This is a genomic window from Aliagarivorans taiwanensis DSM 22990 (assembly GCF_000429505.1).
Lineage (GTDB): Bacteria > Pseudomonadota > Gammaproteobacteria > Enterobacterales > Celerinatantimonadaceae > Aliagarivorans > Aliagarivorans taiwanensis.
Genome location: NZ_AUBZ01000005.1, coordinates 115,343 through 163,128 on the forward strand (window position 1 = coordinate 115,343; position 47,786 = coordinate 163,128).

General features: G+C 53.7%; 43 protein-coding genes and 1 pseudogene (1 of these 44 cut by a window edge). 13 read left to right on the plus strand and 31 right to left on the minus strand.

The features are described 5' to 3' along the window. The 29 genes from G462_RS0105315 to gyrA all read right to left on the minus strand — a co-directional run. Positions 1-147: the 5' portion of a protein-glutamate methylesterase/protein-glutamine glutaminase gene (locus G462_RS0105315; RefSeq protein ID WP_026958076.1), read on the minus strand. Its footprint begins 984 nt before the window's first position; the window shows 147 of its 1,131 coding nt (coding positions 1-147); its start codon is at positions 145-147; its stop codon lies beyond the left edge, outside the window. A gap of 14 nt (positions 148-161) precedes the next feature. Then, positions 162-2,342 carry a chemotaxis protein CheA gene (locus tag G462_RS0105320; protein ID WP_026958077.1) on the minus strand — a complete coding sequence of 727 codons (2,181 nt, stop codon included), beginning with the start codon at positions 2,340-2,342 and terminating at the stop codon, positions 162-164. 11 nt (positions 2,343-2,353) lie between these two features. Beyond that, positions 2,354-3,100: a protein phosphatase CheZ gene (locus tag G462_RS0105325; protein WP_026958078.1), complete on the minus strand. Its 747-nt coding sequence runs from the start codon at positions 3,098-3,100 to the stop codon at positions 2,354-2,356. Between the two features lie 24 nt (positions 3,101-3,124). Continuing rightward, the gene (gene cheY, locus G462_RS0105330) at positions 3,125-3,508 is read right to left on the minus strand and encodes a chemotaxis response regulator CheY (RefSeq protein WP_084404942.1); all 384 of its coding nucleotides are present in this window, start codon (positions 3,506-3,508) and stop codon (positions 3,125-3,127) included. Positions 3,509-3,636: 128 nt separating this feature from the next. Further along, positions 3,637-4,356 (minus strand): RNA polymerase sigma factor FliA, encoded by a 720-nt coding sequence (locus G462_RS0105335; RefSeq protein WP_026958080.1) that lies wholly within the window; start codon positions 4,354-4,356, stop codon positions 3,637-3,639. Beyond that, on the minus strand, positions 4,349-5,242 hold the full coding sequence (locus tag G462_RS0105340; RefSeq protein WP_026958081.1) for a MinD/ParA family ATP-binding protein: 894 nt from the start codon (positions 5,240-5,242) through the stop codon (positions 4,349-4,351). The genes G462_RS0105335 and G462_RS0105340 overlap by 8 nt, the downstream gene beginning before the upstream one ends. Continuing rightward, on the minus strand, positions 5,232-6,614 hold the full coding sequence (gene flhF / locus G462_RS0105345; RefSeq protein ID WP_245579534.1) for a flagellar biosynthesis GTPase FlhF: 1,383 nt from the start codon (positions 6,612-6,614) through the stop codon (positions 5,232-5,234). Before flhF ends, G462_RS0105340 begins: the two co-directional genes overlap by 11 nt. A 35-nt stretch (positions 6,615-6,649) precedes the next feature. After that, positions 6,650-8,758, minus strand: coding sequence for a flagellar biosynthesis protein FlhA (flhA, locus tag G462_RS0105350; protein WP_051326548.1), 2,109 nt, complete (start codon positions 8,756-8,758; stop codon positions 6,650-6,652). A 106-nt stretch (positions 8,759-8,864) separates the two neighbouring features. Beyond that, the gene (gene flhB / locus G462_RS0105355) at positions 8,865-9,992 is read right to left on the minus strand and encodes a flagellar biosynthesis protein FlhB (protein WP_026958084.1); all 1,128 of its coding nucleotides are present in this window, start codon (positions 9,990-9,992) and stop codon (positions 8,865-8,867) included. 24 nt (positions 9,993-10,016) lie between these two features. Beyond that, the gene (gene fliR, locus G462_RS0105360) at positions 10,017-10,796 is read right to left on the minus strand and encodes a flagellar biosynthetic protein FliR (RefSeq protein ID WP_035476816.1); all 780 of its coding nucleotides are present in this window, start codon (positions 10,794-10,796) and stop codon (positions 10,017-10,019) included. Next, a complete protein-coding gene (gene fliQ, locus G462_RS0105365; protein ID WP_026958086.1) occupies positions 10,796-11,065 on the minus strand; it encodes a flagellar biosynthesis protein FliQ in 270 nt (89 codons plus the stop codon). Before fliQ ends, fliR begins: the two co-directional genes overlap by 1 nt. Before the next feature lie 9 nt (positions 11,066-11,074). After that, a complete protein-coding gene (gene fliP / locus G462_RS0105370; RefSeq protein WP_425393726.1) occupies positions 11,075-11,761 on the minus strand; it encodes a flagellar type III secretion system pore protein FliP in 687 nt (228 codons plus the stop codon). A 48-nt stretch (positions 11,762-11,809) separates the two neighbouring features. Beyond that, positions 11,810-12,208 (minus strand): flagellar biosynthetic protein FliO, encoded by a 399-nt coding sequence (gene fliO, locus G462_RS21800; protein ID WP_051326549.1) that lies wholly within the window; start codon positions 12,206-12,208, stop codon positions 11,810-11,812. Continuing rightward, a complete protein-coding gene (gene fliN / locus G462_RS0105380) occupies positions 12,205-12,576 on the minus strand; it encodes a flagellar motor switch protein FliN (protein ID WP_026958088.1) in 372 nt (123 codons plus the stop codon). Before fliN ends, fliO begins: the two co-directional genes overlap by 4 nt. A 15-nt stretch (positions 12,577-12,591) precedes the next feature. Next, positions 12,592-13,623, minus strand: a complete 1,032-nt coding sequence (gene fliM / locus G462_RS0105385; RefSeq protein WP_026958089.1) for a flagellar motor switch protein FliM — start codon at positions 13,621-13,623, stop codon at positions 12,592-12,594. Between the two features lie 8 nt (positions 13,624-13,631). Continuing rightward, positions 13,632-14,138: a flagellar basal body-associated protein FliL gene (gene fliL, locus G462_RS0105390; RefSeq protein ID WP_026958090.1), complete on the minus strand. Its 507-nt coding sequence runs from the start codon at positions 14,136-14,138 to the stop codon at positions 13,632-13,634. A gap of 80 nt (positions 14,139-14,218) precedes the next feature. Continuing rightward, positions 14,219-16,267, minus strand: a complete 2,049-nt coding sequence (locus tag G462_RS0105395) for a flagellar hook-length control protein FliK (RefSeq protein ID WP_084404943.1) — start codon at positions 16,265-16,267, stop codon at positions 14,219-14,221. A 150-nt stretch (positions 16,268-16,417) separates the two neighbouring features. Continuing rightward, a complete protein-coding gene (gene fliJ, locus G462_RS0105400; protein ID WP_035476819.1) occupies positions 16,418-16,867 on the minus strand; it encodes a flagellar export protein FliJ in 450 nt (149 codons plus the stop codon). 44 nt (positions 16,868-16,911) lie between these two features. Next, on the minus strand, positions 16,912-18,255 hold the full coding sequence (gene fliI, locus G462_RS0105405) for a flagellar protein export ATPase FliI (protein WP_211234189.1): 1,344 nt from the start codon (positions 18,253-18,255) through the stop codon (positions 16,912-16,914). Continuing rightward, positions 18,233-19,342, minus strand: a complete 1,110-nt coding sequence (fliH, locus tag G462_RS21805; RefSeq protein ID WP_051326550.1) for a flagellar assembly protein FliH — start codon at positions 19,340-19,342, stop codon at positions 18,233-18,235. The genes fliI and fliH overlap by 23 nt, the downstream gene beginning before the upstream one ends. Continuing rightward, on the minus strand, positions 19,343-20,374 hold the full coding sequence (fliG, locus tag G462_RS0105415) for a flagellar motor switch protein FliG (RefSeq protein ID WP_026958094.1): 1,032 nt from the start codon (positions 20,372-20,374) through the stop codon (positions 19,343-19,345). Continuing rightward, positions 20,364-22,064, minus strand: coding sequence for a flagellar basal-body MS-ring/collar protein FliF (fliF, locus tag G462_RS0105420; protein WP_026958095.1), 1,701 nt, complete (start codon positions 22,062-22,064; stop codon positions 20,364-20,366). The genes fliG and fliF overlap by 11 nt, the downstream gene beginning before the upstream one ends. A gap of 29 nt (positions 22,065-22,093) precedes the next feature. Continuing rightward, a complete protein-coding gene (gene fliE / locus G462_RS0105425; protein WP_026958096.1) occupies positions 22,094-22,444 on the minus strand; it encodes a flagellar hook-basal body complex protein FliE in 351 nt (116 codons plus the stop codon). Positions 22,445-22,542: 98 nt separating this feature from the next. After that, entirely contained in the window at positions 22,543-24,678 is a 2,136-nt protein-coding gene (locus tag G462_RS0105430; RefSeq protein WP_026958097.1) for a putative bifunctional diguanylate cyclase/phosphodiesterase, read from the minus strand. A gap of 254 nt (positions 24,679-24,932) precedes the next feature. Further along, positions 24,933-26,189: an EAL and HDOD domain-containing protein gene (locus G462_RS21810; RefSeq protein WP_051326551.1), complete on the minus strand. Its 1,257-nt coding sequence runs from the start codon at positions 26,187-26,189 to the stop codon at positions 24,933-24,935. A 112-nt stretch (positions 26,190-26,301) separates the two neighbouring features. Beyond that, positions 26,302-27,579 (minus strand): 3-phosphoshikimate 1-carboxyvinyltransferase, encoded by a 1,278-nt coding sequence (aroA, locus tag G462_RS0105440; RefSeq protein WP_026958098.1) that lies wholly within the window; start codon positions 27,577-27,579, stop codon positions 26,302-26,304. 8 nt (positions 27,580-27,587) lie between these two features. Beyond that, on the minus strand, positions 27,588-28,697 hold the full coding sequence (gene hisC / locus G462_RS0105445) for a histidinol-phosphate transaminase (protein WP_026958099.1): 1,110 nt from the start codon (positions 28,695-28,697) through the stop codon (positions 27,588-27,590). A 9-nt stretch (positions 28,698-28,706) separates the two neighbouring features. Then, positions 28,707-29,795: a 3-phosphoserine/phosphohydroxythreonine transaminase gene (gene serC / locus G462_RS0105450; RefSeq protein WP_026958100.1), complete on the minus strand. Its 1,089-nt coding sequence runs from the start codon at positions 29,793-29,795 to the stop codon at positions 28,707-28,709. Positions 29,796-29,960: 165 nt separating this feature from the next. Continuing rightward, positions 29,961-32,669: a DNA gyrase subunit A gene (gene gyrA / locus G462_RS0105455; protein WP_026958101.1), complete on the minus strand. Its 2,709-nt coding sequence runs from the start codon at positions 32,667-32,669 to the stop codon at positions 29,961-29,963. Positions 32,670-32,879: 210 nt separating this feature from the next. Here gyrA and ubiG point away from each other — a divergent pair, with 210 nt between their 5' ends. The 7 genes from ubiG (at position 32,880) to G462_RS0105490 (ending at position 39,721) form a co-directional block, all read left to right on the plus strand. Continuing rightward, entirely contained in the window at positions 32,880-33,605 is a 726-nt protein-coding gene (gene ubiG, locus G462_RS0105460) for a bifunctional 2-polyprenyl-6-hydroxyphenol methylase/3-demethylubiquinol 3-O-methyltransferase UbiG (protein WP_026958102.1), read from the plus strand. Positions 33,606-33,680: 75 nt separating this feature from the next. Next, on the plus strand, positions 33,681-34,349 hold the full coding sequence (gph, locus tag G462_RS0105465; protein WP_026958103.1) for a phosphoglycolate phosphatase: 669 nt from the start codon (positions 33,681-33,683) through the stop codon (positions 34,347-34,349). Positions 34,350-34,628: 279 nt separating this feature from the next. After that, positions 34,629-36,917: a class 1a ribonucleoside-diphosphate reductase subunit alpha gene (nrdA, locus tag G462_RS0105470; protein ID WP_026958104.1), complete on the plus strand. Its 2,289-nt coding sequence runs from the start codon at positions 34,629-34,631 to the stop codon at positions 36,915-36,917. A 34-nt stretch (positions 36,918-36,951) separates the two neighbouring features. Next, positions 36,952-38,082 carry a class Ia ribonucleoside-diphosphate reductase subunit beta gene (gene nrdB / locus G462_RS0105475; RefSeq protein WP_026958105.1) on the plus strand — a complete coding sequence of 377 codons (1,131 nt, stop codon included), beginning with the start codon at positions 36,952-36,954 and terminating at the stop codon, positions 38,080-38,082. Further along, positions 38,082-38,375: a class I ribonucleotide reductase maintenance protein YfaE gene (yfaE, locus tag G462_RS0105480; protein ID WP_051326552.1), complete on the plus strand. Its 294-nt coding sequence runs from the start codon at positions 38,082-38,084 to the stop codon at positions 38,373-38,375. The genes nrdB and yfaE overlap by 1 nt, the downstream gene beginning before the upstream one ends. An 83-nt stretch (positions 38,376-38,458) precedes the next feature. Further along, the gene (locus G462_RS0105485) at positions 38,459-39,304 is read left to right on the plus strand and encodes a hypothetical protein (RefSeq protein WP_026958107.1); all 846 of its coding nucleotides are present in this window, start codon (positions 38,459-38,461) and stop codon (positions 39,302-39,304) included. Positions 39,305-39,370: 66 nt separating this feature from the next. Next, positions 39,371-39,721 (plus strand): DUF3802 family protein, encoded by a 351-nt coding sequence (locus tag G462_RS0105490; RefSeq protein WP_026958108.1) that lies wholly within the window; start codon positions 39,371-39,373, stop codon positions 39,719-39,721. 33 nt (positions 39,722-39,754) lie between these two features. On the opposite strand, the gene G462_RS0105495 is transcribed toward G462_RS0105490, so the two are convergent. Continuing rightward, positions 39,755-40,675: a LysR family transcriptional regulator gene (locus G462_RS0105495; protein ID WP_026958109.1), complete on the minus strand. Its 921-nt coding sequence runs from the start codon at positions 40,673-40,675 to the stop codon at positions 39,755-39,757. A gap of 140 nt (positions 40,676-40,815) precedes the next feature. On the opposite strand from G462_RS0105495, the gene G462_RS0105500 reads away from it, so the two are divergent. The 5 genes and pseudogenes from G462_RS0105500 (at position 40,816) to G462_RS25105 (ending at position 46,017) form a co-directional block, all read left to right on the plus strand. Continuing rightward, positions 40,816-42,039: a pyridoxal phosphate-dependent aminotransferase gene (locus G462_RS0105500; RefSeq protein WP_026958110.1), complete on the plus strand. Its 1,224-nt coding sequence runs from the start codon at positions 40,816-40,818 to the stop codon at positions 42,037-42,039. A gap of 11 nt (positions 42,040-42,050) precedes the next feature. Further along, positions 42,051-43,349, plus strand: coding sequence for an anti-phage deoxyguanosine triphosphatase (locus tag G462_RS0105505; protein ID WP_026958111.1), 1,299 nt, complete (start codon positions 42,051-42,053; stop codon positions 43,347-43,349). Positions 43,350-43,499: 150 nt separating this feature from the next. Beyond that, positions 43,500-43,937 (plus strand): CBS domain-containing protein, encoded by a 438-nt coding sequence (locus tag G462_RS0105510; RefSeq protein ID WP_026958112.1) that lies wholly within the window; start codon positions 43,500-43,502, stop codon positions 43,935-43,937. A gap of 556 nt (positions 43,938-44,493) precedes the next feature. Then, positions 44,494-45,399, plus strand: a complete 906-nt coding sequence (locus G462_RS0105515) for a DMT family transporter (RefSeq protein ID WP_026958113.1) — start codon at positions 44,494-44,496, stop codon at positions 45,397-45,399. 39 nt (positions 45,400-45,438) lie between these two features. Continuing rightward, a pseudogene (locus tag G462_RS25105) lies at positions 45,439-46,017 on the plus strand (acyl carrier protein phosphodiesterase). 62 nt (positions 46,018-46,079) lie between these two features. On the opposite strand, the gene aceA reads toward G462_RS25105, so the two are convergent. Then, positions 46,080-47,387, minus strand: a complete 1,308-nt coding sequence (aceA, locus tag G462_RS0105530; RefSeq protein WP_026958115.1) for an isocitrate lyase — start codon at positions 47,385-47,387, stop codon at positions 46,080-46,082. Between the two features lie 142 nt (positions 47,388-47,529). On the opposite strand from aceA, the gene G462_RS0105535 reads away from it, so the two are divergent. Further along, the coding region (locus tag G462_RS0105535) for an IS3 family transposase (protein ID WP_026958116.1) at positions 47,530-47,786 on the plus strand (257 nt) is incomplete at its 3' end.

Genomic DNA, 47,786 nt, shown 5'->3' on the forward strand with positions numbered 1-47,786 from the left:
AGGCTTAAGACGCGCCACCATTTCGACGGCTTCTTTACCATTTTTTGCCGCGTCGATCACTTCCAGCGATGGCTCGGCATTGAGGATCTCGGTCACCCGGCGACGAAAAAAACTCGAGTCGTCAACGACGAGTACTTTTATCGACATAGTGTTCGCTCCGCTTAAAGACGCTTAGCGTAACGCTTGAGCAAACTAGGAATATCCAGAATTAGCGCAATACGTCCATCGCTGGTAATGGTTGCCCCCGCCATCCCTGGGGTACCGTGTAATAACTGATCGAGCGCTTTAATCACTACTTCTTCCTGGCCAATCAGGTTGTCCACCACGAAGCCGACTTGCTGAGGGCCAATTTGCACAATTACCACGTGGCCAAGCTGTCCGCGCTCAGCACGATTGCCACCACGGATTAACCAGTCTTGCAGGTAGAACAGCGGAATAGCGCGCTCACGTACGATGATGGTTTCCTGACCATCTACCACGTTGATCTTGGCAAGGTCGAGGTGGAAGATTTCATTAACGCTGGTCAGTGGCAGGGCAAAGGTTTGCTTGCCTACATCAACCATAAGGGTTGGCAGAATTGCCAGGGTCAATGGCACTTTAATCTGAAGGGTTGTGCCCTCGCCCATTGCCGAGTCGATATCGATGGAGCCGTTGAGCTGGGTAATGCTGGTTTTCACCACATCCATACCCACGCCGCGCCCTGAGATATCCGAGATTTCGGTCTTGGTTGAGAAGCCAGGCGCAAAAATCAGGTTGTAGGCATCTTTGTCTGACATGCGATTGGCTGCATCGGCATCGAGTACGCCGCGATCAATCGCGATGTTCTTCAGTTTCTCTGCATCCATCCCCGCACCATCATCTTCGATAGTGAGTAGAATGTGGTCGCCCTCTTGGGAAGCCGACAAACGGATGGTTCCGGTGCGCTGTTTGCCAGCAGCAATCCGCACGTCGGGCATCTCGATACCATGATCAACACTGTTGCGGACCAAGTGGACCAGCGGATCAGCCAGCGCTTCAACCAAGTTTTTGTCAAGATCGGTCTCTTCACCCACCAGCTCCAGACTGATGTCCTTTTTCAAGCTACGCGCCAAATCACGAACCACGCGAGGGAAGCGGCCAAACACCTTCTTGATTGGCTGCATGCGGGTTTTCATCACCGCACCTTGTAGATCGGCGGTGACCACGTCCAGGTTTGCGGTCGCTTTGGACATCTCTTCGTCGTTGCTGTTAATGCCCAGACTCACCAAGCGGTTACGCACCAATACCAACTCACCCACCATGTTCATGATGTCATCGAGGGTCTTAGTATCAACGCGGATATTGGTCTCGCCTTGGGGCGCTTTAGCCGGCGCGGCTTTCTCCTGCTTGGCTGCCGGCTTTTGCGCAGCTGGGGCTGGCTTGGCTGGTGCCGCAGGCTTAGCGGCGGCTGGTTTTGCCTCAGCGGGCTTGGCAGGTGCAGCTGGTTTGGCTGGCTTAGCGGCCGCTTCAGCGACCTTGGGCGCTTTACCTACGCCGTGTAACTGGTCGAGTAGCTGCTCGAACTCATCATCATTGATGAGGTCGCCATCGGCGGAGGCGGGAGCTGCAGGCTCAGGCGCTTTAGGCGCCGCTGGAGCACTCGCCTCGGTAGGAGCACCGCCATGCTGGCCTTTACCATGAAGCTCATCGAGTAACTTCTCGAACTCATCATCGGTGATATCACCATCAGCAGCAGGAGCACTCGCTGGTGCAGGCGCTGCGGGCGCGGCCGCAGGGGCTGCAGTAGTGGGCGCTTGCCCACTGCCGTGCAACTCATCAAGAAGTTTTTCAAACTCGTCGTCGGTGATCTCATCGATTGAGCCACCTTCTGCAGCGACTTGTGGAGCCGCTTCGGGCTCAGACTCTGGGGCCACTTCAACCACTGGCTCGGGTTCTGGTTCAGGCTCCGGCTCGCTGGCGACCTCACCGGCACTGTTGGGATCGCTTAAGTGATGGAGTTGGTCGAGCAAGGCTTGAGGCGCTGCGGTAAGTTCTTCTCGCGCCTGCACGCAAGCGAACATCTCGTTGACGGTATCGAGCGCTTCTAGGATCACATCCATCAGCTCGGGGGTAACCGGCCGGCCACCGTTGCGCAATACGTCAAACACGTTTTCGGCGCCGTGACAAACATCGACCAACTCATTGAGAGAAAGGAAGCCCGCGCCACCTTTTACGGTATGGAACCCACGGAAGATCGCGTTCAGCAAATCGGAATCTTCGGGGCGTTTCTCAAGCTCGACCAGTTGCTCTGAGAGCTCTTCGAGAATTTCTGCGGCTTCAATTAAGAAGTCCTGAAGGATATCTTCATCTACGTCAAACGACATTTGCTGTTCCCCTAGAATCCTAAGCTGGACAACAGATCGTCAACGTCGTCCTGCGATTGAACAACGTCTTCACGCTGTTCCTTGTTCATGATTGGTCCTTCCGCTTCGATTCCTTTGTCCGCTTTGCTTTGGGTAGTTGGCTGTTCGTTCAATTGCTCGTTGCCGAACAGGGTAAGCATTTCGACGAGGCGATCTTCCACCTCTTGAACCAAGGTGATGACCTTGCGAATCATTTGGCCGGTGAGGTCTTGGAAGTCCTGGGCCATCAAAATTTCGGTCAGCATATTACGCAGTTTGTCTGCGCTGAGGTTAGAAGAAGCTAGAAAAGCGTCGATTTGGTGGCATAGGGTTTTAAACTGCCCCACTTCGATACGGCGTTCCATCAAACCACGCCACACCGGCATGATCTCATCAATATCGCTGGTCATCTGATCTGCAATGGGCAGGCCGGATTCAACGACATCCATGGTTTTATTGGCCGCCTGATCGGTCATCTCGATAACGTAGTTCAGGCGGTCTTTAGCATCGGGAATATCTTGGCTGGCAAGCTCGCCTATCCGAACATCTAGCTTGAAATCATTGAGGGAGTCGTGCAGTTCACGGGTCAACTGACCCACTTTATCGAACAACTGACTGGCATTGGGAGCACACAGTTCACTGACCAGAGAATTTGCATCCTCAACATTTCCCTGTTGCAAAAGGCTGACCAGTCGTTGGGCATCTTCAAGATTGATGATGGGGCTTATTTCCTTGCTCACACAAGTTCCTTTATAGTTTTTAGTTTACTGAATGCGCTCGAAAATCTTGTCCAGCTTTTCCTTAAGGGTAGCAGCGGTAAAGGGCTTAACAATGTATCCGTTCACACCAGCCTGAGCCGCTTCAATAATCTGTTCACGTTTGGCTTCTGCAGTCACCATAAGTACAGGCAAGTGAGCCAAGCTCTCATCGGCGCGAATATGCTTGAGCAAATCGATGCCTTCCATGCCGGGCATGTTCCAGTCAGTAACAACAAACTCGAAATCACCATTTTTCAGCATCGGCAAGGCGGTGTTGCCATCGTCTGCTTCATGGGTGTTGTTAAAGCCAAGATCGCGCAAAAGGTTCTTGATAATTCGTCGCATTGTTGAAAAGTCATCAACAACCAGAATTTTCATATTTTTATCCAAGGTACATCCCCCGATTGGATTGCTAAAGTTGCAAGAGTAAAGCAACTATTTATTGCAGATATGTGATTAATCAAAGTAACCACAATTTTAGTCTAAAAATGGTAGTAGTTGTAAAGCCTTAGCGCAGCCTACTGTGTCCAATCTCGCATTCGTGTGCGAACCCTTGCCAAAGCTTGGCTATGGATCTGACTTACCCGAGATTCACTAACGCTCAATACTTCACCAATTTCCTTTAGATTCAACTCTTCATCGTAGTATAGAGAAAGTACCAATGCTTCTCGCTCAGGTAAACCTCGAATGCAATCGGCCAACGCGCCTTGGAAGCGTTGCTCGGCGAAGCCTTCGAAGGGACGGTTCTGAGCACGGCTTCCTTCACTTGATAGCACGTCCTCACTCACCCCAAGATCTTCAATACCAAGAATTTTTCCGCAGTTAACATCGGCAAGCATGGAATGATAGTCATCCAGGCTCACGCCGAGCTGCGCGGCGACATCTTTATCCTTGGCGTCGCGACCGGTGGCTTTCTCTACGGCTGCAATGGCTTCACTGATGGCACGGCTGTTTTTATGAACTGAACGGGGAACCCAGTCACCACGGCGGATCTCATCGAGCATGGAGCCTCTAATCCGAATACCCGCATAGGTTTCAAAACTTGCCCCTTTGCTTCCATCAAAGTTGCGTGCAGCTTCAATCAGGCCGATCATCCCAGCCTGAATCAGATCGTCTACGATAACGCTGGCGGGGAGCCGCGCCATCAAATGGTGGGCAATGCGCTTGACCAGGTCAGCGTGTTGCACCACTAAATCGTTAGTACTTACCGTTTGGGAATAGGCGGCCACTTTATTCACTCAGCTCTTCTCTTTTTTTTCTTTGCCCATATTCAAGCAGGTTCTCAATAAAGAACTCGAGATGACCTCCAGCTTGCTCAGGGATCGGCCAGGTGGCAGCTTTTGCGGCTAGCGAACGAAACGCAAGTGCCGCAGGAGATTTAGGATAGGCATCTACAACAACTTTTTGCTTACGCACTGCCAACTTCACGTTGTTGTCGTAGGGGATGCAAGACACCAGCTCCAGGGTTGCATCCAAGAAGCGGTCGGTCACTCGGGTCAACTTAGCAAACAGCTCTTGCCCTTCACGCAGGCTGCGGACCATGTTAGCCACAACTTTGAACTTATAGACGCCATGCTCGTTTGAAAGGAGCTTGATCAACGCATAAGCATCGGTGATAGAAGTGGGCTCGTCACAAACCACTACCATGATATCTTGAGCGGCGCGCGCAAAGCTCAGCACCATGTCAGAGATACCAGCGGCGGTGTCTACCAACAACACATCAATTGGGGTTTTAAGTGAGCTGAACGCTCGGATTAGCCCGGCATGCTCAGTGGGGCTAAGCTCCACCATGCTTTTAGTACCAGAGGTGGCAGGCGCGATCAGCACGCCATGCGGCCCTTCGACCAAAATGTCGTCCAGCGTGCATTCACCCGACAGTACGTGAGACAGGTTCTTGGTGACGCGCAATCCGAGCATCACGTCGACATTGGCAAGCCCTAAGTCGGCATCGAGCACCATCACTCGCTTACCTTGCGCTGCCATTGCGATACCCATGTTCAAGGTGATGTTGGATTTACCCACACCGCCCTTCCCGCCGGTAACTGCAATTACTTTCACATTATTTCTGTTTTGCATCATTCTCAAACCGCTAGCTTGGTCAAACGCCGTTTCACTAATAAACATCCGTAACCTTATCTTGTTGCTGAGCCTCTTGCTGCATCATCTCTTGGCTGGCTTCTTGCTCGGCCGCAAGGGCCTGCTCCACCAAGTATGATGCATCAGCAACGGCAATATCTTCTGGTACGCGCTGGCCATTAGTCACATAACTGATGGGCAATGCATGTCGCAAGCTCACATCTAAGGCCTCACCCAGTGCAATACACTCATCCAACTTAGTCAAGATAGTTCCAGAAAGAGGAATTTTCTGGAATTGGGCGACGGTTTCTTCAATTACCCGACGCTGTGCGTTAGCAGAAAGCACCAAGTAGTTGCGAATATTCACCCGAGAATTTTTCACCAAGCGGTCCAGCTGCTCATGCAAGCGCAGGTCGCGCTGACTCATACCTGCAGTATCGATCAACACTAACCGCTTGTCTTTGAATTGGTAGAGTAATTGTGACAACTCTTCCTCATCGTTCGCTACGCGTACAGCGCAGCCCATAATTTTTCCGTAGGTAGCCAACTGCTCGTGGGCACCGATACGGTAGGTATCGCTGGTAATCATGGCCACGCTATCAGCGCCATAGCGCATGGCAAACTGGGCAGCCAACTTTGCGATAGTGGTGGTTTTACCCACACCGGTTGGGCCGAGCAGCGCAACCGCCCCGCCCTGACTTAAGATGTCGTCATGCCCCAGCGACAACTGGTTAGACAGCAAAGATTTAAGATGTTCCCAACCTTCCGCTAGACTGCAGTCTTCTGGAATGTAACCGGCGACTTGATCGGCCATCTCATCGGAGAAACCCACGCGCTGAAGACGTTTCATCAGCATGGCGCGGATCGGCTCTTGACGCTCCATTTCCTGCGCCATCAGACCTGACACCTGATGCTCAAGCAGCTTGCGCATCTCAGCCAACTCACCCTTCATCGCCTGAAACTCTTCACGTTTAACATCGCTGGCAGCGCCACGATTAATGGGCGCTTGCGATGCAGCGGCCTTGCCCCAGCTTGCTTGCTGAGACAGCGGCTGAGGTGCCGTCATCGGACGCGCTGCAGGGCTTTTCTTTGGCTCTTCAAAGCGTTGCTGCTGGCGCTGTTGGTGACGTTGCATAAAGTCAGCCAGGTTATCGCGCAGGTTGTTCATCTCGTCAGCTTTCTGACTCGGTGCGGCACTGGCTGCGCCACTTGCTTGACGAGCGGACGAAATATTGACGTTGTCATCGGCTACTTCGCGCTCACTGGCAACGCTTGGCTTGGCTGCGCCCGCTTCCACTGCAGCGACAATCTCGATGCCACCAGTCACCTTCTTGTTAGACATAATTACCGCATCACTGCCTAATGTCTCTTTTACCTCAGCGAGAGCAGTTCTCATATCTTTGGCGAAAAAGCGTTTCATTTTCACAGCTTAAATCCTCTTTATTCTTTTTGTCGCTACTGGCCTACCGAGCTAACTATGCGTATCTGCTTGTCTTCAGGGACTTCTTGATAAGAGAGTACCCGCAATGCCGGGATGGCATTCTTAACATAGCGAGACAAGCTCGAACGCAGAATTCCGGAGGTTAGCAAGATGGCTGGCTGACCAACCATTTCTTGGTTGTGCGCCGCTTCTTGCAATGAACCTTGCAGTTTCTCTGCAAGCCCCGGCTCCATGCCCGCACCTTCGTTGCCAGCAGCCTGCATAGACTGATGCAATATTTGCTCCAACTCTGGAGATAAAGTGATTACTGGTAGCTCTGCTTCGCTTCCGACTAATTCTTGAACAATCAAGCGCTTGAGTGAGATACGACAGGCAGCTGTCAGCACATCGGTATCCTGGCTCTTTGGCGCGTACTCCACCAAAGTCTGAACGATGCTGCGAATATCGCGCACCGGCACCCCTTCGTGTAGTAGGTTCTGCAGCACCTTAACCACTGACGAGAGCGACAAGGCATCCGGTACCAACCCTTCCACCAGTTTTGGATGGCTGTTGCCCAGCATATCGAGAAGGTTTTGAACTTCTTCGTGGCCAAGCAAGGTCGAGGCGTTGTTAGTAAGCAACTGACTGAGATGGGTGGCAATCACGGTGGCAGAGTCCACCACGGTGTAACCGAGGGTTTGTGCTTGCTCACGCTGGGCTTTGCCGATCCACGCCGCCTCTAAGCCAAAGGCCGGATCGGTAGTGGCTTGGCCCTCGATGGCGCCAAATACTTGACCGGGGTTAATCGCCATCTCGCGATCGTGGAATACTTCTGACTCGCCCACGGTCACGCCCATCATGGTGATGCGGTATTGGTTTGGCCCGAGGTCGAGGTTGTCGCGGATATGCACCGCCGGAACCAAAAAGCCAAAGTCTTGGCTGAGCTTCTTACGCACGCCTTTAATTCGTGCCAGCAGTTCGCCGCCTTGGGATTTGTCAACCAAGGGGATCAAACGGTAACCCACTTCCAAGCCAATCACGTCGACCGGTTGCACATCGTCCCAACCCAGCTCTTTCGGCTCGGCTGACTCGCTTGGCTTGCTCACAGCCGGTGCTGCTGCTTGCACCTGTTTCGCTTTCTCGACTTGGCGATGACGCCAGTACGCGCCGCCAAAACACACCAGCGCAAAGCTTAGAAAAGCGAAATGCGGCATGCCGGGTACGATGCCCATCACGAACAAGATAGCGCCACAGATGATCAACACCTTCGGGTGCTCGAACATCTGCAGGAATACCTGCTCGCCCATATCTTCGTCAGCATTTTGGCGAGTCACAATCAGCGCTGCTGCAATCGATAGCAACAGCGCCGGGATTTGCGCAACCAGACCATCACCGATGGTCAGTAGGGTATACACCTCAACCGCTTCGCCAAAGCTCAAGCCATGTTGGGCCACACCGATAACAAAGCCGCCGATGATGTTGATAAACAGAATCAGGATACCGGCGATGGCATCGCCTTTTACAAACTTACTAGCACCATCCATTGAACCGTAGAAATCCGCTTCGTTGGTGACATCTTGGCGACGTTCGCGAGCCTGCTCTTGGTTAATGATCCCTGCGTTCAAGTCGGCATCGATAGCCATCTGCTTGCCGGGCATCGCATCCAAGGTAAAGCGCGCGCTTACCTCAGAGATACGACCCGCACCCTTAGTGACCACCACAAAGTTGATGATCATCAGAATCAAGAAGACCACCAAACCTACCGCGTAGTTACCGCCAATAACCACCGAGCCAAAAGCTTCAATCACGTTACCCGCCGCATTTCCGCCGTTGTGCCCTTCTAGCAGTACCACCCGCGTTGACGCCACGTTCAAGGCCAGTCTAAGTAGCGTGGTAATCAGCAAGATAGAGGGGAAAACCGCGAAATCGAGCGGACGCCGCGTATATACCGCGACCAGCAGTACCACCATGGCCAGAGAAATATTGAAGGCGAAGAACAAGTCCAACAGCCATGCGGCCATTGGTAGCACCACCATGCCAAGGGTGGCGAGCACGAGTAAAGGAGCACCTAGCCCCTTAATCTGCCTTATCTGGGATTTCGCATCGGAAAGCTTAAAGCTGGTAAGTCTATTTATAATTTCCATGGAGACGTTTATCTGGCGCCTTTGACAACTTGAACAGTTTAAAGCAAAAACTACGCCAGACAGCTGTACCCGCTAAGGAGCACAGGCTAAGTGTTTGGAAAATAGACTAGTAACGCAAGTCGTCGGGGATCGGCAGGTCATCGGCAACCGGTTTAGGTCGTTGGCCCTTCCCTTTGCGGTATTGGCTTAGCTGGAACACAAAAGCGAGGATCTGAGCGACCGCGACGTAGAGGCCCTCGGGGATTTCAGCGCCGATACGAGTGGTATGGTAGAGCGAACGACACAGCGGCGCAGACTCCATCACCGGGATCTCGTAGTGGCGGGCAATCTCACGGATCTTAAGTGCTACCTCGTCAGCGCCCTTCGCCACCAATATCGGCGCACCGCTGCCTTTGTCATCGTATTTTAGCGCAACCGAATAGTGGGTCGGGTTGGTCACGACCACATCGGCCTGCGGGACATCGGCCATCATCCGGCGAGAGGCCATCTCCATCTGCAAACGACGGATCCGGCCCTTAATTTCTGGGTTACCGTCGGTGTTCTTGTGCTCGTCTTTAACCTCTTGTTTGGTCATCTTGAGCTGTTTGGCGTGATTCCAGATCTGGTAGGGAATATCGATGGCGGCAATCACCAGCAAGCCACAGACCAGTGCGAGTAGCATCCACATCAACATATCGAGCGCATTGGTCGCTGACCCCGGCAAAGGTTGAGTACTTAGGCTCAGAATATTCTTAAACTGCCAGCTCAATACCCACCACACGATCAAGCCGATAACCGCGACCTTGGCGATACTCTTAATCAGCTCAACCAACGCTTGCACGCCGAGCATTCGCTTAAAGCCCTGCAGCGGACTCATCTTACTAAACTTAGGAGCAGCGGCCTGCCAACTGAATGCCATACCGCCGAGCAAAATATTACCAACGAAGGCGGCCACGGCGATGATACCGAGGATCACCGCCATCGGGCCAATCAAGATCTGCAAGATATCACCCAAGCTGGCCATCATCAGCTCTGGGTCGAAGATCTGCTCGCGCTCCAATCGGAACTGCAACTTGAACACATTGAGCATGCCACGAGCCAGGTTTTCACCAAACATCATCAAGCTTAGCGTCGCAAAGATAAGCACCGCCGCGGTACCTAGTTCTTTGGAACGGGCTATCTGGCCTTTCTCTCGGGCCTCTTGTTCTCGTTTGGGTGTTGCTTCTTCTGTGCGTTCTTGATCAGTATCAGCCATTCAGGCTCCTCCTCCGCATCGCGCCTAGCAACCGATCTGGAGTATGGTACACCCCAGACCGCGTGCATTGATCCATTGGCGCTCAAAGTGAGTCAAGAAGCCCCCAATGGTAAGCCAAAGGATTAACAGGCCGAACAGCATGCTCACTGCAAAGCCGATACTGAAGATATTTAACTGCGGCGCAGCCCGAGTCATGATCCCGAAGGAAAAGTTAACCAGCAACATGGCAACAATCGAAGACATTGCCATCGCCAGCGCTGCCAAAAACAGCTGTGAATACCATCCGGCCAAGAGTTGGAAGTCCATGGCTCCCAAGCCTTCCATACCAATAGGAATGGACTCAAAGCTCATGGCCAACAAGGTAATCAACTGCAGGTGGCCATCGATAACCAGGAACAGTAAGGTTGCCAGCAGCAAGTAGAACTGACCGACAACGGGAGTGCTTTGGCCGCTGCTCGGGTCCACCATCGAGGCAAAACCTAAGCTGGTCTGCATCGCCAGTACCTGGCCTGCCACCACAAAGGTCTGCATCAGCAGCTGGCTGACAAAACCAAGCGCGCCACCGATAACCACTTGTTGCAGCACCACGATCACCGACTGGAAAGAGAACAGCGGAATGCCCTCTACAGGCGGTAGCACCGGCACTACCGCAAAGGTTAGCGCCGCCGCCATGGCCATACGCACGCGCACGGGAACGCTGTTACCACCAAACGATGCCATGGTCATTAGCATCGCGGAAACGCGAGTGAGCGCCCACAAGTACTCGCCCAGCCACTGAATCGCGATATCAGCCGCGATATTCACTAGCCGACCACCTGCGGGATCATCGCCACCATATCGAAAAAGAAGGTCATCAAGCGGTCAGTAAACCAATGCCCTGCCATCATTAGCATGCCCAAAGTCACCAGCAGACGCGGTAAAAAGGACAGGGTTTGCTCGTTAATTGAGGTAGCAGCTTGGAAGATAGCTACGATTAGGCCCACCAACAAGCTAGGAACAATCGCTGCTGAAACCAGCACAACCACCTGGCCAAGAGAGTGGCGGAAGACGTCAACAAATACTTCTGGTTCCATCGCTCCTCCCTACATTCCGAAACTGACGGCGAGCGTGGTCATCACCAAGCTCCAGCCGTCTACCAACACAAACAGCATCAGCTTAAAGGGCAAGGAAACAATCATTGGTGAGAGCATCATCATACCCATCGCCATCAGGATACTGGCGACCACCAAGTCGATGACCAAGAACGGCAAAAACAGCATAAAGCCGATCTGGAAGGCGGTTTTAAGCTCGGAAGTAATGAACGAGGGGACCAATACACTGAACGGCACATCTTCAGGGTTTTCTACCTCAATCTTGGCGATGCGCACAAAGGTTTCTAAGTCGGTTAGCCGAGTCTGCTCTAACATAAAGTTATGCATCGGCTTTTTGGCGCGTTCGAAGGCCTCAAGGGAGGTCACTTCCTCACTCAGGTAGGGCTGAATGGCGTTTTGATTTACCTCATCGAGCACCGGCGACATGATAAAGAAGGTCAAGAACAGCGCGATACCGATGATCACTCGGCTCGAAGGGCTCTGCTGCAGGCCCATGGCTTGGCGAAGGATCGCCATCACGATTACGATGCGGGTAAACGAGGTCATCATAATGACCACTGCCGGGATAAACGACAGCGCGGTCATCAACGCCAGGATTTGCAGTGTTACCGAGTATTCCTGACTGCCATCGGCATTGGTGGTAATCGTCAGCGCCGGCAGAATACCGTCTTGGGCGATACTGGGAAAGGCTACAAAAGCCAGACAAAACAATACGATGCGAAACACTTAAGACTTACCTTTTGCTAAGAAGTGTTGAATATGCTTGCCAAAGTTCGGCACGGCTGAGGGGGCAGTCTCTACGCTCAGCGGTTGTTCCAACTTGTCCAACAACTGAACTTGCTGGGCAGTCACGCCAATCAAATACTGCTGCTCACCTACTTCCACCACCACGATCTTTTCGCGGGCACTCAGTGCCAGTTGGCTGATCACCTTCATGCGGCCATTGCCCAACTGGGCAACACGAGTCTTTTTTAGCACCCAGGCACAGACGAAAATGGTGATAAGCACTACCACCAGAGAAAGAAACAGCGAGAGCAGATCGAGAGGAGAAGAGTTTGCAGAGAGTTCGCTCCCCGCCTCTGAGCTTGCCAGCATCCCGCTGGCAACCAAGGTAGTCAGACTCATTTGAGTTTCTTAATGCGTTCAGTCTGGCTGATAACGTCGGTCAGGCGAATACCGAACTTGTCGTTCACCACAACCACCTCACCGTGGGCAATCAAGGTGCCATTTACTAGCACATCCAGTGGTTCACCGGCCACTCGGTCTAGCTCAACTACCGAACCTTGGTTCAACTGCAGCAAGTTACGAATGCTGATGTTGCTGCGGCCCACTTCCATGGAGATGGTAACCGGAATATCGAGAATAGCGTCTAAACGGCGCTGCTGCTCCTCGGTGATGGGCTGACCTTCATCGGCCAGTTCATCAAGGGGGGCAGGCTCGGCCTCGGCCATTGCAGCCGCCCACTCATTTGCCAAATCGTCTTGTTCACTCATTCTATTTACCTCTGATTATTCTTCGTGTTCGTCGACTGCCCCACGGCGGCTGACGACCATCTCTAAGTCGCTTTTCACCGACTCAGGACGTTTTAATTGTTCGGTGACCTGCAGCGCCAGTTTTTCGTTACGTTGACCCATCTTAACCCGATAGCTCGGCAGGTCTTCCACAAACAGCAAGGCGTTCTCTGGCATCTCTACCGGAATAATATCACCGGCTTTCAATTCCATAAGTTGACGCAGGCTAAGCTCAGCTTCCAGCAGCTTGGTATGCAAGCCCACTGGCACATCCATAATCTCGTCGCGCAGTGCAGTGCTCCAGCGCATGTCGGTGTCTTGTTTATCACTTTGAACACCGGCGTCGAGCAGCTCACGGATTGGCTCCAGCATCGAGTATGGCATGGCGATATGGAAGTCACCGCCACCACCATCTAACTCAATATGGAACGAGCTCACCACGATGACTTCGGTGGGGCTAACGATGTTGGCCATCGCCGGGTTAACTTCTGAGTCCAGATAGTCAAAGCCCACATCCATCACTGGCGCCCACGCTTCCACGTAGTCTTCAAAGATGATCTTGAGCAGCATCTGAATGATGCGCCGTTCGGTAGGGGTAAACTCGCGCCCTTCAATCTTGGCGTGGTAGCGGCCATCGCCACCAAAGAAGTTTTCTACCAAGATAAACACCAGACGCGCTTCCATGGTAATCAGCGCAGTGCCTTTTAAGGGCCTAAAGCGCACCATGTTCAAGCTAGTCGGTACAAACAGTGTGTGTACGTACTCGCCGAATTTAATCATCTGCACGCCGTTAATCGACACCTCGGCGGTGCGGCGCATCATATTAAACAGCGAGATCCGTAGATGGCGAGCAAAACGCTCGTTAACCAGCTCGAGGGTCGGCATGCGACCACGGACGATCCGGTCTTGAGAGGAGAAGTCGAACTCGACAACGTTACCCGAGATATCCGGCTCGACAATATCCTCTTCGATATCGTCGACGCCGTGGAGTAGCGCATCAATTTCGTCTTGGCTTAATAAATCGCTCACAGTATTCCTTATTGCATTACAAAGCCGGTGAATAGTACTTTTTCTACCACTACTCCACCGGTTAACTCTTGCAGCGCTTTTTGTGTTTCCGCCAATGAAGTCTCACGTAGCTTTTCTTTGCCTTCCTGGGTCGATAGCTCATCGACCGTCGCGGCGCTAAAGGTTTTTAGCAACGCACCTTCAATGGTGGGGATATGCAGCTTGGCTGCTGCTTCGTTATCACTGCCACGAACCAGCAGCTGAACCTTGATCTGTACTAAGCGGTCACGCACATCGCCGGTCACGTTGAACACGAAGGGACGCGGCATACCAACATACAGTGCAGTGCTGTTGACTGGCGCGGGCTGTGCTTCGGCGGCAGCCGCAGCTGGCGGCGCTTCGTCTTCACCGCCCATAAACATAAATGCCGCTACGCCACCGACAATCAGGAGGACAACCACCGCCCCGATGATGATAAATAACTTTTTCTTGCCGCCACTGCCTTCTTCAACTTTTAGTTCAGCTTCATCCGCCATGGATCGTGGTTCCTCACGCAGTTGTTATTATTTGCATTATTACATGTTAGATCGGGTCCCTAAAGTGCTGAACACCCCACCTATGCGTAATAGTCGATTCCTTCAGCAGCATTAAAGGCAACATCCACCGAAGTAGCCTCACCATCATCGAACTCACCGGCTGCGCCCTCGCCGCCTTGGGCCCATTCGGGGCGTCCGTCAGAGTGAGCATGTTGCTGCTGATCTTTTTGATGATTAACTTGAGTCTGTCCCAGCTCAATGCCCTGCTGTTGTAGCATCTCGCGCAAACGCGGCATGCTTTGTTCAAGGGCCTCACGCGCTTGCGGGTTTTGTACCTGGATCTGCACCGACGCTTGATCGTTGTTGGTAACCTGCACACGGATCTGCATGCTGCCCAGCTCGGCAGGGTCAAGGCGGATCTCCGCGCGCTGCAGGCCTTGGCCTAACATCATCTGCACGCGTTGGTTAAGCTCTTCACCGGCATTGATTAACGCAGGATTGAAGCGCTCCGGCATCGCTTGATTGGCTGAGGCTTGATTCGCCTGATGAAGACCGCGTGCTTCACCGGCCTGACTTAGATGATCAACAAAGCCGCGGGTTGCCGCGGTCTCGGGCGCGTTAACTGGCTGCTGAGCGCTCGCTAAGGTGTTGGCGTGCGCGGCGTGCTGCTGGCCATGCTGGGATTGCTGACCAAACTCGCCGGATTTCTCACCGCCATCTTGGGCGCTAGCGGCCGCCATACCCAGTGCGCTAGCCGCGGCAAGGTCTTTGCCCAAATTAAGCTTGCCTTCACTGGCGGCCTTGCTGTCGGATAGCGCCTCGGAGGAGGCCTTCGCCGCTACCACCGACTCACCAAGTTGCACTTTACCGAGATCGCGGCTGGTTTGTGCCTCATTCAGTTGTCCCTGCACTTTGGCTTGAACCGAACCGTCTGGTTTAAGCTCGGCCTCTGCGCCCTTATCTAGCCCTTTAGTTGCGGCAGCTGTCGCGTCTGCATCTGGCTTGGCAGCGCTAACGGGATTGCTGGTTGCAGTTTGGGCAGTCGCCGGTGACGAGTTAGCAGGTGTAGCTGACTCGCCAACAGCATTGGTCGTCTTGGTAGAAGATGCTCTGCTATCACCCTCGCCTTCGGCTGGAGCATGCGTGGACGAGCTGCTTGCCACGGCTGGGTTTTGCGAATGGTTCTGAGCATCAACAGCGCCTGACTGTTCACCTTTAGCAAGGGCTTGGGTGGCTTCATCAGCATTCTCGGTATCGGCTTGCTCACCCTCCGGTAGCTGCTCTGCAGGTACATCACCAGCGACAATTGGCTGCTCGCCTTCTTCAAGTTCGCTATCGCCGACTTCTGGCTTGCCTTTTCCGCCATCTAATACCACCTCGGTGTTTTCAGTATCAACAGCGACATCAGGCTCATCATCACTTGCAGAATCAGCATCCGCTTCAGTCACTTGGCCTAAGGTACTCGGTGTCTCTTCATCCACGGCGTCTACAGCCCCTTCACCTTCATTAATAGCACCTTCATTAATAGTACCTTCATTAATAGCACCTTCATTAATTGTGCCTTTATTAGCTGAAGCTTGAACGAGCAGCGCATCTATCTGCGTGCTGTCTTTACCCTCAGTAGCTGCAGCGTCTCCCTGCTTGGCATCTGCCAGCTCGTTGGCCATCGCTTCTGAGGCGCGTAGCTGGGATAGCAGCCCTTCCACCTCACTGGAGGCTTGTTCGCCGCTAACACTACTGGCATTTGAACTATCACTAGAGAGTTGCGAACCTTGATTAGCTACTTGCTCACTGGACTCGGCTACGCGAGCGGGTGACTGGCTATCAGGCGCACTTTGGCTTGTGGCCTTGCTGTCATCGGGAGCTTTAGCATCGGAAGCTTTAGCATCGGAAGCTTTAGCATCGGAAGCTTTAGCATCGGCCTTAGCTGAACTTTCCGTTTCTACTTGTTCAGACTGCCCCTTGGCGCTTTTTGCGGTATCAGTGGCGCTTGGCTTGTCAGAGGATGTGCCGCCCTGTTGGCTAAGCAGTTCTTTAAAACCAGAGTCACCGCCAGAGCCGGGCAACTCATTGCCGGGCACTGATTCCGTACCACTGCTAGGGCTAACTTGTGTTAGAAGAAGATCCATCGCTGTCTCGTATTTACCTTATGTATTGCGCGCCAACGGCAGCCGGGGCGGCAAGTTTTATCCGTTTTATCGTTGTTCTGGGCGGTAATCGGGTGGATCAGCCGCTTAATTGCTACCTGCTTAGAACATCAGCAAAATACATACCAACCGCTAGTTGATTGGGTCCGCATTCCTGAAATGTGCGAACAGAGCGTACTCATCCAGTAATTTTTGCTCGGCCTTTAACTGCGCTTTCTCTTTTTCAGCCACTTGCTTTTCGATCAGCAGCTCCATGGCTCGACGTTTAGCCCGTTGCTCCTGCCACTGTTTGCGACACAGTGAGAGGTTTTGCCGGATCTGTTGGATACTATGATTCTGCTGCACACTGGCTTGCTCGAGCTTTTGAATAAACATCTGGTATTGGTGGAAGCTTTGCGCCTTGAGGCCATCGGCACCATGTGCCAAGGCCTGCTCAAGATAGCTTCTGCGGTATTCTTCCAGATGTTGCAGCTGGCCTTCGAACTGGCGCAGCTGCTGCTGCACCTCCGCCAGCGCCTTCGCTGCGTCTTGCTCTTTTTGCTGGAGCTGCTCAACCATCAAATACAGGGCTTGGCGTGCCATGCTGTCCTCACTACAAGCTGGGAGACCCGGCTGACGGGATTAGTTTAACCGGGGCGTTGCTGATTGATGTTGGCCATCTGCATGGTTCGCTCCAGTCGCGCCAAACATTCGTCATAGGGTACGACTTCTTTCATGCCTTGCTGCAAGAACTGGTCCAGATGGTTTTTCATAGAGATGGCTAAATCGACCCGTGGATCGGCGCCACGCTGGTAGGCGCCAATGGAGATAAGGTCTTGGTTTTGCTGATACACCGATTTGAGCATCTTGAGCTGGCGGGCCAGATTCTGATGCCCTTCACTGGTAATCGCGGGCATCACCCGGCTAATCGACTTTTCAACGTCCACCGCAGGATAATGACCTTCGTCAGCCAGTTGCCGAGACAATACGATGTGACCATCGAGGATCGCCCGCGCCGCATCGGCAATTGGATCTTGCAGATCGTCGCCTTCGGTTAATACCGTGAAGAACGCGGTAATCGAGCCCTGCCCCGGGCCGCCATTACCGGCCCGCTCCACCAAGCGCGGTAGCTTGGCAAACACCGAAGGCGGATAGCCCTTGGTAGCTGGCGGCTCGCCAATGGCCAAGGCAATCTCACGCTGCGCTTGTGCATAGCGGGTCAGTGAGTCCATCAGCAGCAACACACTCTTACCTTGGTCGCGAAAGTGCTCGGCGATGGCCAAGGTGGTATCACAGCCTTTCAATCGCATCAGCGGTGAGGCATCGGCTGGCGCGGCAACAACCACGGCCCGCTCACGACCTTCAATGCCGAGGATCTCGTCGATAAACTCTTTCACCTCACGGCCACGTTCACCGATGAGCCCAACCACCACCACATCGGCGGTGGTGCCACGAGTCATCATTCCCAACAGGACCGATTTACCGACACCGGAGCCGGCAAACAGGCCCATCCGTTGGCCTTGACCAACAGTTAGCATGGAGTTGATCGAACGCACCCCCACATCGAGCGGCTGCTCAATGGGTTGCCGTGCCATAGGGTTGAGGCGCTCGGCGCTGAGTTTCGCTTGGTGCTTACTGACCACCGGCCCCAGACCGTCAAGGGGCTGGCCCAGACCGTCAATCACCCGACCAAGTAGGGCATCACCCACTGGAATACCGTGCTGTTCGTGCATTGGGGTCACACGAGCACCGGGCAATACACCACTGAGTTGCTCACTGGGCATCAAAAATAGCTTGTCGCCAGCAAAGCCAACCACTTCAGCTTCCAACTCACCATCGAGGGTTTCAACGGCGCATAGGGAGCCGACCGGCGCTCGGCAACCGACCGCTTCCAGGGTCAAACCGACCACCCGGGTCAGCTTGCCGGCCACCGTGGGCTTGTTGCGCAGGCTGCCCACCTGATAGCGATTAATCCTCTGAGTTAGATTCATGGTCATGGTTCTGTTTAATAAAGGCTTCCAGGCTTTGGCGAATAGTGGCTTGCATATTCACTTTCACTGAAGACAAGTCGGTTTCTACCAGGCAATCGCCCTGAGCAATGGTTGGGTCGGCCAGTAGCTGCCAATTTTTCTTATCCAAGGTGTCTTGGGGGAAGGCCTGCTGCACGATCGCTAAATCGTCGGGGTGCAGGCTTATCTGTGCGGTAGCCTGCTGCATCGGCAGCGCGGTGACGGCTTGCTTGACACTGTGTAGCACCGCCTCGGGGTTGGTGCGTAGCTCCACTTTGACTATCTCAGCGGCCAAGGCCATCGCTAAATCGACCACCTGTTGTTCAACTTCTTGATTAAGCTGTTGCTGGGGCTGATGCAGGGCATCACACAGGCCCTGCCAACTCTGGGCAAGCTGGTCGATTTGCTCCTGCCCCTGCTCCAGGCCTTGGGCAAGCCCTTCAGCATGCCCTTGCTCGCGCCCTTCCGCCAAGCCTTGTTCACGGCCTTCTGGCAAGCCCTCTTGATGACCGAGGTGCTTGCCCTCGTCATAGCCTTCTTGATAAGCGTTGCTGCGGATCTGCTCGAGCTCTTCAAGGCTAACCGGGTGGATCTCTATGACCTCTTCTTCCGGCTCGCTCTCTTTGCCATACCAGCTGGGGTACATGTTAAAGGCGTTTTTAACCGGCTCAGGCTCGGTGTCGCCATCGGTTTTAAACTCGGGAAGCGGCCAGTCTTCGGGCTGGGCTTCAGGTTGCGCTTCAGTAGGCTGCGTAGTACCGCCCTCGGCTTGCTGAGCCACATCGTCAAGCAAACTCTCGGCATAATCGAGGGCCTGCTCCAGCTCACTGGTTTCAGCTAACTCGTTGGAATCGTCTTGCTCGTCTGCAGCCGCTTGCTCGGGCTGTTCGGCTTGCTGGAACTGCTCTTCAAGGGTGGGAGGCTGATCTCCAGCGTGGGTATCAGTGTGTGGGGTTGATGCGTCGGCTTGGGCGGCGGCGTCATCAGCATCCAGCTCGGAGAACTGCTCGGCCAAGGTAGCTGGCATCGGCGTGTCTGCCGATGCCTTAGTGTCTTTATCGCTCATCATCTACAGGAACTCGTCCCCGCCACCACCACCGATCATAATCTCACCGGCTTCAGACAGACGACGGGCAATCGATAGGATCTCTTTCTGAGCACTTTCCACTTCGCTGACTTTAATTGGGCCCATCGCTTCGAGGTCGTCACGCAGCATTTCGGAAGCACGTTTCGACATGTTGCCGAAGATCTTCTCTTTGAGGCCATCGTCGGCACCCTTGAGCGCTTTTTGTAGCAGCTCGCCGGGTACATCGCGCAGCAGCGTCTGAATACCACGGTCGTCGATGTCGATAAGGTTCTCGAACACGAACATAAGGTCTTGGATTTGCTGTGCCATCTCTTCGTCGCTCTCGCGGATCGAGTCCATCAGCATGCCCTCGACGTTGGTATCCAAGAAGTTCATGATGTTGGCTGCCGCCTTCAGGCCGCCCATCTTGGCAGCTTGAGCCCCCGCTTGACCGGCGAACTGTTTCTCCATGATTTCGTTCAGCTCGGTCAATGCCGCTGGCTGAACTTCTTCGAGATTGGCAATACGCATCATCAGGTCGAGGCGGATCTTGTCTGGGAACTGCGACAGGATCTCGGCGCTCTGCTCGGCTTCCAAGTACGACAGTACAATAGTCTGGATCTGCGGGTGCTCGTTCTGAATGATGTTGGCCACCTGACGGGCGTCCATCCATTTCAGTGAGTCGAGGCCTTTCGCGCCGCTACCCATAATAATCTGATCAACCAGGCTCGAGGCGCGTTCTTCACCCAACGCAGCGGTCAGTGCGTTACGTACAAAGTCTTCGCTGCCGATACCGATGTTGGTGTATTTCTGGATATCGTCGATAAACTGACGGTGCACCGCAACCACCCGCTCATGGGAGAAGTCTTCCATGGAGGCCATCGCCATACCTAAGCGCTGTACTTGTTTTGGCTCGAGGTGGCGGAAGATTGTCGCAGCGTCATCTTCGTTCAGGCTCAACATCAGGATGGCGGCCCGTTCGACGCCGGACATATCATCCAATATTCTCAGGTCGGTGGTTTCTTCATTTGCCATCGTTAATTACCCAGTCTTTAATCACCATTGCCGCCAGGTCAGGTTCGTTCGCTACCAGCGCACGTACCGCCTTCAACATATCTTCATCTTTGTGTAGGTCAGGCAGTTTCAGCTGACCTTCACGGATACCAAAGTCCATCTCGCCATCGGACATGGTAATCAGGTCCACATCCTCATCGCCATCGTAGGCAGCCAGTGCGGCATCGAGATCGGTCTCGCCAACATCGTCCTGCTCTTCGCTGTCGATCATGCGTTTCAGCATCGGCCTTACCACCGCAACAATCAGCACAATCAATACCAGCACGCTACCGACGATGCGCATCGCACGCCAGAACCAGGCTTGCTCCCAGACCGGTACATCAATATCGGTCAGCGCTTCTGGACGGGAGAACGGTACGGTTACCACCTCTAGGGTGTCGCCGCGAGCTAGGTTGAAACCTACCCCACCTTGCAGCAGACGGCGAATGGTAGTCAGTTGCTCGGCGGTGCGCGGGATACGGTTGGCTTCGCCGCCCTCGCCTACTGGACCATCTATATAGTCTAGTGCAACCGATACGCTGATCCGTTGTACCGCGCCAACTTGTTGACGGGTATGACTGATGGTGGTGTCCAGCTCGTAGTTGCGGGTTGATTCGCGGTGCGAGCTGCCCGATTGCATGCTAGTGCTACCATCTACATTAACTTGTTCAGGAATATCTGCGGGCAGCGGTGGCTGGTTGGTCAAGGCACCCGGGATCCCGATTGGACCGGGACCGACATTGTTATCTTCAACGGTGTACTCCGAGCGCACCGCTGGAAGGTCAGGATTGAAACGCTTCTGGGTCTGCTCCACCGCGGTGAAGTCGAGGGTCACATCCACCTCGGCGGTGTAGTTACCCAAACCAACGACGGGCGCTAAGATTGCGTCAATCTTATCGCGGTATTCTTCTTCGCGCTGACGCTCCATCTCAAACTCGCGGCGGGTGCGTGAAGACAGTGGGTCCTGGCTACCAGAGTTAAGCAGGCGGCCGTTTTGATCGGTCACGGTTACGCGGCTCGGTACCAAGTTGTGAACCGCTGAGGCCACCATATCTACGATGGAGTCAATCTCTTCCTGCTTCAGGCCACTGGCATTGCGCAGATTCACAATCACGGTCGCTGAAGGTTGCTGCTCACGACGGGCGAATACATTTTGCTTAGGGATGGCCAACAATACCCGCGCCTTGCTCACTGAACGCATCTGCTCAATGGCTGACGCCAGTTGACGCTCGCGGCTTAGCTTGAGGCGTTCGCCTTCGAGGCGCTGACTCACGCCAAAGCCCATATCGTTTAGCAGGATCTCTTCACCGGCAGGCGTGGTTTCGCTCAGACCAGCGCGACGCAGTCGCAAACGGATATCCTGATACTGCTCGGCGTTAACCAGTACGGTGCTACCTTCCACGGTGTAAGGGATCTTGCTTTGATCGAGGAAATCGAGGGTTTGCACCAGCTCATCGGTGGTCATGCTACCGAGTGGGCGCATCTCAGGCTCTTTGGCCCACATCAGCAGGAAAACCGCCATCGCCAAACATACGGCCAACGCCAAAATAATAATCACTTGGCGCAGCATGTCGGTGTTACCCAAAAACGATAACGTTGAGCTTTGCTGCTCGGTGGCAGCTAGCTCGGTGCTTTCATTATCACCTTCGAGTAGGGCTTGTTCTTGACTCATCGTTCTAATCCTTGGCGTTCAGCTTTCGCTTAAACTGGCATGCTCATTATTTCTTTGAAGGCTTCCATAGCCTTGTTGCGCACTTGAACCGTTGCTTCAAATGCCACACTGGATTTCTGGGCTGCAACCATGACATCACCAATCGATACGCTACGGTCACCCATATCGAAACGGGTACGCAGGTCGTTGGCTTGTCCCTGTAAGTTGTTCACGTTGTTGATGGCATCGCGTAGCAGGTTGCCAAAGGTTTCGTGGCTGCGATTAACTTGCAGGTCCTGACCTTGACCAAGGCCGGGAAGGTCTTGGCTTGGCGCCACATTTCGTAGCTCTTGTCCCATTGCCTGAAGTTCGCTAAATAACTGATTTTGCTTAATTTGCATGATAGTTCCTTGATCGCCAATTTACCGACGTGTTTTATTTTTATTGGGTATAAAGCAAGAGGTAAGCCAGATTGCGAGGAACTACTGCTATTTTGTTTCTATTGGACACTTGTTAGGCGTTTTGCGTTACTTTCCAGTGCCGCATCGTTGAGGTAGCGTGATGCGAAGTCACGCTCGGAGATCGGTTTGGAGAACAAAAAGCCCTGCGCCCACTCACAGCCGATAACGGCGGCCAAATTTGCTTGAGCCTGGGTCTCCACCCCTTCGATAAGCACCTTGTAATTCATGCTTTTAGCAATCATCACCATCGCCTTCACGATGTGCTGATCGCTGATGTTCTCATCGATTTCCGAGATAAACGCGCGGTCGATCTTCAGCAGGGTCACCGGTAGGTGCTTGAGATACGCCATGGAGGAATAACCGGTGCCAAAATCGTCGATAGCAATACCAAAGCCCGCATTTCGCATCCGTTGGATACTACTTTTCGCTTCGCTAGGCTGCTCCATCATCGCCGACTCGGTGATCTCGATACACACACGCTGCGGGTTAATCTGCCACTTCTTGGCATAGCTGATGGCAATGCGCTCAGCGTGACCCAGCGATACGGTTGATGCAGAGAAGTTCACCGACAGCTTAAAATCCGCCGGCAGGCGCTGACTTAGCCGCGCCAACAACTGCATGGAACGCTCGAACACCCAACGGTCCAATTGCAACACCAAGCCAGTTTCTTCGGCCACCGGCACAAACTCCGCCGGTGAGATTGACCCACTGGCAGTGAACCAGCGCACTAGCACCTCGGCACCTATCAAGCGCCTGGAGTCTAAGCAAAACTGAGGCTGCAGGTAGAGGGTAAGCTCATCGTTCTCGATAGCCTTACGCAGGCGCGACTCTAGGGTCAGACGCATCATACCGGTCTGACTCAAGCTGGAGTGGTAGGCACAGACGCTGCTTTCATGCTTGACTGCATGACTGAGTGCGATATAGGCGTGGCCCAGTAACACGTCGGCACTGAGCGCTTCGGTTTGCGGGTTGTAACTGGCATAACCGACGTGGCAGCGGGTTAGTAGCTGCAGCTGTTCTAAACGCAGCCATCCACGACAGGTCTGGATAATCAGCTTGGAAAGCGACTGAAGCTTGTCTTCTTCAAGTACCGCCGGGAGCAACACCACAAAATAATGGTGGTGCCAGAAGGCCAGCGTGGCATCGGGATAGCGTTGTTTAATCCGCATATTGACCCGCTTGGCATAGGCCTCTTTGGCGGCTTCACCCAGGCGTTGGCCAAAGTTCTCGTAGATCTCTTCCTGTCTGGGGAAATCGAACATCAACACCGAGATCGGTTTGGCGGCGACCAAATGGTCTTCCAGCATCTGGGTCAGCATATGCCGGTTGGGCAAGCCGGTCGAATCGTCGTGGGTTTTCCAGTGCTCCAGCTGCGCTTCCAAGCTTTGGCTATGGGCGCGTTGGCGTCGCAGACTGCGGCGATTAAACAGCCAAATCAGTATAAGGGCCAGTATGCTACAGAGCACCATAATAATTCTGGTCACTGGCAGGGTCATGCCTGTTTCTTGAGTAGGGTTTTGCGAGAGCCAGTAATCGTAGCGCTGCTCAAAATGACTATCAGGTAGGGTCGCGATGCCGCGATTGAGCAGGTTGAGTAAGATCTCATGCTCATCGGCCACAGCAAAACGGTGATACTCCGGCTCGGCAAGCTCCAGGCTCTGTTGAAAACGCCACTGTAGGTTGCTGCGCAAGCGCTGGTTGACCTCATCGCTGCCGCCAAGCACGGCTTGGGCTTCGCCGGTTACAACCGCGCCGAGTGCTTGCTGCACATTGCTGAAGCTATGGACTTTAATATCAGGGAACTGCACAAACAGGCGCTCTTGCGCGGCGCTTCCCTCTACCACTGCCACCACGCGCCCAGACAGGCTTTCAAGCTGGGTAATTCGCGGCGCATCGAGCAGGTTAAACAGCGCTATCGGCTGACCAACGGTGGGGCGAGCATAGTGCACAAAGGGAGACAAACGGCGATGCTGCGGGCCACTGGCAAGCATGTCAACGCGCCCCTGTTGCAGCGCTAAAATGGCGTCGGCCAAACTGTCGTAAGGACGATAGCGAAGGGTTATCTGACTGAGGTTGGCAACGTGGGAAAGCAGTTCGGGCGCATAGCCCTGAGGATTGAGCTGACCATCGATAAATTCCAGCGGACCTCGCTGTGAAACGATTGCAACGTCCACTACCGGGTTGCTGTTAAGCCAACGGTATTCCTGTTTATTTACGACAAACGTTGATGCCGATGCGATGTGTATCAGCGATGCTGCAACTAAGGCAACCCACCTAACGACGCTTAACACAAGCTACTTCTTTCCCAAAAAATTTACCGACTAAAAATTCATCAATAGTGATTTTTGTTGTAACTACCGACCTGAATTAGCTCACTTTAACCGATAAAAAACCAGAAATCAGCGCTTAGTGCGATTAACTGCGCATTTTAAGATCTGGCGCGGATATTTTTCATCTTGCCCTGCTGAAAAAGGGCCTGATATTCTTCACTCCAGATCAGTGCCTGGCGGTTGAACTCTTCAACTTGTTCGTAACTTAACATCAATTGACGCGATGCTCTCTCAGTCAGATACCACTGCCCTTCCTCATAGCGACGGATGGTTTCGAGCATGTTTCGCAGTGGGCTCGCTTCGTCTTTCAACAAGGCATCACAGATCTCTTGATCCAATGGCAGACTGCTCAACAGATGCTCCAATGGCTTGTCTAAGATCGCATCAAGCAGTGAGAACAGGCCACAGATAAAAGCTTGCTCTTTGAGGGCCGGGAATTGCTTCTCGGCAACCAGCTCACAGAAGCGCGCGCGATGCACCGACAGACGCACCAGCTCCATGGGTTTGGTCGCGACGGTCATGGCACTGGCCAACAGATAAACTAACTTGCGCAGCTTGGCATTACCAATGTAAACCACCGCCTGCTTGATTGAGCGGATCTCATTGGTCGCTGGCAGCGAACCGGAGTTCACGAAACGCAGCAGCTTAAACGCCATCCCGGTATCGCGTTCAAAATACGACACGATGCGATTGATGTTGATGTCCTCTTTGGTGGCTTCCACCAACAGGTTGGACACCACCACATCGATCACTTCAACATCGCGATCGGAGTGGATCTCTGGCTTGCAAAAGAAATAGCCTTGGAAGAAATCAAAGCCCATGGCCATGGCTTGCTCTAGCTGCTCACGGGTTTCGACCCGCTCGGCCAACATCTTGATATTGCCGCGCGCCTTCACCTTGTCAAACCAACTGCCCATTTGGTCCATCGGGGTCTTCTGAATATCCACTTTGATCAGTGAGATAAACTTGAAAAAGCGTTGCCACTCGGGAGCGAAGCTAAAGTCATCAAGCGCGAGCTTATAGCCGCGGTGGAACAGTGACTGGCAGGTCTCGTAGACTTCATCGGTGGGTTGAGTATCTTCGAGGATTTCGATCACCACCTGGTCCGGTGGTAACAGCTGCGGTAGGCCTGAAAGCAGCGATTTTTCGGTAAAGTTAATCAGCGCACGCTTACCTTGAGTAACGGCGTTGATACCTTCATTTAATTGAGTCTGAAGGACCATGCGGGAGGTTGCGTGGTGAGGGTCGACACCTTTAGGAAAGACATTCTCCGGGCCATTGCGGAACAACAGCTCATACGCAACCACGCTCTGTTTGCGGTTAAACACCGCCTGGCGTGCTGTATATACTTTCATTAACCAACTTACCGTCATCTGCCAGTTTCAGGGGGAACCTGGCGCTGTAAAAAGGGGCATCTTTGTGCCCCTTTTTTATCATATTAACAATTAAGCCCCCAAATAGGGAAGTTTAATGGCTAAGTTTTTGTAAGCGCGAGAAATAATCTGGGAAGGTTTTAGAAGTACACGCAGGGTCATTGATCGTGACAGCAGTGTCACTTAGTGCAACCAGCGAGAAGCACATGGCAATTCGGTGGTCGTTATAAGTATCAATTTCGGCGTGTTTTAGGGATTTTGAAGGCGTAACCTCAATAAAGTCCTCACCTTCTACCACCGATACACCAAGCTTGCGCAGTTCAGTGGCCATCGCCGCCAAGCGATCGGTCTCTTTGACTCGCCAGTTATAGATATTGCGGATAGCGGTGGTGCCTTCGGCAAACAGCGCGGTGGTGGCAATGGTCATCGCCGCATCGGGGATATGGTTCATATCCATATCTACGGCTTTAAGCTCGCCTTGGCGGGCAATGATATAGTCATCGCCCCACTCAATATCAGCCCCCATCTTCTCTAGCACGTCGGCAAATTGCACATCACCTTGCATGGATTTACGACCAACGCCGGTCACCTTCACCTCACCTTTGATGGCGGCAGCTGCTAGGAAGTAAGAGGCCGATGAGGCGTCGCCTTCCACCAAGAAGTGCTCAACCGCTTGGTAGGTTTGCCCACCTTTGATCACGAAGCGCTGGTAGTCATGGTTCTCAACATCAACACCGAAGCTTGCCATGATCTTCAGAGTGATTTCGATGTAGGGCTTAGACACTAGCTCGCCGCTGATCTCCACCTCTAGATCTCCCTCGGCATAAGGCGCAGCCATCAAAAACGCTGTCAAGAACTGGCTGGATACCGAGCCATCGATGGTGACTTTGCCGCCTTTAAGCCCAGTACCGGTTATCTTGACCGGTGGGTAGTCTTCGTTTTTCAGGTACTCGACCTGCGCACCCGCTTGGCGCAGAGAGTCCACCAGCGCACCAATGGGACGCTCTTCCATACGCGGCTCGCCGGTCAAGGTGAACTCGCCCTGCCCCAAACAAAGCGCAGCGCAAAGTGGACGCATGGCAGTACCAGCGTTACCGAGAAACAGCTCTTGGGCCTCTTTACTGGAAAACGGTCGGCCCAAACCTTCCACTTTACAGGTGCGCTTATCATCGCTCAGCTGATAACTGACACCCAATGATTTCAGGGCGTTAAGCATATGGCGGATGTCATCGCTGTCGAGCAGGTTAGACAGCGTGGTGGTACCTTTGGCCAACGCGGCCAATAGCAGAGCGCGGTTTGACACACTCTTCGATCCAGGAAGGTTTACTTCCCCTTTTACCGCCGCAATCGGCTGTAAAGTTAATTGTTCCATGTAGGCATTTATCCTTGTTCGATCAGCAAGTCTAGGGCTTGCATAAAGCGTAGATTTTCATGTTGGGTGCCAATACTGACACGCAAGTACCCCGGCATGTTGTAGGCGCCAACCGGACGCACAATCACCCCTTGCTCAAGCAAGAATTGATAACAAGCCTGGGCATCGCCCTGCGGGGCGAGGAAGCTAATGAAGTTACCCTTGGATGGGATGTAGGTGATTTCGTGTTGCTCGAAATACTGCTCCAACGTCTCCATCTCGACCTGATTGAGCTTAACGCTCTCGGCAACGAAGGCTTGATCGGCCAATGCGGCTTGTGCCGCCGCCAGGCTCAAGCTGTTCACGTTAAACGGCTGGCGCAGACGGTTCATTAGATCGGCAATCTGCTCGCTGGAGATGGCATAGCCCACGCGCAACCCCGCCAGGCCGTAGGCCTTGGAGAAGGTGCGGGTAATCACCAGGTTCGGATACTCTGCCAACCACTTCACCGAGTCGATGCGTTCGGCATCAGACAGGTATTCGTTGTAGGCCTCATCGAGCACCACCAGAACGTTCTCCGGTACTTTCGCTAAAAACGCGGCGATGCTGTCAGCACTTAGAAAGGTACCGGTAGGGTTATTCGGATTGGCGATAAACACCATTCGGGTGTTTTCGGTAATCGCTGCGGCCATCGCATCTAAGTCATGGCCCCAGTCTTTTGCGGGCACCGCTACCGCTTTAGCGGCAATTGCTTGAGTTACCAAGGGATAGACCACGAAGGCATGGTCAGAGAACACCACCTCGTGCTCCGGGCTCACGAATACCCGGGCGATAAGCTCAAGCACATCGTTGGAGCCATTGCCGAGGGTCACTTGGCTCGGTTGAACATCCAAGAAGTTTGCCAAGGCCTGTTTTAAGTAGAAACCATTGGAGTCTGGGTAGCGAGCAATCTCACTGGTGGCATCAATAACCGCCTGTCTTGCCGCCTTGCTCATACCCAAGGGGTTTTCATTGGAGGCCAGCTTTACGATATCGGTAATCCCTAGCTCGCGCTCCAACTCCTCGGTGGGCTTACCGGCTTGATAAGGATGCAGCCCTTGAATACCAACATTTGCCAATGCTTTGAAATCGATAGTCACGGTTATCTCCTAGCCCTTGCGCTTCTCAAAGTCAGCCATAAAGTCGACCAGCGCCTGCACGCCCTCAAGTGGCATGGCGTTGTAGATAGAGGCGCGCATACCGCCGACAATGCGGTGACCTTTCAGCGTGAGCAGGCCAGCGGCGGCAGACTCTTTCAGGAAGTCAGCGTTCAAGGCCTCATCGGCCAACTGGAACGGTACGTTCATCTTCGAGCGATAGGCGGGTGCTACGCCATTGCGGTAAAAACTGCTGTTATCGATGGCGTTGTACAGTAGCTCGGCTTTGGCTTGGTTCAGTTTAGCCACAGCATCCAAGCCGCCCAATTGCTTAAGCCACTTGAATACCAAGCCCGCCAGATACCAGGCATAAGTTGGCGGGGTATTGTACATCGAGCCAGATTTGGCCAAGGTGGCATAGTCCATAATCGAAGGCGTGTGGATGTTAGCCTTACCCAGTAAGTCTTCACGAACAATCACAATCGCCAAGCCAGATGGGCCGATGTTCTTTTGCGCGCCGGCATACACCACACCAAAGCGGCTGATATCTAGAGGCTGGGACAGAATAGTGGATGAGAAGTCGCCCACCAGTGGCAGCTCACCAACGCTTGGGATCTCATCGATGGCGATACCTTCGATGGTTTCATTGGGGCAGTAATGCAGGTAGGCAGAGTCCTCATCAAACTGCCAGTCACTGCTCGGCAACACCGCAATGCGGCCTTGCTCATCGCTGGTGAGGGCATCAAATTCGCTGATTTCGGCGTACTTCTGCCCTTCGTCAACGGCGCTCTTCGACCACTGGCCGGTGGTGATAAAGCTGATGGATTGCTTGTCGCCCAGCAGGTTAAGTGGCGCCGCTGCAAACTGACCACGGCCACCACCTTGGCAGAACAGTACTTTGTAGTTGCTCGGCACATTGAGCAGATCGCGTAGGTCTTGCTCGGCTTGCTCGGCCATTGCGATGTAATCGGCGCTGCGATGGCTGATCTCCATCACCGACACGCCCATCTCTTGCCAGTTAGTAAATTCTTGTTGTGCTTGTTGCATCACCGCGGCTGGCAGCATCGCTGGACCGGCGCAGAAATTGAAAACCTTGCTCATTATGTTGTGACCCCCTGTCTACTTCTTATCAATACGAATAGGCCATTCGTTGCAATCTTACGGTCAGGCGACAGTATGCCCGACTTGTACTTAAAAACTGTATTTGTATCAGAAGCGGTATTTGTATTAGAAATAAAACGAGCGGCCAAGGCCGCCCGTTTATGATTATGCTTCTGGTTCGCTCGGCGGCGCATCGCCACCTTCAGCCGCATCGCCGTCAGCCTCGGGTGCCGCTGGCACTTCGCCTTCGCCCTCACCGTCAACTAATGCGTCGTCGAGTTCTTCCTCTTCGACTTCATCGATACGCTGCAGACCCACTACGTGCTCATCGTCACTGGTGCGAATCAAGGTCACGCCTTGGGTGTTACGGCCAACCCGAGAGACTTCGCCAACACGGGTACGTACCAAGGTGCCCGCATCGGTGATCATCATAATCTCGTCACCTTCGGCCACTTGTACCGCGCCAACGACCGAGCCATTACGCTCGCTCACCTTAATTGAAACCACACCTTGAGTGGCACGGCTCTTAGCTGGGTACTCAGTGATCTCGGTACGCTTACCATAGCCGTTTTCGGTCACCGTCAGGATATCGCCATCGCCATTTGGCACGATCAGCGACACCACTTTCTGGCCATCGGCTAGCTTGATACCGCGAACACCGGCCGCCGTACGGCCCATTGGACGCAGGGCAAACAGCTCTTCGCCAGTCTCAGGGTCGCGTTTCACTTCACCGGTTTCGCTGTCACGCAGCTTCTCGTTGAAGCGCACCACTTTACCGGCGTCTGAGAACAGCATGATGTCGCTCTCGCCATCGGTTAGCGCCACACCGATTAACTGATCATCTTCGTTCAAGTTAATCGCGCGGATACCGCTAGATAGCGGACGGCTGTAAGCACTTAATGGAGTTTTCTTCACCGTACCGTTGGCGGTAGCAAACAGGATGAACTTGTCATCGGCATATTCGCGTACCGGCAGAATCGCGGTGATACGCTCATCGGCTTCCAGCGGCAGCAGGTTCACAATTGGCTTACCACGGGCCTGACGACTGGCCAGTGGCAACTGGTAGACTTTCTGCCAGTACACCTTACCGGCGCTAGAGAAGCACAGAATGGTGTCGTGGGTGTTGGCCACCAGCAGACGCTCAATAAAGTCTTCATCCTTCATCTTGGTGGCTGATTTACCCTTACCGCCACGGCGCTGGGCTTCGTAATCCGCCAAAGCTTGGTACTTGACGTAGCCTGCGTGTGACAGGGTCACTACCACGTCTTCTTCGTTGATCAAGTCTTCCAGCGAGATATCGGCGCTGTTGGCAGAGATCTCGGTGCGTCGATCATCGCCGAACTGATCTTTCACTTCTACCAGCTCATCGCGGATCACTTCCATCAAGCGCTCTGAGCTGTTCAGGATGTGCAGCAACTCAGCGATTAGCTCAAGCAGGCCCTTGTACTCATCAAGGATCTTCTCGTGCTCAAGACCGGTTAGCTTGTGCAGACGCAGGTCCAAGATAGCTTGGGCTTGGGTCTCGGTCAGATAGTACAGGCCGTCACGGATACCATACTGCGGCTCCAGCCAATCTGGGCGGGCAGCATCGTCGCCGGCGCTCTCCAGCATGGCTTTCACACCGCCGAGTTCCCAACCACGGGCCACCAACGCGGCTTTCGCTTCGCTTGGGGTTGGCGAGGTTTTAATAAGCTCAATGATCTCGTCGATATTTGCCAGTGCAATCGACAGACCTTCCAGGATATGGGCGCGGTCGCGGGCTTTGCGCAACTCGTACACAGTGCGACGAGTCACTACTTCGCGGCGGTGACGGACAAAGCACTCTAGCATCTCGCGCAGGTTGAACACTTTAGGCTGACCATTATCCAGCGCCACCATGTTCATACCGAACGATACTTGCATCTGGGTTTGTGAGTACAGGTTGTTCAGTACCACTTCACCCACGGCATCGCGCTTGAGTTCGATAACGATGCGCATGCCGTCTTTGTCTGACTCATCGCGTAGCGCGCTAATGCCTTCAATCTTCTTGTCTTTAACCAGCTCGGCAATCTTCTCGATCAGACGCGCCTTGTTCACCTGATACGGGATTTCGTGAACCAAGATGGTCTCTTTGCCTTCTTTACTGGTGACTACCTCCGCCTTGGCACGGATAGATACCTTGCCACGGCCAGTGCGGTAAGCCTGAATCACGCCAGCACGGCCGTTGATGATACCTGCGGTCGGGAAGTCCGGCGCCGGGATGTAATCCATCAACTCATCTATGGTGATCTCAGGGTTTTCGATCATCGCCAAGCAACCGTTAACCACTTCGTTAAGGTTGTGTGGTGGAATGTTGGTCGCCATACCTACGGCGATACCCGATGAACCGTTAACCAGCAGGTTAGGAATGCGGGTAGGCAATACCTCAGGAATGCGCTCAGTGCCGTCGTAGTTGGGCACGAAGTCAACGGTTTCTTTGTCTAAGTCAGCCAGCAGCGAGTGTGCCAGCTTGGCCATACGAATTTCGGTATAACGCATTGCCGCTGCAGAGTCGCCGTCGACCGAACCGAAGTTACCTTGGCCGTCGACCAGCATGTAGCGCAGGGAGAAAGGCTGGGCCATGCGCACAATGGTGTCATATACCGCGCTGTCACCGTGGGGGTGATATTTACCGATTACGTCACCGACCACACGGGCAGATTTCTTGTAGGGCTTGTTCCAATCGTTGCCCAGTACGTTCATCGCGTACAGCACCCGACGATGCACCGGCTTCAAACCATCGCGGACATCTGGCAGGGCGCGTCCTACAATCACGCTCATCGCATAATCAAGATACGAACTCTTTAGCTCGTCCTCGATATTGATGGGTGTGATCTCTTTTGCAAGATCGCTCATAGAAGACTAAATCCTTCCTTTTTATTGCTTTCGTACTATTACTCAGCGTAATCGCAAACTTTACCATAATTAGCGATGCGTAACAGGCACATATTTCGTGATTGAACTGAAAATATTGAAAAACTAAACACAGACCCGCAAACTGAGAGTTCGGTCCGCACTCTTCTTCGTATTCATGCACGCGGTACCTAAGGAACACGGTTGTAAAAGATGGACACTACAGAACATTCGAGTAATGTCGACCACGACGAAATTGCCCACTTTGCCTCACTCGCGGCCCGTTGGTGGGATGAAAACGGTGAATTTCGCACTTTACATCAGATAAACCCGCTCCGATTAGACTATATCGAAGCGGCCAGCAACGGGCTGTTTGGCAAGCGCGTTGCCGACATAGGCTGCGGCGGCGGCGTGTTGGCCGAGAGTATGGCCAGGCGCGGCGCCAAGGTGCTGGGTATCGACATGGGTCAGGAGCAGATCGAGGTGGCGAAACTGCACGCGCTGGAGACTGGCACCAAGCTTGAGTACCAGCAAAGCACCGCCGAAGCGATTGCCGAGCTGCACGCCGGCGAGTTTGATGTGGTCACCTGTATGGAGATGCTCGAGCATGTCCCCGATCCATCCTCAGTGGTGGCGGCCTGTGCCAAGCTGGTTAAACCCGGCGGCGCGGTGTTTTTCTCCACCATTAACCGCAACCTCAAAGCCTACGCGATGATGATTGTCGGCGCCGAGAACATCGCCAAGATCGTCCCCAAAGGCACTCACAGCTACGATAAGTTCATTCGCCCCTCAGAGCTCTTGGCGTGGTGCGATCAGCAGCAGCTCAACTGCCAGGACCTGAGTGGCGTGCGCTATCTACCGGTATTAGAGAAAGCAAGCCTAAGCCGGGATGTTAGCGTTAACTACATGACTCATCTCACCAAAGTCGAACAGGCTTGAACGGCGCAGTTCGAAAATGGCGCAGTTCGAAAATAACGCTTGGTAACTCGCAGCAGCGACACAAGGAAGTAAGCAATGGCAACGCAAGCGGTTTTGTTTGACCTCGATGGCACCCTGCTCGACACCGCGCCGGATATGCGCGATGCCGCCAATGCGGTGCTCTGCTCACTCGGTTATCCGGTGATTTCCATGGAGACCGCCCGCCAGTACAGCTCAGATGGCTCACTTGGCCTGCTGCAGCAAGGGCTAGGTGACGACTACTCACGGTTTGCAGCAAGCGAGCTGCGCCAGCACTTCCTCGACGCCTATCAACTGCAGCTAAATCGTGCCACTCGCTTGTTCCCCGGTATTGAGCACTGCCTGAACTGGCTGATAGCGATGGGGATCCCTTGGGGCGTTGTGACCAACAAACCTGCCCGCCCGACCCATGCACTGCTGACCGATTTTGCCATCTTTAAGCAGGCTGCGGTGGTGATTGCTGGCGATACCTTAGATAAACGCAAGCCCCACCCCAAACCGCTGCTACATGCCGCCGAGCAGATCGGCGTGGCACCCTCGGCCTGCAGTTACTTTGGCGACGCCGAGCGTGATATCCAGGCCGCGAATGCGGCTGGCATGACATCGGTGGTGGCACTGTGGGGATATTTGCGCGAAGACAGCGGGGTTAACGACTGGCAAGCTCACCATCAGTGCGCGACAAGTGAGCAGTTAAGTCATTGGATTGAACAAACTTTAACACTTTAACGACAGCCGTGAATTTTTGATAAAAAATTTAGCTTTCGTGATCGCTCCCTAAATTTGACCCACGTCAATTTGCAGCTCCCGCGTCGCCCAAGGAGCCATTGGTTAGCGAACACTAACCAATTAAATTTATCCTCCAGTTATACACAGATTTCACACCGCGGCATCCCCTTGCTAAAGACGCCAAACCTCATTATCTTGTATTCAGAAATGAAAAAAACACTATATGTTGTGGGTCGCTTATCAGTGACCCACAATTCGTAAGGATATTCAGGACACTCCATGAACGACAATCTGCTAGTCACCAAGCGTAACGGTCAAAAGGAAGCCATCGACCTCGATAAAATCCACCGAGTCATCTCCTGGGCTGCTGAAGGGCTCGACAAGGTTTCGGTATCTCAGGTCGAACTCAAGTCTCACATCCAGTTCTATGAAGGCATTGCCACTAAAGACATCCACGAGACCATTATCAAGGCCGCCGCTGACCTTATCTCTCAGGAAACCCCAGACTACCAATATCTGGCCGCGCGACTAGCCGTATTCCACCTACGTAAAAAGGCCTATGGCCAGTTTGAGCCACCGACGCTCTACGATCATGTGGTGAAGCAGTGTGAAGCAGGCCGCTACGACATGCACCTGCTCAAAGACTACACCCCGGAAGAGTTCGCTCAGATGGACGAGTTTATCGACCACTGGCGCGATATGAACTTCTCTTACGCAGCAGTGAAACAGCTGGAAGGTAAATACTTGGTGCAAAACCGAGTGACCGGCGAAGTGTTCGAGAGCGCTCAGTTCCTGTACATCCTGGTCGCCGCCTGTCTGTTCGCCCATTACGACAAGTCAGTGCGCCTTGACTACATCCGCCGCTTCTACGATGCCACCTCGCTGTTTAAGATCTCATTGCCAACGCCGATTATGTCGGGCGTGCGCACCCCAACTCGCCAGTTCAGCTCCTGTGTACTGATTGAGTGTGGTGACAGCCTGGATTCTATCAACGCCACCGCGTCAAGCATCGTGACCTACGTAAGCCAACGCGCCGGTATCGGCATTAACGCCGGTCGTATCCGTGCGCTGGGTAGCGAGATCCGTGGCGGTGAAGCCTTCCACACCGGCTGTATACCTTTCTATAAGTACTTCCAGACCGCGGTGAAATGCTGCTCACAAGGCGGGGTACGTGGCGGCGCAGCCACCCTGTTCTACCCGTTCTGGCATTTGGAAGTGGAATCACTGATGGTGCTTAAGAACAACCGCGGCGTTGAAGACAACCGAGTTCGTCATATGGACTATGGCGTACAGCTAAACCGCCTGATGTACCTACGCTTGGTTGAAGGCGGCGACATTACCCTGTTCTCGCCAAGTGACGTACCGGGCCTGTACGATGCCTTCTTTGAAGACCAAGACGAGTTCGAGCGCCTGTACAAGCTCTATGAGCAAGACAGCAGCATTCGCCAGCAGAAGGTGAAAGCGGTTGAGCTGTTCTCGCTACTGATGCAAGAGCGCGCCTCCACCGGCCGTATCTACATCCAGAACGTGGACCACTGTAATACCCGCAGTGCCTTTGATGCCAAGCAAGCGGCAGTGCGCCAGTCGAACTTGTGTATGGAGATCACCCTGCCAACCAAGCCGCTGGAGCACGTGCATGATGAAAACGGTGAGATTGCCCTGTGTACCCTAAGCGCCTTTAACCTGGGCGCGCTGGAGTCTCTGGATGAACTGGAAGAGCTTAGCGAGCTGGCCGTACGCGCCCTCGACAGCCTGCTCGATTACCAAGACTACCCAGTACTGGCGGCGAAGAAAGGCTCCGATGCCCGCCGCACCTTGGGCATAGGCGTGATTAACTACGCCTACTACTTGGCGAAGAACGGCGTGCGCTACAGCGATGGCAGCGCCAATGGCCTGACTCACCGCACCTTTGAAGCGATTCAGTACTACCTATTGAAGGCTTCAATGAATCTGGCCAAAGAGCAAGGCGCTTGTCCGCTGTTCAATGAGACCAACTATGCCAAGGGCCTGATGCCTATCGATACCTACAAACGCTCGCTAGATAAGATCTGTGATGAGCCATTGCATCTGGACTGGGACGGCCTGCGTAAAGAGATTATGCAACACGGTTTGCGGAACTCGACCCTGTCGGCACTGATGCCATCAGAGACCTCGAGTCAGATCTCCAATGCCACCAACGGCATTGAGCCTCCGCGCGGTTACGTGAGCGTAAAAGCCAGTAAAGACGGCATTATGAAACAGGTGGTGCCAGAGTTTGACCGCCTGCATAACAACTATGAGCTGCTGTGGGATATCCCCAACAACGATGGCTACCTGCAGCTGGTTGGCGTTATGCAGAAGTTTGTCGACCAAAGTATTTCAGCCAACACCAACTACGATCCGGCGCGCTTTGCCGACGGCAAGGTACCGATGAAGCAACTGATTGGCGACCTGCTAACCGCCTATCGCTACGGTGTGAAGACGCTGTATTACCATAACACCCGTGATGGCGCGAAAGACCAGCACGAATTGGCCAACAAGCCAGAACCAGAAGATGACGACTGCGCCGGTGGCGCCTGCAAAATCTAGGCAACTGAGAACCGAGAATAACTAGGACGCAAGCATGAGCTATTCAATTTTTACCCAACAAGCGAATGACGCCACCAAAGAGCCGATGTTCTTCGGCCAGCCGGTTAACGTTGCCCGTTACGATGTTCAGCGCCACGAGATCTTCGAGAAGCTGATTGAGAAACAACTGTCGTTCTTCTGGCGCCCAGAAGAGGTGGATGTAAGCCGCGATCGCATCGACTTCAACGCCCTGCCCGCCCACGAGCAGCATATCTTCTTGAGTAACCTCAAGTACCAAACCCTGCTCGACAGCATTCAGGGCCGCTCGCCCAACGTCGCGCTGCTGCCATTGGTCTCCTTGCCGGAGCTGGAAACTTGGATTGAAACCTGGGCCTTTAGCGAAACCATTCACTCGCGCTCTTACACCCACATTATCCGCAATGTGATGAACAACCCTTCCGAGGTGTTCGACGACATTCTGGAGAATGAAGAAATCATCAAGCGCGCCAATGATATTGCCGGTTACTACGATGATCTCATCCAACACACCTCGCTGTACCACCTGTATGGCGAAGGCGAGCATGTGGTCGATGGCGAAACCATTAGCGTGACCAAGCGCGAGCTGAAAAAGAAGCTCTACCTGTGCCTGATGTCGGTGAACGTACTGGAAGCTATCCGCTTTTATGTTAGCTTCGCCTGCTCGTTTGCCTTTGCCGAGCGTGAGCTGATGGAAGGTAACGCCAAAATCATCAAGCTGATCGCCCGTGACGAAGCGCTGCACCTCAGTGGCACCCAACACATGCTCAACCTAATGCGCGAAGGCAAAGACGACCCAGAGATGGCCGAGATTGCCAAAGAGTGTGAGGTTGATGCGTGGCGCCTGTTTACCGACGCCGCCGAGCAAGAAAAACAGTGGGCCAAGTACCTGTTCAAAGACGGCTCAATGATTGGCCTGAACGAAGAGATCCTGTGCCAGTACGTGGAGTACATCACCAACCAACGTATGCAAGCGGTTGGCCTGCACCCATGCTTTGAAGAGCGCTCTAATCCGATCCCATGGATTAATGCCTGGCTGGTATCCGACAACGTGCAGGTTGCACCGCAAGAAGCCGAGATCAGCTCTTACCTGGTCGGTCAGATCGACGCAGCCATCGCCGCCGATGATTTCGAAGATTTCGAGCTGTAATGAGCAAACGCACTGAAGGCCGCGTGATTGCCGGAGGTATTGAGGTCGTGGTGGATGCCCACCACGACAGCATCCTCAGCGCCCTCGAAGAAGCCGGCTTTGCCCCCGAATACCATTGCCGGGAAGGTGTCTGTGGCGCCTGCCGCTGCACCCTCGAATCCGGCGAAGTAGAGTACCAGCAAACGCCGCTGGCCAATGTGCCGCCCGGTCAGGTGCTCAGCTGCTGTAGCCGCCCTAAAGGCACCGTGACCCTCAAAGAGCGCCCACCGCTAAAACCGCGTATCGCCTCCTGAACTGCGATTTACTTGAGCCAGACTTAAGTTTTTAATGATTCGACAGATATACTAGGCATACCTTTGGCAACCACTCTCGTTTCATGACTCGTTCGATTACTGCTGTTACCACCGGCGTGCTATTACTGTGCTGCTCTGTTGCGGCCTATGCCTGGTTTAGTAAATCCAACAACTTCACCGAGCCACAGATCTGCCGCGCCACCATCGCCACTGCCAGCTATGTGCGCCAGCTGGGCGAAGTCACCGCAGTGAACGCCGATCAAGGCCTCTACCAAATCGACAACCAAGGGGCGAGCCGTCAAGTTACTTGTAGCATCTCTGAGCTAAGCGTTTATCTCGACCAACAATCCAGTTGGCAGTATCGGGTGGAGCGCGGGCAACTACAGATCATTGAGGTCAAGCCCAACCTGCCGCTGCGGGTGCGCCAGTTTAATGAAGCCCAGTTAACCCACCCCAAGGTAAGCCTCTCCCAGCACAATCTGCCCAACGCCTTTTTGGAGATGTTTGGTGAAGGATACGACACCGATCAACTGGTGCAACACAGCGTAGCCCTGCTCAAAGCGAACCATATCTGTGGTGAACTGGACGAGCTGCAGCTACTTGAAGAGAGCGAGCAAAGCGATGCCGATTTCCGCGCCCAAGCGCGTCTGCTACAGCCATACGTACTGCATATCGTGCAAACCAGCGATATCCCTACCGAGATGAGTATGGAAGTGCGCCAACAGATCAATCGTTTCGCTCAGGATTATCACGAAAACACACCACGAATATTGGAGTGGCTTAGCCAAAGCGAGTCGGCCATGCCGCTGGATCAACGCTTGCTAGCGTTCCATTTAGGCGATCTCGCAAAAGAGAATCGTCAACTACGCTTGCCAAACACGTGTCAAGAAGTCGTGTTACAATCAAAAGAACTTGGACAAACTTTGTAGATTTATCTACTAAATATCAGCTAAAGTACTGATTGATAGCATTATAATGATAAGGGAGAACGGTAAATGGTCACTGACAGCGATGGTTACGTAGACCTTATTAACTTTTTAGCAGATAACTTGGCCATATTTGAGAAGACCCAGCCGCATCAGAATCCGTTGACGGTGTGTGACTATGTCTCGGAAAAGCTCTCAGAGAGCGTGATGCTGGTGTGCCGTCAACACGAACACCTTGAAAGCGACCATCGCTTTATCGTTATCCGCGAGATCGACGCCATTGTGAATGATTTGGAACAGGTGTTATCCAGCGTGTGGATGAAGAGCCCCACCCAGCAACAGCAGCAGTTTATCGATGAGTTTGTCGGCCTTATCAAGAACATGTTCGACAACGAACTCATCGCTCTCGACCCTATCTAAGCTTCACCTTTAAAGCAACGCATAGTCTCCCGCTCACTCGCTGAGCGGCCGGATCCCCTGCAACAAGTTAAAACAACTGTCTTTGGCGATTTGCAAGAAGGCCCCAATGTAGGGACTCTCGGCATCATCGCTACGCACCGCAGCATATAGCCCCTGCCACAGTTCCTGCTCGCCCAGCGATTTAACCGCCACGTAGCCCTTGGCCTGATAGTCTACCAACGCCCAATTAGGCAGCACCGCCACCCCGCGCCCACTGGCCACCAACTGCATCATAACCAATGTCATATCCACATGACGGATCGCCTTAGGCTTAATCCCTGCCGGGCCTAAAAACAGCTGAAAGACATCCAGTCGCTCACTGTCTACGGGGTAAGAAATCAGCGTTTCGTTGGCTAAATCGGCCGGCTCAATCACCGGTTTATCGGCTAGAGGATGGTCCGGCGCTAACGCCAACATCGGCATATAGCTAAACAACGGCTGGTACTGGATGCCCTCGAGCTGATCGCAGGTTGAGGTAATCACCAGATCTAACTCGCCGGCCTGCAGCTCGGGTAGAGGCTCGAAGCTAAAGCCAGAGCTAAAGTCCAGCTCCACGTCGGGCCACAGCGCGCGGTATTGGTCGATGGCGGGCATCAACCAGTTGAAGCAGCTGTGGCACTCTAGCGCCAGATAAAGCCGCCCCGCCTCACCGCCCACCAGGCGGCGCAACTCAGCCTCGGTTTGCTGCACCTGTGCCAGTACTGAATCAGCCAACTCCAACACGCGCAGCCCTGCCATGGTAAAGCGCAGCGGCTTGGTCTTACGGACAAACAGCTTTGCCCCGACACGACTTTCCAACTCTTTGATTTGATGAGATAAAGCAGATTGAGTCATGCACAGGCGCTGAGCCGCTTCGCTAAGCGAGCCCCCCTCGCGCAAGGCGCGCACACTATGTAGATGTTTAAGTTCGAGCATCCTGACTCAACCCCTTGTGACACTAGGCGCTCTAGCATGTAGACCAAGCACCAAGAAAAAACGCTGCAAGCGCTTGTGCGGCTTGCATGAAATCCTAAAACAGCGCTTAATAGTGCAATAACTAAGGATCAAATAACAACATGCAACATATTGAAAAATCTCACAAGCTAGACAATGTCTGCTACGACATTCGGGGACCGGTGCTCAAGCAAGCCCGCCGCCTCGAAGAAGAAGGCCACCGGGTACTCAAACTCAATATCGGCAACCCCGCCCCATTCGGCTTTGAAGCGCCGGATGAAATTCTGGTAGACGTAATCCATAACTTGCCAACCGCCCAAGGCTACTGCGACTCCAAGGGCCTGTTCTCCGCGCGTAAAGCGGTCATGCATCACTACCAGTTGCATGGCCTGCGCAGCGTAACGCTGGATGACATCTATTTGGGTAACGGCGTGAGCGAGCTGATCGTGATGGCGATGCAGGCCCTGCTGAATAACGGCGACGAGATGCTGATCCCCTCTCCGGACTATCCACTGTGGACCGCCGCAGCCACCCTGGCCGGCGGCAAGCCGGTTCACTACGTGTGTGATGAGCAAAGCGACTGGTTCCCGGATATTGAAGATATTCGCAGCAAGATCACCCCAAGAACCAAGGGCTTGGTGATCATCAACCCGAACAACCCCACCGGCTCGGTGTATAGCCGTGAGATTTTGCTGGAGCTGGTCGAGTTGGCCCGTCAGCACAACCTGATCCTGTTTGCCGATGAGATCTACTCCAAGGTCATCTACGACGAGGCGCAGCACATCCCGCTATCGACCCTGTCGGACGACGTACTCACCGTTACTTTTAACGGCCTGTCCAAAGCCTACCGAGTATGTGGATTCCGCTCCGGCTGGATGGTGGTCTCCGGGCCCAAGCAGCGCGCCAGCGACTACATAGACGGCCTCGATATGCTGGCCTCAATGCGCCTTTGTGCCAACGTGCCAGTGCAGCATGCCATTCAAACCGCGCTAGGTGGCTATCAAAGCATCAACGAGCTGATCGTTCCCGGCGGACGACTGCATGAGCAGCGCCTCAAGGCTTGGCAGCTACTCAATGACATCCCCGGGGTGAGCTGCGTGAAGCCGCGCGGTGCGATGTACCTGTTCCCCAAGCTGGATGTGAAGAAGTTTAACATCCAAGACGACCAGCAGTTCGCCCTCGATCTGCTGCAGCAAGAGAAGATCTTGGTGGTACAAGGCACCGGCTTTAACTGGCACAAGCCCGATCACTTCCGGATCGTGTTCCTGCCACGCGAGCAGGAGCTGACCGACGCCATCACCCGAATTGGCACCTTCCTCGAAGGATATCGCCAGGGCAGTAACTAGCGGAGACATGCATGGAAGTACTGAGTGGACAACCCGGCGCGGCGCGCTATAGCGAAGAACAGCACAAACGCCATAGGGACCTGCGCAGCCCCTGGCAACGCGACCGAGCGCGGGTCCTCCACTCAGCGGCCTTCCGCCGCTTGCAGAACAAAACTCAGGTATTGGGTGTCGGTGATAACGACTTTTACCGCACCCGTCTCACCCACTCTTTGGAAGTGGCACAAATCGGCACTGGCATCGTCTCCCAGCTGCGCGCCAGCCAGCCCGATCAGCAGCCGCTGTTGCCCAGCCAGAACTTAATCGAAGCACTGTGCCTGGCCCACGACATTGGCCACCCGCCGTTCGGCCACGGCGGCGAAGTCGCACTCAACTACATGATGCGCGAGCATGGCGGCTTTGAAGGCAATGCGCAAACCTTGCGTATTCTCACCAAGCTGGAGCCCTACACCCGCAACTTTGGCATGAACCTGTGTCGCCGCAGTTTACTGGGGGTCATGAAGTATCCCTGCCTGATCAGCGAGCTGGAACGGGAGCCCAAGCCGAAACCGGCCGAGAACTTCCGCCAGCTTAAAGTGGGCGAATGGAGCCCCGCCAAGGGCATCTACGATGATGACCTCGCCGTCTATCAATGGATACTCGCCCCCTTATCCGAGTCCGATCGCGCATTGTTTACCTCTCACGAGCTACGCCAAACCGGTCAGCACCGCCGCAGCCGTTTCAAGTCCTTAGATTGCTCAATCATGGAGCTGGCCGATGATATCGCCTACGGCGTACACGATTTGGAAGATGCGGTAGTGCTAGGGATCGTCCACCAAAGCGACTGGCAGTTAATGGTTGCCGAGCCGATGAGTAAGATCTCAGACTGTTGGCTGGCCGAAGAGATCGCCTCACTGGGTGAGCTGCTGTTTAGTGACCACCACTATGAGCAGAAAGAAGCCATCGGCTGCCTGGTGAATGCCTTTATCACCGCCATCGGCTTGGAGCGACAAGGCTGCTTCGACGAGCCATTGCTCGACTGGCAAGCCTGCCTGGCCCCACCCATGGCGCAAGCGCTGGACATTCTCAAGCGCTTTGTTCTGAACTACGTCATCCAAACTCCACAGATAGAGATTGTGCGCTTTAAAGGTCAGCAGATCGTGATGGAGCTCTACCAAGCTTTTGCCAGCGACCCCGAGCGACTACTGCCGCTGAATACCCGTAGCCGTTGGAAAATCGCCGCCGAGAGCAACTGTCAATCACGCGTTATCAGTGACTACATCGCAGGTATGACCGACGACTACGCCCAGCGGCTCTATCAAAAGATGTTCTAGGGCTTTTGCTGCACGTTTAGTCAGCATGTGAAGTCCTGCACACTTCCCCGCTTAGCCAGCGATTTATTGTTAGGCTTTGATAAGTATCAAGTTGTAATCCGTAACGCCTTCTACAGTTAAAGTGTAACCGTTGCTTGTGAGGGACCTTCTATGATTACCGTTGCGGATATTATGACCAGTAATCCCCATACCGCCCGCCCCGACAGCTCACTCGCCGAGGCGAGGCAGTTGCTGCGTAGCCACGGTTTTCGTCACCTGCCGGTTACCGACGAGCAGGGTCAGCTGCTCGGCATCGTCTCTGAGCGAAACCTGCTCGCAGCTCAGGAATCGAGCCAAACCAAAATGTCCCACGAACAGCGCACCGAGCAAGAGCTGAGTATCGACCTTCGTCAGCTGATGGTGGAGAAGGTCTACACTGTCTCTCCGCAAGCCTCAGTGGAAGATGCAGCCCGCTACCTGGAAGAGCATAAGATTGGCTGCCTACCCGTACTTGAGGACCGACAATTGGTAGGGATCATCACCGATACCGACTTTGTTGGCGTGGCAATCACCTTGCTCGAGTTGATGCGCGAGCAAGAACCCCTCTAGCTAAATAGAGTAAATGCACATAAAAGATCCTGTAATTATTGGATCAGTTGTTAGCTAAAAAAGCAGCGTAAAGCCGCCTTTTTCTCCACTCTCGTGTAAATTTGTAACAATTACCGCTTGATATGTGACTGACATCACATTAAACTTACAGCCGTAGAATCAATGGTGACATTGCACTGTAACCGATTTTTCAGGGTTCGCTAATCGCCCTTGCTGTACTTGCCCTTTGTGACAGTATGTATTAGTCATTCCTTATGTCTTTTTAATCCAGCCGTTTTGGTTGGATTTTTTTTGCCTGAAATTTATACCAATCCATATAGGTAAGTGATCAGAGATTGCGCAGGGAAAATCATTGAGGACGAGGAAGCGCTTGCCGTAACTAGTGGGCTAATTACAAAAGCGTTGACGCTGTGATCAATGATTTTAACTAGCAAGAATGAGCAGTTACCTATATGGATTGGTATTAACCCGGTCGATCGAGATTACAGCCTGTCATTGGCCGCAACGCTGTGCTAACGTCGCCCCATTCGCAGTAAGCCCAGTTTTCCACAGTACTATGTATCAGTTAATCCAGCAGATTATCCCACGCGGCGCTCAATTTATGCTGCTCTCTTCCTTAGGTTTTGCGCTGATGGCGGCCTGCGTCAAGCTGCTTAGCAGCCAAGGCATCCCAGTGTTTGAGATCGTCGCCGCGCGTGCGCTGGTGTCACTGGTTCTCAGTTATGCCGATGTGCGGCGCAAACGTATCTCGGTGTTTGGTCACAACCATCTGCTACTGTTCGCCCGTGGCGCAGTCGGCACCTTAGCGTTAATCTGCGTGTATTACGCGGTAACCGTGCTACCGCTGGCGGAAGCCACTATCTTGCAATACCTCCACCCGGTGTTTACCGCTCTGCTCGCGTTGCTGTTTCTTAAAGAACGGGTACACCTGTCAACCCTGCTTTGCGTAGCGTTCTCACTGGCAGGTTTGTATGTGATGGTGGGCCCATCGCTATCCAGTGATTACGTCAGCGAGCTCCCCCTACTTGGGGTTGGACTGGCGGTACTAGGCGCCTTTGGTAGCGCGGTGGCCTATGTGATTGTGCGCCAGTTAAGTAACCGAGAAGACGCCTCGGTGATTATCTTCTACTTCCCGCTAGTTGCTTTGCCAGTATCGCTACTGCTGATGGGCAAAGACGCCACGCTGCCAACGCTGTCGCAAGTGGTACTGCTGATTATGGTGGGTATCTTCACCCAAATCGGGCAGATCGGTCTGACCAAGGCGATGCAAACCTTAACGGCCGCCAAGGCAACTGCCTTTGGCTACATCCAGATCGTGTTCTCGATTGTATTGGGCATTGTGTTGTTTGCCGAAGCGCCAGCCGCCAGCACCTATGCGGGCGGAGCATTGATTGTTTTGGGGGCTATGGCTAACCTTTTTGGCAGCACACTTAGCACCAAGATGCGCGCGAGCAAACGCTAGCAGCGCTAAACCGAGTGCCAACCGGCAGAGCTATCCATCATGAACTACCTCGCCCACCTGCATATCGCCGCCCATACCCGCACCTCCTTGGTGGGGGCGTTTATGGGGGATTTTGTGAAAGGCCGGGCCTGGCAGCAGCTACCCGCGGAACTCGCGCAAGGCGTCCGCTTGCACCGCCATGTAGATAGCTGGATTGACCAGCGCTACCTCGACGCCCAACTGCCGCAGCTTTTTCCTGCACCGCTTAGGCGCTTTAGCACCATCGCACTCGATATCTACCTCGATTATCTGCTGTGCGCCCACTGACCACGTTTTCATCCGCAAGCGCTCAACGCCTTTATCGACCAAAGCTATGCGCAGCTAGCCAGCGCGACGCTTGAAGGGCGAGCCCTATATGTGCGAGATGCTCTAGTGGCAGGTGATTGGCTCGGCTACTACCGGACCCAAGCCAATATGGAATCGGTACTGCGCGGCGTCAGCAGCAGAATGCGCAGAGGCTTTGATGCCGCGGGCATGTACCAAGCTCTCGTCGACCAACATGCGCAAATTGAGAGGTTTTTCACCCATCACTACCCCCTGTTGCTGCAAGATTGTCGACAATATCTCGACGGCGAGTAACACAACAAAGGCAGCCACGAGGGCTGCCTTTTCTTTACTCCGCTACGAGCCGATTAAGCTTATCAGAACTGCTCTTCTTCGGTAGAGCCGGTCAATGCCGTCACTGAAGACTCGCCGCCTTGAATCACATTGGTGACTTGGTCGAAGTAGCCGGTGCCCACTTCTTGTTGGTGAGCCACAAAGGTGTAGCCACGCTCTGCTGCGGCAAACTCCTTCTCTTGGACCATCTCAACATAGTGGCGCATGCCTTCGCCTTGCGCGTAGTTGTGGGCCAAGTCGAACATGTTGTACCACATATTGTGAATACCGGCCAAGGTGATGAACTGGTACTTGTAGCCCATATCGCTCAAGGCCTGCTGGAAGCGGGCGATGGTTTCATCATCAAGGTTTTTACGCCAGTTGAACGATGGCGAGCAGTTGTAGGCCAGCAGCTGATTCGGGAACTTAGCGTGGATGGCATCAGCGAATTTACGCGCCTCTTCCAAACATGGTGTGGCGGTTTCACACCAAATCAGGTCAGCATACTCTGCATAGGCCAGTCCGCGGCTGATCGCTTGGTCGATGCCAGGTGTCACACGGTAGAAGCCTTCCGAGGTACGCTCGCCGGTGATGAACTCTGCGTCATAGGGGTCAACGTCGGAGGTCAACAAGTCAGCCGCGTTGGCGTCGGTACGGGCGATTACCAAGGTAGGTACATCGGCAACGTCAGCAGCGAAGCGGGCTGCAATCAGCTTTTGTACGGCTTCCTGAGTTGGTACTAATACCTTACCCCCCATATGACCGCATTTTTTCACTGACGCAAGCTGATCTTCAAAGTGCACTCCGGCGGCGCCAGCTTTAATCATCGACTTCATCAGCTCGAACGCGTTCAGCACCCCGCCAAACCCGGCCTCTGCATCAGCCACAATGGGGAGGTAGTAGTCGATACCGCCATTGGCAGGCGACAGACCATTTGCCCACTGGATCTGATCGGCGCGTTGGAAGGAGTTGTTGATACGCTCAACCACCTTCGGTACCGAGTCTACCGGGTAGAGGCTTTGGTCAGGATACATGCTTGACGCACTGTTGTTGTCGGCGGCGACCTGCCAGCCTGAGAGGTAGATGGCTTCGATACCCGCTTTGGCTTGTTGCACTGCCTGACCGCCAGTTAGCGCGCCCAAACAGTTAACATAGCCCTTCTTCGCTTGGCCATTGACCAGTGACCAGAGTTTCTCCGCGCCACGACGAGCAACGGTGTTTTCGGGAACGACGGAGCCGCGCAGCTTAACGACTTCTTCTGCAGAATATGTACGTTTTACCCCTTTCCAACGTGGGTTTTCTGCCCAATCTTTTTCCAACTCAGCAATTTGTTGCTCTCTTGATACTGTCATGTTCCATCCCTCGTATTCTGGTGTGGCTTCGGTCAGCAAAACTCTGCTGTCCTAAGCCGCTTTAATTACCTTGTAGTGGCACACTAAATTTGGCCACCTGATTAGAGGTGATATCATCGCCTCGCAACAATACAGGTGAACCATGACAAAACGTACCAGACCAACTTATAGTGCCGAGTTTCGGCTCGAATCAGCCCAGTTAGTTCTTGACCAAGGCTATAGTGTTCGTGAAGCTGCTGAAGCGATGAATGTGGGTAAATCCACCATGGATAAGTGGGTGAGACAGCTTAAAGATGAACGAGCGGGCAAATCCCCAAAGGCTTCTCCCATGACGCCGGAACAAGTCGAAATCCGGGAGCTAAAGAAGCAGCTTCGTCGTATCGAAGAAGAGAACACCAT

Coding starts and splice junctions, on each gene's coding strand:
- fliN (WP_026958088.1), bottom strand. CDS start 12,576: ATGAGTGAACAAGACGATTTGGCAAATGAGTGGGCGGCTGCAATGGCC.
- G462_RS0105495 (WP_026958109.1), bottom strand. CDS start 40,675: ATGCTCGAACTTAAACATCTACATAGTGTGCGCGCCTTGCGCGAGGGG.
- gyrA (WP_026958101.1), bottom strand. CDS start 32,669: ATGAGCGATCTTGCAAAAGAGATCACACCCATCAATATCGAGGACGAG.
- G462_RS0105500 (WP_026958110.1), top strand. CDS start 40,816: ATGCAACATATTGAAAAATCTCACAAGCTAGACAATGTCTGCTACGAC.
- gph (WP_026958103.1), top strand. CDS start 33,681: ATGGCAACGCAAGCGGTTTTGTTTGACCTCGATGGCACCCTGCTCGAC.
- G462_RS0105320 (WP_026958077.1), bottom strand. CDS start 2,342: ATGTCGTTTGACGTAGATGAAGATATCCTTCAGGACTTCTTAATTGAA.
- G462_RS0105490 (WP_026958108.1), top strand. CDS start 39,371: ATGGTCACTGACAGCGATGGTTACGTAGACCTTATTAACTTTTTAGCA.
- fliO (WP_051326549.1), bottom strand. CDS start 12,208: ATGAGTCTGACTACCTTGGTTGCCAGCGGGATGCTGGCAAGCTCAGAG.
- G462_RS0105340 (WP_026958081.1), bottom strand. CDS start 5,242: ATGTTTATTAGTGAAACGGCGTTTGACCAAGCTAGCGGTTTGAGAATG.
- G462_RS0105510 (WP_026958112.1), top strand. CDS start 43,500: ATGATTACCGTTGCGGATATTATGACCAGTAATCCCCATACCGCCCGC.
- serC (WP_026958100.1), bottom strand. CDS start 29,795: ATGAGCAAGGTTTTCAATTTCTGCGCCGGTCCAGCGATGCTGCCAGCC.
- fliL (WP_026958090.1), bottom strand. CDS start 14,138: ATGGCGGATGAAGCTGAACTAAAAGTTGAAGAAGGCAGTGGCGGCAAG.
- G462_RS0105395 (WP_084404943.1), bottom strand. CDS start 16,267: ATGGATCTTCTTCTAACACAAGTTAGCCCTAGCAGTGGTACGGAATCA.
- yfaE (WP_051326552.1), top strand. CDS start 38,082: ATGAGCAAACGCACTGAAGGCCGCGTGATTGCCGGAGGTATTGAGGTC.
- fliQ (WP_026958086.1), bottom strand. CDS start 11,065: ATGGAACCAGAAGTATTTGTTGACGTCTTCCGCCACTCTCTTGGCCAG.
- fliH (WP_051326550.1), bottom strand. CDS start 19,342: ATGATGAGCGATAAAGACACTAAGGCATCGGCAGACACGCCGATGCCA.
- aceA (WP_026958115.1), bottom strand. CDS start 47,387: ATGACAGTATCAAGAGAGCAACAAATTGCTGAGTTGGAAAAAGATTGG.
- fliJ (WP_035476819.1), bottom strand. CDS start 16,867: ATGGCACGCCAAGCCCTGTATTTGATGGTTGAGCAGCTCCAGCAAAAA.
- nrdA (WP_026958104.1), top strand. CDS start 34,629: ATGAACGACAATCTGCTAGTCACCAAGCGTAACGGTCAAAAGGAAGCC.
- G462_RS21810 (WP_051326551.1), bottom strand. CDS start 26,189: ATGAAAGTATATACAGCACGCCAGGCGGTGTTTAACCGCAAACAGAGC.
- fliI (WP_211234189.1), bottom strand. CDS start 18,255: ATGAATCTAACTCAGAGGATTAATCGCTATCAGGTGGGCAGCCTGCGC.
- nrdB (WP_026958105.1), top strand. CDS start 36,952: ATGAGCTATTCAATTTTTACCCAACAAGCGAATGACGCCACCAAAGAG.
- flhF (WP_245579534.1), bottom strand. CDS start 6,614: ATGAAACGCTTTTTCGCCAAAGATATGAGAACTGCTCTCGCTGAGGTA.
- G462_RS0105515 (WP_026958113.1), top strand. CDS start 44,494: ATGTATCAGTTAATCCAGCAGATTATCCCACGCGGCGCTCAATTTATG.
- G462_RS0105505 (WP_026958111.1), top strand. CDS start 42,051: ATGGAAGTACTGAGTGGACAACCCGGCGCGGCGCGCTATAGCGAAGAA.
- aroA (WP_026958098.1), bottom strand. CDS start 27,579: ATGGAACAATTAACTTTACAGCCGATTGCGGCGGTAAAAGGGGAAGTA.
- fliF (WP_026958095.1), bottom strand. CDS start 22,064: ATGAGTCAAGAACAAGCCCTACTCGAAGGTGATAATGAAAGCACCGAG.
- fliE (WP_026958096.1), bottom strand. CDS start 22,444: ATGCAAATTAAGCAAAATCAGTTATTTAGCGAACTTCAGGCAATGGGA.
- fliG (WP_026958094.1), bottom strand. CDS start 20,374: ATGGCAAATGAAGAAACCACCGACCTGAGAATATTGGATGATATGTCC.
- flhA (WP_051326548.1), bottom strand. CDS start 8,758: ATGGAAATTATAAATAGACTTACCAGCTTTAAGCTTTCCGATGCGAAA.
- flhB (WP_026958084.1), bottom strand. CDS start 9,992: ATGGCTGATACTGATCAAGAACGCACAGAAGAAGCAACACCCAAACGA.
- ubiG (WP_026958102.1), top strand. CDS start 32,880: ATGGACACTACAGAACATTCGAGTAATGTCGACCACGACGAAATTGCC.
- G462_RS0105485 (WP_026958107.1), top strand. CDS start 38,459: ATGACTCGTTCGATTACTGCTGTTACCACCGGCGTGCTATTACTGTGC.